Genomic DNA, 57,671 nt, shown 5'->3' with positions numbered 1-57,671 from the left:
AACCTTCTAAGCTATTGCTGATATCTTTAATCTCATCGCCAGAATTATTTGAATCAAATCTAGGAATTGATAAATCAGGTTGTCCTAGGACACCTTCAGCGACAACACCTCCAGTACTATTAAGATCTTCCTGCCGAATCTATGTCAACCAAAAGCTGGTCCGCCAGATGGGCACCCCGGACACGAAACCCGTCTCCAGACATATACAAAATACACTGGTCTCTCTCCCCTCAGGAAGTGTGGAATTGGTCATCCAGACAGCCAATGATACCCATTATTACAGCGGGCTTACCTATCCTCTTATACTTGGTACAAACGGTATGGTCACAAATGCCCTGGCCCAAAAGCTGATTTTTTATGCTCTTTTGTGCTTTTTCCCGCTGGGAGCCGCTGTTATTTGGGTGTCTGAATGCGAAAAAGGCCGGACCCAGTCTTTGTGGCATACAGCCTGGTCTGCCTGTTTTTTTCTGTTCACGTCAGCTACCCATTCATCCACTGGCCCGGATGGGATCTGGGCGGCATCTCCTATCTCATTGAAGATGTGTCATATTTTGCAATGCTGTCTTGTATGGTTTTGCTGACAATCCGGCTGTGCAGCGGGATTCTGCCGATTAAGCTTCATATGTCTGTTTATACGTTTACTGCCCTTATGGCTGTGTCCCCGGTTATTTTTACCTATGCACTGTTCCCTGGGTTTCCAAGTGTGGTCAATGTATATGGAACCATTGTATATACTTCCAAACTGATGGTCAGCCTCTATTTAATCCTTCTGGCCTTCCTGGGGGCTGTAAAGGAAAAGTCCTCTGTATGGCTGCTCGCCGGAAACGCAGTCTTTGGGTTTGGCCTTTTTACTGACTTATGGACCGGGGGAGCGTACGAGCCACTCTGCTTCGGATGGCAAGATGAGTACAGCGGTTTTCTCATGGTTCTGTTCTTTATGGTTCTGATCATCCGTTATAACCGGGGGGCTGATCGTCAAAAACCAGCAGCTCACCCAGCAGCTTCAGGAGGAAGTGGAGGCAAAGACAGCCCGCCTGTCAAAGATGCTGGAGGAACGCAAAGAATTTCTTTCCATCGCCGCCCATGACTTAAAAGCTCCTGTGTCGGCCATCAAGACCTATATTGATTTTATACGTGAGGGCGGGATCCATGAGCCGCCCTGTCTCATGGACTGCAATGAATTTCTGTCCTATGTCTACACAGAGACAAAACCGTACACAGACGCTGGCGGTATCTATTACTATTTACATCTGCCGGAAGGTTCCCTGACCATAACCGCTGAGTACTCTGATAAGGAAGCGGTCATCACTTTTACTGATACTGGAGAAGGAATCTCTCCCGAAGACATGCCTCATATCACACCAGGGGCCTGGGCCTATATTTTGTTCGGATCTCTTTGGAGGAATATGGCGGCACCATAAAGGCCATGTCAGAAAAGGGCAGATATACAGCCTTTACCATAACACTTCCTCTGGTGAAACAAGAAAATTAGAAAAATTTTATTTGGCTCCCGTCTTATCCATATTAATGAGACGGGAAAGGCCGATTGACTTCTGCCCTGTTTTGGGCTACTATAAAAGCAGTGAAAAACATCTTTCTGAAGCCAGGGTACTGCCCGATGCCAAGATTGATCCTTTATAAGCCAACCACAGAGTTTCTCAGGTGAAACTCTGTTCTTATACTGCGATGATCAGGCATATTCCTATGGGATATGCCTTTTTATTTTAAGGAGGTTCATAATCATATGAAGGAAACACGGATCGCGCTGATCGGTATTATCATCGAGGAAGAAAAAGGCATAACTCCCACCAATCAGCTGCTGCATGAATACCGGGATTTTATCGTGGGCAGAATGGGCATTCCCTACCGGGAAAAGGACATCAACATCATATCCATCGTTTTGGATGCGCCGGAAAATGCAATCAGCACTCTTTCCGGCAAACTGGGAATGATCGATGGAATCAGCGTCAAATCAATGTTTGCAAAAACAAAATAAAGGAGAAAAATTATGTACCAGCCAAATTCAAAAGTTGCAGAAGAATTCATCAGCGATCAGGAAATCAAGGATACCCTTGCCTACGCAGATGCCAATAAGGATAACCGGGAACTGATCCTGTCAATTATTGAAAAAGCAAAAAAGCTGAAAGGTTTAAGCCATAGAGAGGCATCTGTCCTGCTGGCATGTGAAGATAAAGAGCTGATGCAGAAAGTCTTTGACCTGGCCATCAAGATCAAGGAAGAGTTTTATGGCAACCGGATTGTTATGTTTGCGCCTCTCTACCTCGCAAATTATTGTGTCAACGGCTGTGTTTACTGTCCATACCACTATAAAAACAAACATATCCGCAGGAAAAAACTGTCCCAGGAGGAAATCAAAAAAGAAGTCATCGCACTTCAGGACATGGGACACAAACGTCTTGCACTGGAAACCGGAGAAGATCCGGTCAATATTCCGATCGAGTATGTATTAGAAAGTATCAAAACCATATATGGAATAAAACATAAAAACGGAGCGATCCGCCGCGTCAATGTAAACATCGCCGCAACAACGGTAGAAAATTATAAGAAGCTGCGGGATGCAGGAATCGGAACGTATATTTTATTCCAGGAGACATATCATAAAGACAACTATGAAGTTCTGCATCCTACCGGCCCGAAACATAATTACGCTTATCACACAGAAGCTATGGACCGTGCCATGGAAGCCGGGATTGACGACGTAGGGATCGGTGTCCTGTTCGGCCTGAATATGTACCGCTATGACTTTGCAGGACTTCTGATGCATGCGGAGCACCTGGAAGCCAGGTTCGGCGTGGGTCCTCATACGATCAGTGTTCCCAGAATCCGTCCGGCAGAGGATGTGGACCCAGATGAGTTTGAAAACGGAATCAACGATGATATTTTTGAAAAGATCGTTGCCATCCTCCGTGTGGCAGTGCCGTACACCGGCATTATTGTCTCCACCAGAGAGACAAAAGAGTCCAGGGAACGAGTGCTCAGGGTCGGTGTATCCCAGATCAGCGGTGCATCTTCCACCAGCGTGGGCGGATACGCAGAACCAGAAAAACCTGAAGACAATTCTGCCCAGTTTGAGCGGAGTGACGACCGTACTTTAGACGAGGTGGTAAACTGGCTTCTTGACCTGGGCCATATCCCAAGCTTCTGTACTGCCTGCTACCGGGAGGGAAGGACCGGCGACCGCTTCATGTCCCTTGTAAAGTCAGGCCAGATCGCCAACTGCTGCGGTCCAAACGCCATGATGACCCTCAAAGAGTATCTGGAAGACTACGCCTCTGAGGATACAAAACAAAAAGGAGAAAAAGTGATCCAAAAAGCGCTGGAGACGATTACAAATCCGGTGGTAAAGCAAAAAGCAAAAGAATATATTGAAAATATCCATGAAGGAAAGCGTGATTTCAGATTTTAGGAGAACCCCATGTTTGAATCTTTAAGACATCATATCCCAAAACGAATCGGTAAAGAAAAGGAAACGTCATTTGCGGTACTCATTCCCCTGATAAAAAAGGAGGATGGGTACCACGTTTTATTTGAGGTACGTGCCAGACATTTAAATAAACAGCCGGGCGAAGTCTGTTTCCCCGGTGGAAAAGTGGAGCCGGGAGAAACGACCTATGAGGCGGCTGTCCGGGAGACGACAGAAGAATTATTTATACAAAGGGAACATATTGAAGTCTTCGGGGCCTTAGATTATCTCGTAACCCCGTATCAGACGAGGATTGAACCGTTCCTGGCAGAGCTGCATGACTATCACGGACAGTTTTCCAGAGATGAGGTGGATTCTGTCTTTACCGTCCCTCTTGATTTCTTTCTTGAAAACGAACCGGAATATTACAGCAGCATTCTCATGACTAAACCGCAAAAAAATTTCCCTTTTGCCGATATTCCAAACGGAGAAAATTATCCGTGGGCAAAAGGGAAATATGAGGTTTGTTTTTACCGCTTCAAAGAGCGCGTGATCTGGGGCATGACTGCCAGATTACTGCTGTATAATATTCAGTATATTCGGGATTAACTGTTTCTTTCTGGACATCACGCCCGGAAGCTTTGCGACACATCCGTCTGTCTCGGCTCCAAAGCCCTGTGAAATGATGCCGCTGCTCTTATCTCCGATCATAATAAGATAAGTCGTCTCTTCCAGAATATTGGTCAGCATAAAATAGATCATATCCAATCCCTGTTCATTTCTGACTGTCTCGGCATACGGTATGATCTTATCTTTGATCTCCTCTAACTCACCCTGATCCAAAGACGTGATCTGTCCCACTCCGAAGGAGACATCTCCTGAGGAAAACTTCTTATAATCCTGATAAAAGATCTCATCGGCAGCTTTGCCTTTCAAGTCACTTCCTGCACGGAACATCTGCTTGGCATATTCTTCTATCTCTATCCCTGCAATCTCTGCCAGCTTTCCGGCAGCAGCCTCATCCGCCGGGGTACAGGTCGGTGACCGGAACATGAGCGTATCGGAAAGGATCGCGGAACAGAGCAGACCTGCCATCGGCTTCGTGATCTCCACACCATGTTCTTCATACATCTGTGTCACGATCGTTGCCGTACATCCTACCGGCTGGTTCCTGAAATAGACAGGCGACATCGTCTCCATAGAGCCCAGACGGTGATGGTCAATAATCTCCAGAATCTCACACTCTTCCAGTCCCTCCACGGCCTGTGACAGTTCATTGTGGTCTACAAGGATCATTTTTCTCTTTTCAAATCCCAGCATACGCCGTCTCGATGCCAGACCAATAAACTCTCCCTTTGGGTCAAGGACCGGAAAATAACGGAATCTCTTTTTGGCCATCAGTGCTTTCACATCATCCACATAGTCATTGGAAGAAAAGGTGATGATATTTTCTCTGGTCATCACATAGGAAATCGGCATGGACTGGCAGACCAGCCTGCCGGCTGTAAAAGTGTCGTAGGGCGTCACTAGGATCCGGCATCCTTTTGACTCTGCCATCTCCTGAATCTCCCTGCTCACTTTGCTGCCCATACATACGATAATACACTGGGCGCCGATCTCAATAGCACGCTTTTGGGCATCATCTCTGTCCGCAAGGATCACCAAGTCCCCCTCTGTCACAAACTGTTCCATCTTGTCGATGCTGGCAGCAGATACTGTTACCTTTCCGTGATCAATAACATCTAAAATATTGCCTGCCATCATCACACCATCCAGAGTTTTGACCAGATTTTGATATGGAGTCTTTGCCTTGGCCAAAATCTCACTGTCATAAACATCCATGTCCGCATGGGCGATATCACTGATCGTTGCCATGCCTTTCAGACGGTTATTTTCCAGGACCGGAAGAGCCACCAGTTTCAGCTTCTTCATCCGATCCCCTGCCTCTTTGATCGAGATATCCTGCCTGACACCTTCCACTTCATGCAGCGTGATATCGCTCATCCGGGGCCTGATATCGCTCAAAAACTCCGGGGCCTTCACTTGAAACTGCTTTAATACAAAACTCGTCTCTCCATTGACGTTGCCGGCCCTGCGGGCTTCAAATCCCCCTCCGTTCACCTGATTTTTCAGATTCGCGTAGGCGATCGCAGAGCAGATGGAGTCCGTATCCGGATTCCTGTGCCCGATTACATAAGTACTTTTCATGGCTCCTCCTTCTGTTCCATTGGAAGTCTGACAATAAACTCCGTGAAATCCTTATTACTGTTCGCAGTGATCGTTCCCTGATGAAGCTCTACGATATCTCTGGCAATCGCAAGACCAAGGCCCGCTCCGCCGGTCTCCGTAGACCGCGCTTCATCCAGACGGTAAAACTTCTCAAATAAATTCTCAAGTTTATGCTTCGGTATCTCTTTTCCCTGGTTCCTGATCCTGATCACAGCCTCTTTATCTTCTCCCGACGCGCTGACCTCGATGGCTGAATTCGGGTAACAGTAGGAAACTCCGTTTCTTAAAAGGTTTTCAAAGACACGGGCCAGTTTGTCCGGGTCCCCGTGGATCAGGATTGAGTCTTCGATCTCCGTGCGGCAGATCAGTCCGCGTTCTTGAAAGACCGGTTCAAAAGAATCCAGTACCTGTTCTAACAAAACATACAGATAGAATGTCTTCTTTTCCAGAGTAATATTCTGAAGATTATATCTTGTAATCTCAAAAAATTCGTTGATCAGATCCCCCAGACGTTTGGCTTTCTCCAGAGAAATATGTGTATATTTTGCCCTCTGTTCCAAAGGCATATCCGGTGCCTCGCTTAAAAGACTCAGATATGCAATCACCGATGTCAGAGGTGTCTTCAGGTCATGGGCCAGATAGACCACCAGATCGTTTTTGCGCTGCTCGCTCTCCTGGGTCTGCCTGCGCTGTTCCTTCAGATTGGCCTTGATCTCATTGAGACGGTTTTCCATAGGCTGCAGTTCCGGCTCCAGCTCGATCAGATCGCTGGAGTCTGTCAGAATCATATCGATTCCGGATTCAATCTGCCTTAAATAGGTTGTAAACCTGGACATACCCAGATAAAAACTGCAGAGAAACAGAAAGATAAACCCCGTAGAAATAATCATGGTCTTATTGTCCCAGAAGATCGCACGGTACAGATGAATAGCACTCTCATTGTCGAATCCGAACTTCTCAAAAAAGTGCACCATACTGTCTGCAAACGGCGCCTGAAGCACTCCATCCACAAAGACAAAAATAAACAGATAACCAAAGATGCCTACCAGAAGGCTGATGCCCAGAGTCTGGAGCATGATCCTGATCTTTAAGCTCCGGTATTTGTTCCATTTACTCCTCAACTTTATATCCCACTCCCCAGACAGTCTTGATCAGCTCCTTATGTCCCATCACCTCTCCGAGCTTTTCTCTCAGATGGCGGATGTGGACCATAACTGTATTGTTGTTGTTCTTGAAATACTTTTCTTTCCATACCTGCTCAAAAAGATTTTCTGAACTGATCACCTTGCCCTTATTCTTAGTGAGTATCCAGAGAATCGAAAACTCCAGAGGCGTCAGTGTCACTTCCTCTTCCCCGTACAGACATTGGTGTGTATTCCTGTTCAGCACCAGTCCGGCAATCTCCAGAGTATCTTCGCTGCTCTGTCCGCTGCCGTCATTATAGCGGATAAACCGGCGCAGCTGAGCCTTTACTCTGGCCATCAGCTCCAGCGGTTCAAACGGTTTTTCAATATAGTCATCCGCTCCCAGGGTCAGTCCGTTGATCTTATCCATAGATGCTGTCTTTGCGGTCAGCATAATAACCGGAAAGTTATGGTCTTTCCGTATTTCTTTTAATATTTCAAAACCATCGATGTCCGGGAGCATCACATCCAGAATTGCCAGATCAATCTGCTCTTGTTTCACACATTCCAGTGCCCCGGCACCGCTGTAGTACTTGAACACCTCATAATTTTCATTTTTCAGATAGAGCTCTATGAAATCAGCGATTTCCTTTTCATCATCTACTACAAGCACATTTGACTGCTTCATTGATACCTCCTATATCTTTTTGCCGCCGTTGATCACCTGAAACGGCACGTCGTCCTGTTTCTTCGCCATATCCGAGAGCGTATGGCCTTTTTTCCCATAAATGGGCGTATGATAAAAAACAGTTTTCAAACAATCGAAAAAAATCTTTTCGTCCTCTTCTTCGGCATCCAGGAGTCTGGATACTTTTACAACCGTATCCAGATAACTGGCACCGTTCTGAATCATCAAAATAATGGACTTCATAATGACCATAGCCTTGTAGCGGTCGTCCTCGATCTCCTCCAGAATATAAGTAAACATCTCGGAGACTCCCGGCCATCCGGTCACGCCGTTGCCCATGGCAAGCGCCACATACTCATCTTCCGTATATTCCTTGAAATTAAGATCCTGATACTCGTTCCACTCGTCAAACACTTCGTTCCGGTCAAGGACCTCACGGCTCACCATAAACAGGCGCTTTGTTTTCTCATTGCGCAGCAGGATGCCGCTTCGCCAAAATACGATCCGGATCAGGAGAAACCTTTCCATCTCGTCATAAGATATCTCCTCCCCTGTCACCTGCACAAAAATATCATAGCAGTAATATACATCGAGAATACCGTAAGTAAACAGCATCCCGAAAATAACCTGCTCCCATCTTGTATGCCTTTCCATGATCTTCCCGGACTTGTGGCTCTTTAAAATAAAATAAAACAGATCCTTTGCCTCTATATTAACAGCCACCTGGTCCTCTTCCACATGAATGAAGCCCAGATACCGGAGCTGCTGAAGATCATTAAAATTGGGCTCCAGTGCAAACTGCCCATCCTTCTGTTCCCAAAGTTCAAACAAAAGTTCAATTGCCTCCAACTGAAGCATCCAGAGAAGAACCTGGGGCTCATCGATGAGTCTGCCGGCGATCTCCCCGGCCAGTTCAAGCTTGGCTGCATCTGCCTGCACCGGCAGAAAGAGGCGTTCACAGATTACTATTAAATTTCTTGTCTTATTGGTAGATAGTTCTTCTACATACGGCCGCTCTGAATACAAAATTCTTGCCATCCTGACCACCTCTTCTTCTAATTTATTGTATCACAGTTTTTTGATTTCTTCTATTCTTTCTATTGCCATATCGTATCCCATCTGATAAGTCTCCCTGAGCACATCGATATCCTTTTCAAAACTGTCAATGGGATGATCCGGCCTGAGAATCACAGCCTTTCCTTCTCTCTCCAGTCTCTCGCAGTACCGGACGGTGCGGTTGTACTCCACATGACGGTTCAAAAGCAGGTCCGGAAGCTTCGGATACTTTCTTTTCAGCAGCCTTGATGTAACCTTATGGCTTTTGCTGAGCTCCTTTTTATATCCCTTTGGTCTTGTGAGTACGATCAAATGCTTGTCATTGCCGTCCCGTATCGCTTTGCGAACCGGGATCGGATCTGCGATTCCTCCGTCGAAATAAGGAACACCGTCCAGATTGATCGCCGGGAAAATAAGCGGCAGTGCGCAGGTTGCCCTCAGCATCATGCACTCCTCATCCAAGTCTTTTCCGTCTTTGTACTCGATTTCCCCGGTCAGGGCATTGGTAACTCCCACTAGGATTTTTCCGTCATATTTGTAAAAGGTGTCCCAGTCAAACGGATATAATTTATTTGGGATCACATTGTAAACAAAATTCAGCCCGAACAGGCTTCTTTCTTTGATAAGATTCTGTCTTCCTACATACCTGGGATCATTTCTGTGATTCATAAGGATCTGAAGATTTCTCTCCCTCTGTCTGGATACGTAAGAAAAGCCGTCACAGATGCCGGCTGACACTCCGATCACATACGGAAACATAATGTCGCAGTCCAGCAGGGCATCCATCACCCCTGCGCTGAAAATAGGCCGGAATGTCCCGCCCTCTAATATTAAACTTGCCATTTTCTCTCACTCCTAACTGCGTTTGGGCACTCCCCGTAATCCGCGGAAATGCTTCTCCTTTCCTTTATTATAACACAAAAACTGGAAACTTATTGTATGAGTTTTTATCACTTGATTGTCTCTTTTGGCTGATATTGCAATTTTCAAACCATTGCACTTTCTAATAAACAATGATACAATACGAAAGATGACCTTTAAGGTCGTTTTTGAAACTAAAATGGGAGCTTTTACGGGCTGAGAGGAAGGATGAACCTTCGACCATCATACCTGATTTGGGTAATGCCAACGTAGGGATTTAGATGCTTATTGTAACGGAAGCATGTACATTAAAAAGTAATGTTCCGAAAACTAAATACTGCATTTTAGATTCCCTCCCGACTGATTGAAACGAGGAGGTTGTAAGATGACTTACACAACACAGATGAATGCCGCCAGAGCCGGCATCGCAACCAAGGAAATGGAAACTGTAGCTGCCTATGAAGGAATGGATCTTCAAAAGCTTATGAATGAAGTTGCCGCCGGAACAATCGTCATACCGGCCAACAAAAATCATAAATGCTTAAAGCCGTTCGGCATCGGCAATTCCCTGAAAACAAAGATCAATGTCAACCTTGGAACATCCAGAGACTGTCTGAATATGGATGTGGAAATGAAGAAAGTAAACCAGGCTGTCTCCATGGGTGCTGAAGCGATCATGGATCTTTCTTCTTTCGGGGACACTCAGACCTTCAGAAGAAAGCTTGTGGCTGAATGCCCGGCCATTCTGGGCACTGTTCCGATTTACGATGCCATCGTATACTACAACAAGGCTCTCAAGGATATCACATCCAGAGAATGGATCGACATATTTAAAATGCATGCGGAAGACGGAGTCGACTTCATGACCATTCACTGCGGGATTAACCGCAGTACTGCAGACCGTTTTAAGGCCATGAAGAGACAGATGAACATTGTTTCCCGCGGCGGATCATTGATCTTTGCCTGGATGGAAGCTACCGGCTGTGAAAATCCGTTCTTTGAATACTATGATGAGATTTTGGACATTTGTAATGAATATGACGTTACTCTAAGCCTCGGGGATGCCTGCCGTCCGGGGTGCATTAAAGACGCCAGCGATATTTCTCAGATCGAGGAGCTGGTAACTTTGGGAGAATTGACGGCCCGGGCCTGGAAAAAGGATGTCCAGGTAATGATCGAAGGACCCGGACACATGCCAATGGACCAGATACAGGCAAATATGAAAATTCAGCAGACTATATGCAAAGGTGCGCCTTTTTATGTGTTAGGGCCGCTGGTTACCGATATCGCCCCTGGATATGACCATATCACTTCAGCGATCGGAGGTGCCATTGCAGCGGCATCCGGTGCAAGCTTCCTGTGTTATGTTACACCGGCCGAGCATCTGCGTCTTCCAAATGTAGACGATGTAAAAGAAGGCATTATGGCTTCAAAGATTGCAGCCCATGCGGCGGATATCGCCAAAGGCATAAAAGGAGCAATCGATTGGGACAACCAGATGGCCAAGGCAAGGCAGAAGCTTGACTGGGAGGCCCAGTTTGATCTGGCTTTAGACCCTGAAAAGGCAAGAAGGTACCGCGCTGAATCAAAACCTGAAAGAGAAGATACATGTACCATGTGCGGAAAAATGTGTTCCGTTCGAAATATGAATGCTGTGTTGGCAGGTGAAGATGTCGACGTAGTATAAACTAAAGGAGGATTTCACAGATTTATGAATGAAGAAAGAGGCAGCTTTTCCAGCAGAATCGGCTTTGTGCTTGCGACTGCGGGATCAGCGGTAGGATTAGGAAACATATGGAGATTTCCATACTTGGCAGCTAAATACGGAGGAGGAAGCTTCCTTTTGATCTATCTGATACTTGCAGTAACCTTTGGGTTTACTCTGATGATCACCGAGATTGCCATTGGCCGGAGAACCGGAAAAAGTGCCATACATGCATTTTCCTATTTTAATAAAAAGTATAAGTTTATCGGTTATCTGACCAGTATCATACCGTTTATTATATTCCCTTATTACTGTGTCATTGGAGGATGGGTAACAAAATATCTGTTTGTCTCAATAAGCGGAAATATCAGCCAGGCGGCTGGAGATACTTTCTTTGAAGGCTTTATCAGCCAGTCCGTAAGCCCTATGGTATGGCTCCTGATCTTTGCAGGACTTGTATTGATTGTCGTAGCTCTCGGGGTTGAAGGCGGTATTGAAAAAGTCAGTACGATCCTGATGCCGGTCTTAATTGTATTGTTGATCGGAATCTCCGTATACTGCATTACCAGAAAGGGTGCCATGGAAGGTGTATTGTATTACATCAAGCCAAATCTCAGGGATCTGACACCTACCACATTCCTTGCTGCTCTGGGACAGCTGTTCTACTCCATGTCCCTTGCTATGGGAATCATGATTACATTTGGTTCCTATATGCCGAAAAAGTCTAACCTTGAGAAGTCTGTTTCACAGGTAGAGATTTTTGATACAGGTGTTGCATTCCTGTCAGGGCTTATGATCGTTCCTGCGGTCTTTGTATTTTCAGGAGGCAATGCGGATATGCTTGCATCCGGACCATCCCTGATGTTTAAAATGCTTCCGAAGGTATTTAACAGCATGGCTCTGGGAACTGTCATCGGAGCTGTTTTCTTCATTTTAGTTTTCTTCGCGGCGCTGACTTCTGCGATTTCTCTTTTGGAAACGCTGGTCTCCATCGTAATGGATAAGTTTCATTTATCCCGCATCAGAGCCTGCATTACCATGTTTGTCATTGCAATGATCATGGCAGTGCCGTCATCTCTGGGATTTGGTATATGGGGTCATATTAAGCTTCTTGGCTTAAGTTTTCTGGATTTCTTCGACTTCCTGAGCAACAGCGTCTTGATGCCGATTGCAGCATTCTGCACCTGCATATTTGCCGCTTATGTTATCAAACCAAAAGAAATCATTGATGAAGTGGAAAGTTCAGGAGATTTCAAACGAAAAAATTTATATATTCCAATGATTAGATTTTTTGCACCGATCTGTATCATAGCCATTCTCCTGTTCTCCATATTCCAGGGAATGGGAGTTATCACAGTGTAATAGGTGACACCTAAAAGTCAGACTTTATTGCGAAGTGGAAAATCCACTTCGCATTTTTCTTTTATGCCGCCAAGAGACTGAGTCTGTATTCAACCGGACTCAGCCATCCTAGCTTCTCTTTTATTCGTTAAAAGTTTTCCATAACAGAATTATCATGGCAGTTTCCTTTTCGGGACATACTCTGAAAAATCCGATGTTCCTGCAATGTACGAACATATGCTTTCATTTAATAGCCCCAGCCCTGGTCTGAATGAAATGTTCTACGACATGGACAGTCAGATGTAATCTCTATTGCTGCATTCAGAGCATTCATTATATTTTTAGAAGATGGTGTTGGGGACACCCCATAGCTTATAGACTGGAAGCTTCCTGATATGAACGGCCATCGTATCCTGCTTGCTGAAGATAACGAACTTAACTGGGAGGTCGCAAAAAAGCCTGTTGACGTAAAAGAATTAACCGGCATTCTGAAAAAATACTTAAAATAAATTTATTAACAAAAGCGCATGCTCTTGTCATGCGCTTTTATTAATCACTGAAAAAGCTCTCAATCGGCCCCTGTTTTTTCTATACTGCTTTAACAACAATCCTTCATGGTCTTTCCTTCGCCGCACAGTCCTTCAAAGTCTTTTGTGAATGCGCCTACTGCGGCGGTTACAGCGTCATTTTTGATCAGTCCCTCTATGACATCCGGCGCGATGGTTGCAGCACCGATCCCATAGGCACAGAGTTCCAATACCTGCTGCGAATTCTTGAAACTGGCAGCCAGCACTTCTGTTTTAAGCCCATTGTTCTGAAAAATATCGTGAATCTTCTTCACCGTCTCAATTCCATCGGCCCCCAGATTATCGATACGGTTTACATATGGCGCTGCATAAGCGGCGCCCGCCTTTGCCGCTAAAAATGCCTGCATCGGAGTATAAATGGCCGTGGCCGTTATCTTTACCCCTTTGGCAGACAGAAGTTTCATTGCCTTTAATCCTTCCCTTGTAGTGGGGACTTTAATATATGTATTCTCTCCAAGTCGTTTTTGCATTTCTTTTGCTTCTGTGACCATATCTTCGGCACTCTTTGAGACAACCTGCACGTGAAGGTCCGCATCTTTTCCGATAAATTCACGAATTTCACCAAGCACCTCATATGGAGGCCGTTTGCTCTTGGCTAAGATGGACGGGTTGGTAGTTACCCCTTCCACAGGAAAATACTCATATAAGTTTTTAATAGCTTCCACATCTGCATCATCAATAATAAATTTCATCTTGTTCTCCTTTATTTAAATTTCCATGATCGTATTGCTTACACCGCCCTGTCTTGCCCAGCTCTCAAATTCTCTCATCTGTGATTTGGAATACATCTCTGGATTTTCGGCAAAACAGAACTCTTTGCCAATTAAATGATACTTGGCTTCCGCCAGGGGGTTATAGTTTAGAATTTCATATGAAACATCGGGATATATCCTGCTGATATATCCGGCAATTTTCGTAAGATTATCTCTGTACGCGGTAAGGCCCGGGATCATCGGTGTCCGTATGATGACCTGGTCTTTCTTTTCCGATTCCAGCAGATACCTTATATTTTCTTTGATCTTCGGATTTGGTACTCCCACGTACTTTATGTGTCTTTCCCCATCCATTATTTTAAAATCTGCAAAGATCAGATCCAGATACGGCAAAAGTTTTCCAAGTACCTCCTGTTCTGCATACAGGGAAGTCTCTATCGCAGTATGAATTCCTTCTTTTTTGCACTGCTCCAGTATTTCCAGTGCAAACTCCCATTGAAGCAGCGGCTCTCCTCCTGACAAAGTGACTCCGCCGCCATGCCTGTAAAATACCATGTCTTTTCTGATCTCTTCCATCACTTCTTTCACGCTGTACTCCCTGGAATCCATGGCGATAGCACCTGACGGGCACAATTCTGCAAGATATTCCCAGTCTTCCGACGCGTCAATATTCATGAGCATCGTATCTCCCCTGCATTTCATTCCGCCGTTCACGCTTTTTGCCGCACACATTTTACAGTGTATGCACCGGTTCTCAAAATATAGCGGACGCCGCCTTAATGAAATCCCCTCCGGGTTCTGACACCACACACAGGACAGGGGACAGCCTTTGAAAAAGACCGTCGTCCGGATACCGTCCCCGTCATGGGTTGAAAATCTACGGATGTCAAAGATTGTTCCTTTCATATTATATGTCTCCGTAGCTGGTGCGGGCGATGATCTCATTCTGAAGTTCATCTGCAAGTTCTGTGAAATATGCGGTATATCCGGCCACCCGGACCGTAAGGCCCCTGTACTGCTCCGGATTTTTCTTTGCTGCTATGAGATCCTCTCTCCGCACAACATTAAACTGTATATGAGGGATTTCCAGGTCTACAAAGCTTCGCAGAAACCCGGCAAATTTTCGGATACCGGATTCGTTTTTAAAAAATTCAGGCAGAAATTTCATATTCAGCAGCCCTCCGTTTGTGGTAAGATTTTTATCCAGTTTTGATACGGATTTCAGGACCGCCGTCGGACCTTTCATATCTCTTCCATAAACCGGAGACATACCGCCGTCGGCAAGAGGCTCTCCTGCGTAGCGTCCGTCCGGTGACGCCCCGACATTTTCCCCCATGGGTACATGGGCTGAGACTGTATACATTCCCGTGTGGTATGGACCTCCGCGGTAGTTTTTAAATGTGCGCAGACGGTTTTTAAAATATTCGGCCCATTTTGTACCCATGGCGTCCACCCAGTCCACGTCGTTTCCGTACTTAGGCACTTTATTTAAGAGCATGGTCCTCATGACCTCATCTCCTTCAAAGTTTGTCTTTAATGCATGGAGCAGTCTTTCCGGCTCAATTTTCTTATCATCATAGACCATCTGTTTTACTGCCGCCAGGCTGTCTGCAAGATTTGCCACCTGGATCATCTGGATACCGGATAAGTTGTATTTTGCTCCTCCTGCTGTCACGTCTATTCCTCTTTCCATACAGTCGTCGATCGATGCTGAGAGAAACGGAGACGGCAGCAGGTCGATGTGTGCCTTCTCTACCTCCTCACAGGCCAGGATCATTTTGTCCATGAAATAATCGATCTGTTTTTGGAATGCATCTTCCAGTTCCTCAAACGTTTCATAAGTCTCAAGGCTTCCGTAATCAGGAGCGATCTTCTCTCCTGTGAGCAGACAGATTCCGCCGGTCATTGCGGCTTCCAGCGCCTTATTCAGATTAAACATGGCAGAATCGCTCCATCCGAGGTTATTTCCCTGTGTCGTCAGCTCCACGCATCCAACGATGGCATAATCCATGGCATCTTTTTCTTCGATCCCAAGCTCCATGACGGATGGGATCACTGCTTTGTCATTAAAAAACTGAGGCATTCCGCTGCCCTTTGACACGACACGGACCGCTTCAAATAGAAGATCATCCCCTGTGCCCTCGTGGAGCCTCACGGAAAGGTTCGGCTGAGGAAGTCCAAGGTGTTTCTGGGCCTCCAGGAATAAAAACGAAAGATCATTGGAATAATCATTTCCAAGCTCATCCTGGCCTCCGACAGCTATATTAAACCCGATTGGAAATCCTGCGAAATATTTTGCACCGTGAGAATTTCTCATATAAACGATCTCATTGAATTTGAGCCACATACATTCGATGATTTCGAGTGCATCCTGTTTTGTGATTCTTTCTTCTTTTATGTCATTCTCATAGTAAGAGATCAGGTGGCGGTCCAGACGCCCCGGTGAAAATGAAGAAGCATTGGATTCCATCTGCAGAACCACAAACAAAAACCATATAGACTGCACCGCTTCATGAAAGGTCTCTGCCGGATGCTGACTCAGCTTTTTGCAGTTTTTTGCCACACAGATCATAGATTCTTTCTTGGCTTCATCGTCCTGATCTTCTGAAAGCTCCATCATCAGGTCATGATAGCGCAGCATAAAGTTTCTGACGCCTTCCATCACCAGAACGACACTTTCGTAGAAATTTCTCTGCTCCTCACTGCAGGATGTAAGTTTCTCTCTTGCCTGTTCCTGAAGTCCTGCCGGACCAAGCTTCAGCCATGTCACGCAGTTAGGGCAGATATGCCCCTGGGCATGGTCCTTTTGGTTAATCTTCACTACTTTTGATATCTCGTTTATTTCTTTTCCATATCTCTCATTTAGGACATCTTCCAGAGACTTTCCTTCCCAGTAAGGTTTAATCTCTTTTCTGAATGTTTCAATGTCTTCCGGATGGACATGGAACTTATCCTGCGGCCTTGTGGGAAGAGTCTCAAACTCCTTATCCACCCATGTGCTTCCGCTTTCCGGAAAGACCACCCCATAGCGGACTCCTGCCGTGCGGTTGCCCACAATCAGTTCCTCCGGTTCTGCACTGATCTTAATCTTCTCCAATGATGCTTTTAATGCCAGCGCTCTCTGAATGATCCTCGGCTGATCCTCATGTCGTTTGTAGCTGTCCGTTATAATGAGTGCCTGCTCAATGGAAGCATACCTTGGTTCCGATAACATTTTATCTTTTAAGTATTTTACTCTGTCTGTCTGAAAAACACCCTCCATATACTGCTCCTTCCCTGTTTTGTTCTATATATTTAAATTTATTGTTTTATATTATTATATATTATTTATTATTGTTTTGCAAGACATAATGCAAATTTAGTGTATTAAAAAATTTTTCTTCGTACTATCTTTGTCCACTGCTGATTCGTTATATATAATAAGTGGATAAGTATTTTAAAGTTCCAGCAATGAGAAAGGAGGATTTTGTGCACAGTGATTTTCGATTAATCAGAAAAATGAAACAAGGCGATGATACTGCATTTGATTTGTTTATTCATACATATTACAAAAATATTTTAATTTACTGCCATTCTCATTGTTTTGATCAAAAGTATGCTGAAGATTTAACACAGGAAACTTTTATACGTTTTTTTATAAAATTGTCTGATTATCATTACAGAGGAAAAACTTTGAACTATCTATATACGATAGCAGGTAACTTATGTAAGGATTATTTGAAAAAAATAAAAGAAACACCTGTGGAAGAAACAGAATTCGTCAGGGAACATAAAGCGGTGCATCAAATGGAGTATGTTTTGAACGAAATTTTTATTGAGCAGGCACTTAAACAATTACCAGATGAATTGAGAGAGGTAATTACTCTTTATTACTTTCAGGAACTGAAACTCAGAGAAATTTCTGAAACATTACAGATAGGTCTCCCATTAGTGAAATACCGTTTAAAACGAGCCAAGCAGCAGTTAGAAGAATGGATGAGAAAGGAGGAAAATTATGAATTTGGAAGAAAGGATGAAAAGGTATAAAGAAACCGTACAGGCAGAACTGCATGAGGAAAGAATACAAGAAACAATCCGCAAATCAAAAACTGCCTTTTTAACGGCAGAACGGAAAAGAGTGCTGTCTTACCGTGAATTTTTATGGATACAGACAAAAATCATACAAAAAAAGTGGTGGGTTCTCCAGTTCTTACTTCTAGTAACATTGTGGATTCTTTTAACCTCTGTAACCGATGAAATATACGCAAAAAAAAGTATGGGGGTAATGGCGTCACTGTTTGTAATACTTATGATTCCTGAACTATGGAAAAACAGGTCATATGAGTGTATGGAAATAGAAGCTGCTTCTTACTATTCTCTGAAACAAGTATATGCGGCACGTATGCTGTTATTTGGCATTATAGATACCTTTCTGATTACTGTATTTTGCGGGACTGCTGCAGCGGGACTGCATTTTGGGGTGTCAGAGCTGGTCATTCAATTTCTTTTTCCATTGAGCATCACTGCCTGTATTTGTTTTGGTATATTATGCAGCAAATATTGTTTCAGTGAAACGGCAGCAATCATTTTATGTATTATATGGAGCGCCGTATGGCTGTTTATCATTTTAAATGAAAGTCTATATAAAATCGTTGCTGTTCCGATCTGGTTTACTTTATTGGGATTTGCAATTCTCTTCCTTGTCTTTGCTGTCTGCCGTATTTTAAAAAGTTGTAATAAATATTTGGAGGTGCCGCTTGATGAAATTAGAACTTGATCATTTAACAAAAAAATTTGGAGATTTTACTGCTGTAAACCATATAAATCTCACTATGAAAAACGGAGTATATGGTCTGTTGGGAGTAAACGGAGCAGGAAAAACTACGTTAATGAGAATGCTGTGTACCTTGCTGAAACCTACAAGCGGAACGATCCGCTGTGACGGCAGAGATATTTTCAAAATGGACAGCGAATACCGCAGATTATTAGGATACTTGCCGCAGGAATTTGGGTTTTACCCACAATTTTCGGTGCAGGATTATTTGCTTTATATTGCAGCATTAAAAGGAATCCCTCCTGCTGCCGCAAAAGAGCGGGTAAAGGAATTACTTTTTAAAGTAGGGCTTTCAAAGGCAGCGCATAAAAAAATGAAAAAATTATCCGGCGGCATGAAACGCAGGGCAGGGATTGCACAGGCAATGCTGAATAATCCAAAAATCCTCATACTTGATGAGCCCACGGCAGGGCTTGACCCAAATGAAAGGATTCGTTTCCGAAACTTAATCAGTGAACTCTCAGAGCAAAGACTGGTTCTTCTGTCTACTCACATTGTTTCTGATATTGAATATATAGCCAATGAAATCTGGCTGATGAAAGACGGAGAGCTCATGCACAAAGGATCTGCAGATGAAATCATAAACTCTATGCCGGAAACAGTATGGGAATGTTTTGTAGAAAAGAATATGGTCTCTGATTTTATAAAAAAGTACAGGATTTCCAATATGAAAACAGAACCGGACGGAATTATTTTGCGCATTATTTCTCAGGAAAGGCCGTTTACAAATGCCAAATGTGTAAAAGCATCATTAGAGGATGTATTTTTATATTACTTTGGAGAAAAGGCAGGTGATGAAAATGCTGCGATTTGAACTGAAAAAAATATTTTCTAAGTTTAAAAACAGGATAGCCGTTCTGGTTTTATTGGTGACCCTCATTCTAACCAGTATTCTGACAATTAACAAAGTTGAGTATATTGATGATAACGGAAACAGCTCGACTGGAATCTCAGCGGCAAAAAACCTTAGAACAGCCCAGAACAAATGGGCAGGTGATCTTACCGAGGATGTCCTTCAAAAGGTGCTGGAGAAAAATAAGAAAATTAAAAATTCCAAAGAAGCATTGTCAGATGACCTGCTGGAACAGGATAAAGCATTTGCAAAAATACAGGATATTACCGGCATTCTTGATGTTATTAATTGTGCATTCAGTGAATATAGAGATTACGACGGTTTTGCGGCTGACCATGTTTCCGGCAGGGATGTGAAAAATATTTACAAAAAAAGAATTTCTGCTTTAAAAGAATATCTTGATTCGGGAAAAGAAACTTTTACGGATGAACAAAAAAAATTTTTGATACGGCAATATAAAAACCTGGAAACACCTTTTCACTATGAATATATAGACGGATGGAGCGCATTGCTGCAAAACATATCCACATTTATTCTGATTTTAGCGTTAATCATTGGTTTTTTGGTATCCGGTATTTTTTCAGATGAGTTTCAGACAAAGGCAGATTCTATTTTCTTTTCAGCCAAATTAGGAAGGAGTAAAGGGATTTTATCAAAGATGTGGGCGGGATTTTTAATTACCACGGTTTTTTATGTTGTTTTTGTGTTTTTATATACTCTGACTGTACTTTTCGTATTGGGCACAGACGGTGCAAATTGCCCTATTCAGCTGGACATGTGGAGAAGTGTTTATAATATTTCTTTTCTGCAGGCATATCTATTTATTGCAGCAGGCGGTTATATTGGTACGCTGTTTGCTTCCATACTTGCTATGCTTGTATCGGCAATCACACGTTCGACTCCAACAGCCGTCATTGTGCCGTTCATTGTACTGTGTGCGCTTCCTTTTTTAAGCAGGATCATTACATTGCCGGGAGTGTGTTCTTTCTTTCCGGATCAGTTATTAGAAATATATATAGATATTAAAGAATCCGGACTTGTGGAATTAGGAGGAAAAGTCATGACCACAGCAGCCGTTATCATTCCTGTATATGCGGTCATATGCTTAATTCTTCAGCCTGTATTATACAGGATCTATCAAAAAGCAGAGACAAGATAGATAAAACGGTATAAAAGGGGGCGGCTTTACGAAAGCCGCCCTTGTTTTTGTTTAAAGTTCCTTCACCATTTTTTCCAACTTCGTAATGATTGCCTCTGCCTTCTTCACAGCATCACTGACTCCTACTTTGACCTTTGGAATATTTTCAAATCTGTCCTCATCCTTGATCGGCATATCCTTCGTAAGGATCACCGCATCCGTTCCGATCAGATCTTCCGGTGTAATCTGGTTCTCTATCCCGATAGACCCCTGTGTCTCCACTTTAATCTCGATCCCGTGTTTCCTGGCCGCTTTCTCCAGCGCCTCCGCTGACATATAGGTATGTGCCACCCCTGACGGGCATGCCGTAACCGCTAAAAATTTCATGATAGAATACCTCCTCTAGATTTTCTGATGTTCTTTATTCAAATGAAAGATCAATGTCTAAATCCCCTTCGTCTGTGCCTGCTGCCTCTTCTGTAATATCCTTCTTCAGCAGAATCATCAGCCCCGCAGTCACTCCGACGGCAATGGCAAGGGATACAAGAAATCCAATTGGATTTCCAAGGACAGGAATCATAATCAGGCCGGACCAGGCAACAGGATTTGTAATATTGAACAGATAACCCACGGCTCCGCCTACAGCCGAACCGATCATGGTCGATGGAATGACACGCAGCGGGTCGTTGGCCGCAAACGGAATAGCTCCCTCAGTAATCCCTACACAGCCCATGGCAACTGCACTCTTTGCTGCTTCTCTCTCTTCCTGGGTAAACTTTTTCTTTGCTAAAAATGCTGCCAGAGCACATCCAAGCGGCGGTGCTGTCATTGTCACAGCCATAGGCCCTGCATATGTATACACGCCGGCACTTACCGTAGCCACGCCAAAGGTATATGCTACCTTATTAAATGGTCCGCCAAAGTCAAAGCCTGCTAGCAGTCCGCATACTGCACCTAAAATTACTTTATTCCCATTTCCCAAATGCTCCATAACCTTTGTCATTCCGTCCATAATTCCTGCGATCGGTGCTCCAAGGACATACTGCATAAATCCCATGGTTACTAAAGAACCGACGATCGGAATGATCATGATGGGCATGATGGAGCTCAATGCTTTCGGCACTTTGATCTTTTTTAAATAGTAGCATACAATTCCGCCAAGAAGTCCTGTTACGATTCCTCCCAGGAATCCGGCTCCGACACTGATGGAGATCATTCCTCCAACAAATCCGGGACAAATACCCGCACGGTCTGCGATGGATGCCGCAATATATGCTGACAAAACCGGTACCATCAAATTCAGCGCGGTAGAACCAAAGTTCCATAAAGTTGCCATCCAGGTCCCTTCCGGCGGAACACCTCCCTGCCCGTATGCCATGACGGCAACTGCCATTAAAATACCTCCGGTCACTACAAACGGAATCATATGGGACACTCGTTCATCAGATGTTTTCTTGTATCTTTAAAAATACCTGCAAGTTCGTTCATCTTCTCTCTCCTCCTTATAGTATCAGTTCCAACACTTCTTTTTCATTGGTTACATTCATGAGCTGCTCTCTGAAGTCATCATGGATGATCTTTCTTGACAATTTCGCCAGAATCTCCAGATGCTTATCTCCCTGTCCCGGGTCCGGAACTGCGATCTGAAAGACCATCTGGACTTTTTCATTCGCCCACTGCACCGGGTCTTTCAGCCTTGCAAATGCCAGAGACGGTTCCTTTACATGGACCGATTTCGCATGGGGTGTGGCGATCAGAAATCCTATACTTGTCGGCGCTCCCTCCTCTCTCTTTATAACATCCGCCACATATGCCGCCCTGTCATTCAAACGTCCCTGTTCTTCCATTACTCCGGCAATCTTAGAGACTGTTTCTTCCGGTGACGCCGCTTCCAGGTCAAATACGATCAGTCCTTCATTCATTAATTCCATAGTTCTTTACTCCTTTTGCTTCTTCTGCCGCTTTTAGCATGTCTTCACAGCATTGCTTTACTGTCTTTCCTTTAAGAAACAATCCCGATGTTCCTCCGGTTAAGATGTCTGCCCCGGCTTTTACCGCTCTCGGAATCGTATCCTGATTGATGTTGCCGTCTGCCTGAATCTTCGTCTTCAGTCCTGTATCGTTCAGCATCGTCCTCATCTGCCTGATGTGACCGAGGGCCCCCTCCTGCATCTTTTGTCCTGAAAACCCGGGGTCGACTGTGAGTTTTAAGATCCAGGCCGCTTCACCTGCCAGTGTGATGAAATTCTCCCCCGGGGGTGTCGTGGATTTATATGCCAATACCGGCTGGACACCCGCTTTCCTGATCTGTTCAAGCACCCTGAGAGGTTCTTTCATCGCCTCATAGTGTACCGCTATGTAATCTGCTCCCGCATCGGCATACATGCCGATATAGCGCTCTGGCTCATAAGCGGCCAGATGAGCTTCTATGGGGAGGCTGGTTATGCCTCTCATCTGTTTTAAGAGTGTTTCCGATAATATGAAACAATCATTAAACCTTCCATCCACCATATCATAGTGAAAAAACGAGATTCCCGCTTCCTCGGCTTCCTCTACGGCATCTGCCAGATGACACAGATCCATGCAGGAAACAGATGCAGAAACCATAAGTTCCTTTTCCGCTGCTCTTTTCATAGCTTTCCTTTCTTTTTATTATTTATCCTTGTTTATTATTATTTTATATTTATTTATATTATTATTCAATATCTCTTTTGTTCTCTTTTTGCAGTTGTATATCTGCAAAAACGCTGCACTGCACCGAGGCAAAACCAAAAATTGCGGGTAAACAACTGCAGTTTATGACATAGCGTTCAGTCTCTCTTCATTATATAAAAAAAGAAAGTGCCCAAAAGACACCTTCTTAATCCGAATTCATCATGATAATATTCTTGATCTCTTCTTTATTACCCGCTTTCCTTATGAGTTTTGCCGCATTCTTTTCCATCGTCATTTCGTAAAATGTTTCAAAAAATGCTCTGGTGGACTGAATGTCTTCAAAATTCAGCGCCAGTAAAAATATCACATCCACGCTTCCCTCATCCCACTCAACTTTATGGTCCGTCTTTATGATCGCCACAGCCGGCTTTTCAACGAGATTTGCCATGCCATGTGGAACCGCAACGCCTCCTCCCAGCACGGATACGCTGATCTCTTCCCTACTCAGTACATCCTCATAAAAGCCGTCCTTTACATAGCCCCCGTCCTGCAGCTTTCTGCACACCTTATGTAACAGGGCTTTTTTCGTCAATGTCCCCGACTCCAGAAAAATCAGTTCGTCCTCCATCAAATTCTTAATGGTCCATCGTTTTTCCAGATTCTTTTTCTCTTCTTTCATCTCATGACAAATTTTCTTGATCCTGAAGACATCCTGCTCTCCCACAAGCGGAGTCGTGTAAACCACATAAGGGTGTTTGATCTTCAATGAGGGAACCGTGGTGATCACAAGGTCATACTGACTCTCATCGATCATGACTCCTGCATTTGCCGGGAGTACAGATGTAACATTGATATCCATAATCTTATGTTCGATCTTCCTGGTAATGATCTGAGCGATCCCCACTCCGCCGCTGCCGATAACGACTGTATTGATGTCCCTCTTATTCTGAACCATGGCCCCGCCAAAGAGAATTGCCATATATGAGATCTCATCTTCCGTCGGAAATGCGCCCACAAGGCTTTCATATTCTTTGCTTGCCGTAAAACAGGCTGAAAATATGGCTGAGTACGTCCTCTTTATCTCTTCCAGAAAAGGATTTTTAATCTCAAACCCAAACTTTACTCTTATGAAGGAACTGTTCAGAAATAAGGCTGTACTTGTCTTTAGCAGAGGATCTTCCCTGAAATCTCTCCCCACAATGGAAGAAATGTACTGAATCATGTTCTGGGCGGCGTCTTCGATATCTATCTCTTTTTCGATCAGAAATTTTTTATTAACAATGCGGCTGCTGTTCTGTACTTCCGCTCCGAGAAGCAGAAGATATAGATACAATCCCTCCCTCGGGTCAATGTTCATCCGGAATTGTCTGTTCAGAAGTCCTGTGAGTATGTCGGTCCAGTCGGCGATCTCCTCTACCAGTGTAAGTCTGCTGATCATAGACTCTTCCAGACAATGTCCTCCTCTCAGCCGATTCATCTGACTGCTCGTATATTCGGCCAGCATACAAAATGTATAATCATTAAACTGCATGCCGATCTGTCTCTCCAGCTGCTGAATACAGGAAATTACCTTATCGGCTGTGCTCTTTCTGTACTGAGATAAAAATCTTGCATATGTCACCGGATCGATTCTGTAATCCGGCACTGTGGCTGACTTCGGAGCCTCCTCCAGATAAACTTTCTGATTTTGGCATACCAGAACTTTTCTCAGGTCAAATTCCCGGCCCTGTATGACAATTCCTTTTCCCACGATCTGCCTGATACATACTCTGTCCGGCTCTAAAATCTTATTTGCCTTCTCGATATCTGTGCGGATCGTGGATTTGGAGACAAACAGCTCCTCCGCAAACAAAGACGCCGTGTAAGGCTCCCCATTTTCAATCAGAGTCCTGACAATATAGCGCATCCGGTATTTTCTTGTTTCGCAGGGGATATGGTCTTTCGGAAATAAGTGTTCCAATTCTTTTCTGTGCAGCCCTGCCTGAAGACAGACCCCTCTTCCCCTCCGGCGGACAAGCTGATATCCATTCTCTTCACAAAATTCAGCTGCCTCTTTCATATAATTATGTACACTCCGCTCAGAAATCTCCAGCATCCCTGCAATTCTCTCATAGGTGATAAAATCATCATCCTGATGGATCAGCACTTTCATTATTTTTTGTGCAGTCTTGGAAAGCATAGGAACTCCTTTTTATTACTTTTTATCATTGTTTATTGATATATATTATTTATTATTTTAGACTTTCCTATGATTTCTGTCAACGCTCACTTAAAGGCATCCCTTCCACTATCAGTAAAAACCACTGAAAAAGGCCAGAAAATATCCTGTATTTTCTGGCCTTCCCATATCACTCTTTTATTATTCTGTTGGTTTCAGGTTTTTCAGTGAAATATCCAGGATCGGAGCCGAATGGGTCAATGCCCCGGAAGATACGAAATCCACTCCAATCTCTTTGATCTTCTTTAACCGTTCCTTAGTCACATTGCCGGAACACTCTGTGAGAGCACGGCTTCCGATGATTTTAACTGCTTCCTTCATCATTTCATCCGACATGTTGTCCAGCATAATAATATCTGCACCTGCCTCCAGGGCGTCATTCACCATGGCAAGATTTTCGGTCTCTACTTCAATCTTCCGCACAAATGGAGCATACGCTCTTGCCGCATAGACTGCCTCCCGGACCCCTCCGGCAGCGCCGATGTGGTTGTCTTTCAGCATCACCCCGTCAGAGAGATTATAACGGTGATTCTTGCCGCCTCCGACCGTTACCGCATATTTCTCAAACGGACGCATATTCGGTGTTGTCTTTCTCGTATCCAGAAGCTGTGTGGAGGAACCTTCTAATTCTTTTACGAGGGAATTGGTAAACGTTGCGATCCCGCTCATTCTCTGAAGATAATTCAGCGCCGTCCTCTCTCCTGACAGCAGGACCCGGATGTCTCCTCTGAGCACTCCCATAAGCTGACCGGCTTTGATCTCGTCTCCATCGCTCAGCTTTGTCTCGAAAGTTACGTGTTCATCCAGAAGTGTGAATACGCGGTGAAACACTTCCAGGCCTGCGACAATTCCGTCCTCTTTACAGATCAGCTCGACCTGTCCCTGTCTTGGTTCTGGCATGACAGCATTGGTGCTGACATCCTCTCCGGTGATGTCCTCTTTTAACGCATTCAGCAGATACTCATCAATATTTACCGCCATTGTTACACCATTTATCATAGAAATCCCCATCCTTTCTTTTGATCTCTTCCAGCACAAGACGTTTGTTCTCCTCCTGAATACCGAAAATATCATGATACTTTGCTAAATCAACCTGGCATTCTGAAGGCTTTTTTGGTGCCTTTGCAATATCCTCGGCTGATTCCAGGGCAAAAACAAGAGATTCCAGCAGAGAATTGCTTGCCAGCCGATTCTTTCCATGGACTCCATTGCAGCTGGTTTCTCCCACTGCATATAAATCCTCCATGGATGTACGGCTTCTTAAATCTACCTTGATTCCTCCCATAAAATAATGCTGTGCGGGAGTCACCGGAATCCATTCCTTCGTCATGTCATATCCTTCTTCCAGGCACTGCTTATAAATGTTAGGAAATCTTTGTCTTATCCGCTCTCCGTCCAGATGAGTCACAGACAGCCGCACATAATCGGTCCTATCTTTCTCCATCTGCTCACGGATGGCCGCGGTCACAATATCTCTGGGCAGCAGCTCATCTATAAACCGTTCCCCGCCTTTATTGTATAAATAGGCTCCTTCCCCTCTGACAGACTCCGAGATCAAAAAGCTCCTGCCCGGCTTGTCAGAATAAAAAGTAGTCGGATGAATCTGTATGTAATTGATATTCTGGATCTCCACGTTATGGCGCAGGCAGATTGCCAACCCATCTGCGGTGAGATGTCTGTAATTGGTGGAATGTCTGAACAGTCCTCCCATTCCTCCCGTTGCGAGTACGGTCTTTCCTGCATAGATGCAGTCCACATCTCCTTTGGATGTCACATAGACAACTCCCCGGCAGGCCCCTTTTTCCTCAATCAGGTCGATCATCGTAGAGTGAGTAAGGATCTCAATGTTATCCCGCCGTTTCACTTCCTCATAGAGCTTGCCCGTAATTTCTTTTCCTGTCACATCATCATGATGAAGAATCCGGAAAATGGAATGTCCCCCCTCCCGGGTATACTCAGTCTCCCCATCTCTCTGATCAAACTGAACACCGAATCCGATAAGCTCATGGATGATTTCCCTGGAACGGGTGATCATCTTATCCACGGCTGCTCTGTCATTTTCATAGTGTCCTGCCTTCATGGTGTCTTCAAAGTACAAGTCGTAATCTTCTTCATTGCGCAGTGCGGAAATTCCTCCCTGCGCCAGAAAGGAATCACTTTCCTCTACTTCTGTCTTGGTAATCATAATGACTCTGTAATCTTTTGGAAGGAACAGAGCGTGAAACAATCCCGCAGCGCCGGTTCCAACCACAATTACATCTGCTGATCTCATAATTAAAAATAATCCTTTCCCCCGGATAAACGGCTGCTTTTTATCTACTGAGCGATACGCAGCATCTTATCCAACGCTTTCTTTGCGTCAAGACGCAGTGTCTCATCCAATTCCACCTGGTTTTTCATATCTCTGAGTGTGTCTCTGACATTTTCAAGGGTGATCCTCTTCATGTTCGGACAGAACTGTCTGTGTCCCACAGAATAAAACGTCTTGTTCGGATTCTTCTGCTTAAGTTCGTATAATACCCCCATCTCTGTACAGATGATAAACTTGTCCGCATCAGATGCAGTGGCATAATCGATGATCCCGGATGTGCTCCCTACATAGTCGGCCAGTTCCACTACATCCATCGTACACTCAGGATGTACAAGGATCTCTGCATCCGGATGTGCTTCCTTGGCTTTCTTAACATTGTCTGCGGTAATGCTTGTATGTACATGACAGAATCCGTCATTGTAAATAAAGTTCTTCTCCGGTATTTTTGATCCGATATATCTTCCCAGGTTTTCATCTGGAATAAAGAAAATATTCTTCTGAGGCAGAGCCTTTACAATCTTCATGGCATTGGAAGATGTCACACAGACATCCGAATAAGACTTGATCTCTGCCGTAGAATTTATATAACAGACCACTGCCAGATCATCATACTCTTCTCTTACTTTCCGGATCTTGTCCAAGTCTACCATATGGGCCATCGGACAGTCAGCCAGCTGGTCCGGCATGATCACAGTCCTGTCAGGATTCAGGATCTTTGCACTTTCTCCCATAAAGCTTACACCGGCAAAACAAATCACATCTTTCGACTCATTCAGCGCTACCTTTGCGAGGTAATACGAATCCCCAACATAATCCGCAATTGCCTGTACAGCATCATCTACATAATAATGGGCCAATAAGACCGCATTTCTTTCTCTTTTTAAATCTTCAATCTCTTTTGCGAGGTTATCCATCCTTTTCCTCCTTAGCAAGGGAATTATCCCAACTGATATGATTCCATATTAAGATTAAATATACCACTTTGATCAATTGTTATCAAGTATTTAGAGGGAGTTTCCGGCATAAATGCTTAACTTATAACAACAAAATACTTAAAACAGCATCCTTATCAACGCCGCCGATTCCGTTGATAAAGATGCTGTCTTCTTAGAGATTATGAATACAAAATTCTTTCAATTCCTCTTCTGCCTTTTTCTCATCCGCACCATCTATGATAAAGGTTACTACTTCATGCTGATGAGCCCTGAGTGTCAGAAGAGATATCATATTTTTGGCATTCGCTCTCTGAGATCCCTTTTCCAGAGTTATTTTGCTCTGGTACGTCCGCGCCTTCTCCACCAGCAGTACAGCCGGACGCGCATGGATCCCAACGGGTGACTGCACCTCAAAATCAAACTGCTTCATCTTTTTCCTCCCTGATCATACCTGGACAGATTCACCTCTCAGCCTTTCGATTTCTTCCGCGATCCGTTTTGCAAATGAGAAGGACTGTTTCATTGCAAAGCTTTTGATCCTGACGGGATTTGAGAACAAAGAAATCTGTTTCTCCCGGCCATCCCGGAGTTTGATCAAAACCTTCAGGTATTGAATCGTACCCGCCTCTTTTGCCTTGATCTTATGTTCCAGTTCTTCAAGAGACATAAAAGGTCTGTAATCGATCCGACACCTGCTGATCCAATCCAGCGAATAAAACTCCGGCTCTGAAACCTGCTTTTGGTTAATGCGGTTATTGAGAAGGCAGACCTTTCTGTTTTTCTCATCCATCAAAATATAATTCCCGATCCGCCCTGTAATTTCAAAGTCCTCTGAAAGTTCACTCTTCCTTTCGCACAACTCCCTGATTTCACCATAACTTTTCTTTGCGATCGTCTCTGTAAAATAGTTGCTGGCCTTTTCATAACATTCTTTGCAGATATACCCTTCCGCATATCGAAATTTCTTAAACATTCCCAAAGGTGCATCACAGATATCACATGTCCTCATTTCCAAATCACCCTTTCTGCTCACGGAGCACTTCTGACAGCGCCCCATATATCTTTTTATACTTCTGGTATTTGATTTCATAAAGCCCCGCATTATATTTTCTTGGGTTAAAACATTTTTTAATCCGAACGGTCCTGCCAACCATCTGCTCAAGTGTTACGTCCTGCCCTGCAGCTGCGGCTGCCATGAGCGCTATGCCATATCCCGCTCCGGTCCCGCTTTCCAGCTGTTCTACTCTCGTATTCAGAACATCCGCAAGAATCTGCATCCATACTTCATTTTTGGAGCCTCCGCCGGTCACTTTCAGATTCTGAAGCGCAGTCCGTCCAACGTGCATGACTTCTGTAAGCTGTCTCACACCAAAACAAATCCCTTCCATGACCGCAGCAGTTATCTCCTGTCTTGCAGTTTCAGTTCCGATGCCGATCAAAGCTCCCCTCAGAGCCGGATCTCCATAGATCGTCTTGTCACCTGCAAGGTGCGGATAAAAGATCAGATTGTTTTCTCCGAGTTTTGAAAGATCCACTCCGTCAGTCTCAGCGGAAAAATCATCTGTTTTAAGAATCTGTCTGACCCACCAGCCAAAACTGCTTCCCGATGACTGTACCACACCCTGGACCAGAATCACGGTGTTTTCACCATCCACAGAAAACATAATATTTTTTCCTTTTGCCCCAAACTCTATCTTTTCCTTCGGGAACATCAGGACACCGGATGTTCCAAGCGAAAGGACCGGATACATATTGGAAAAGCATCCTGTGGATATGGCTGCTGCCGGATTATCTCCGGTGCCGACAATCACTTTTACCTGCTTTTTGAAGCCGAATTTTCGCCTCCAGACTTCGGCCACATATCCTGCCGTCTCTCCGCTTCCTTTTACCTTTGGATAAATGTCCTCCGGAAACCCTAAGATTTTCCGGATCTCCGAAGACCATGTTCCTGTCTTTAAATCAAATAGAGAAGAAGTGGATGCCTCACAATAATCAGTCTGACACTGCCCCGTAAGCCGAAAAACGATATAATCCGGTCCGATCAAAAATGTCTTCATCTTCTGAAAATGTTCCGGTTCATTTTTCTTCAGCCACAGCAGGTTAATTGCCGGGCTTCCGGTGGAAATGATATTGGAGATATAGGAAACTTCCGGGACCTTATGGATCTTTTCTTTTGTTTCCTTTACAAGATCCATGGTCCTTGTGTCATTCCACATCAATGCCGGGCGTATAGGCGCTCCGTCCAATCCAAGAAATACTGCGGTATGCATCTGTCCCGTGACACCAATGGCTCCGATGTGCTCCGGATCTTCTCCTGAAAGAAGTTCCGCCATGGCTTCTTCCACCGCATTCATCCAGATTTCGGGATCAATCTCCTTCCATCCCGGTTTTGGCTGTGAAATTTCATACTCTCTGCTGCTTTCTCTCCTGATCTCTCCCGCTCCGTCGATCAGCGTCAGCTTTGCAGAAGAAGTCCCTATATCAATTCCAATATACTGTTCCATTTGCTATTCTCCAAATCTGAGGATCACTTTATATGTATCCGGTTTCATTGCCGCCTCAATGGCTTTGCCAAAGTCCCGGTAATCAAAAATCTGTTCCGTCAGAACGGTTGGGTCGATCAGCCCTTTTCCAATCAGCTGTACCGCCTGGTGGAAAGATGTAATGGTCGGACTAACGGCGCCTGTGACTGTCTTCTGGTAAGAATGCACGGCTCCCATATCTACCGGCACTGGATCGTTTGGATGCATGGAGCTGAACATGACGCTCATGCCTCCGGGGGAAGTCATTTCCACAGCCTGAGCCGCAATGGCCGGGATCGCTGTCGTATTGAATACCACCTGGGCACCTCTGCCGCCGGTGAGTTTTTTTACCTTTTCAGCGGCATCCTCCGCCATCGGATCGATTACATCGTCACATCCAAGCTTCTGCGCCCTGTCTCTTCGCTCCTTAAGCGGCTCACTTAAAATCACTCTGGCTCCCTTTAATTTGGCAAGCATTACGTGAAGCATGCCCATGGTACCGCCTCCGATGACAGCCACATCATCTCCAAACTGAATATTTGTACGGGTGATACTGTTGACTACACATGCCAAAGGCTCCGTAAATGCCATTTTTTCAAACGATGTACTGTCCGGATATACAAACAGGTCTTCTGCTTTTGCCACAACAAATTCTGCAAATCCGCCGTATCCTGACAATCCGTCCGGGTTTGTGAAAATTTTGCTCTTCGGATGTTCTTCACAGATGTTTTCTTCCCCATGCTTGCAGAAGAAACATTCCCTGCAGTCGTCAATGATATATTGGACCACTTTCTGTCCCTTAGAGAAACGTTTCTTATTGACTCCGCTTCCAAGTTCCTCGATCACTCCGCAGTACTCATGTCCGCCGATCCTTGGGTAGCTGTAACTGCAGTCTCCATTAAAGTCCCGTACATCGTTGGTACAGATGCCGGAATCCTTGATCCGGATCAGCACCTCGCCTTCTTTTAACTCCGGTAATTCAATCTCTTTGACGGCAAAATCTTTTGGTTGATTTAATATGATTGCTTTCATCTTTCTCACTCTTTCTGAACTTAATATGCCAGGATTCCGGTCGCTCCGCCTACCACACCGATTACAACGATCAGCCCGATGATTTTCAGTGAAGACCATCTTCTCTTGTTCATCAGATAGTAAACGAGCATGGTCACTGCAAGCGGAAGGATGCTTGGGCAGATCGCGTCCAGAAAGCTCGTCTGAATGTCATAAGTAGATGTGGAACTTACCACTTTAAGTCCGCAGCTTGCCTTTACATAGTTGACCACCAGGCCGCCCATTACCATGCATCCCATGATGGAAGCACCTTTGATCAATTTATTGAGGATTCCCTTTTCAAGGAAGTCCATGATTGCCTCACTTCCGGCTTTATAGCCGAACATAAAGTTCCAGTAACTCAGGCCATATGCGGCTGCAATAATCACAACTGCGTATATGATGGCTCCCCATATATTTCCGCTTCCGGAACGGGTTAAGTCGATACATACCGCTAAAAGAATCGGGATTACCACGCCCTGCCAGATGGTATCACCCATACCGGCTAAAGGCCCCATCAGAGAAGTTTTTAAGTTCGTGATAAATTCATCGGGTATCTCTTCACCCATGGCCTTTTGTTCTTCCAGGGCAACCGCCATACCAAGGATACATGCACCGAACTCAATATGTACATTGAAGAATTCAATTTCCCGTTTCATGACCTCTTTGCGCTTTGCCGGGTTATCTTTATACAGGAAATTAATGATTGCCGAAAACATGTGGGCAACAACCTGCCCCATCATTCTTTCATAGTTATAGCATGTCTGGGGAAATGTCTCCCAAATGAACCAGGCTTTGATCAAGGCGGCCTTTGGGATCAAACTTTTCTTTTTATTTTCCATCTTAGTCGTCCTCCTCATCATCTTCATCATCAATAACTGCTGCTTCTGCCGGTTCCATAGCAGAGGTGACCTGAACGTATACAACTGCCACGAGCAATGCGATGATACCCAATGTCAGTAATGGAAGCTTTGAGTATACAGCCAGTAAGAACCCTGCAAACAGAAATACTTTTGATTCCCCTTTGAAGATGTACTGCAGTGTAATCGCAATTCCGAGTGCAGGCATTAAACCACCGATGATCTGGAAGACAGTCAGTACTTTTCCGCTTAACATATTCAGGATTCCCTGGATATAGTTAGACCCAAAGTATGCGGCGAGAGCACACGGGATTGCCGTCATGAGAAAACACATGATCTGAGGAAATAAGACATTTGCCCGCCAGATTTTGTTATACTGTTCTTTTTCTATATACTTATCTGCAATATGTACAAAGAAGCAGTCAAAGGTCATACGTCCTGCCCAGACAATCGTTCCAAGAATACCGATCGGTACTGCCAGCGCCAAAGCGGTATCGGTGTCCAAACCGCCGACGATCGCATAGGCTGTTCCCAAGACTCCTGCCAGTCCCATATCTGCAGGCATACTTCCTCCCGCCGACATGAATCCCAAATAAACTAAGTTAATGGTTGCACCGATCACGGCTCCCTGTACCGGATGGCCCAGAATTAAGCCGGTGATCATACCGCAGACCAGCGGTCTCTGTAAGGACCAAAGGCCTACAAACGGCAGGTTTCCAACTGCCAGCCAGTAAACAACCCCGCATAAGGCTGCCTGTATGATGGTCATCTTTTCCATATATACTTCCTCCTTCTATTTATCCAAGTATCCGGTAACTTCAATCACCTGCTGTTCAGGGACGAGCTGATAATAAACATGCACGTTCTTTGTCATCAGGTTTTTAATCGCGGTGATCTCATCCGGATCACAGGCTACATTTTTGATAAACGGTGTTCTTTCTCCTCTAAGTCCCATTCCGCCGAGGTTAACGTCCTTAATCTCAAGACCCAGATCCGTCATGCGGTCATATGTAATGGGTGTTTTTGTGAGGATCATAACCCTCTCTCCTGCTTCCTTCGGATCTTTTTTAAGAACCTCCGCTCCTTTTTCGGTCCCGTATACATTTACCTTAACACCATTTGGAGCAAGGGCTTTGATGACTCGTTTGTTGAATTTGTCTGCCGCAACTTCGTCATCCACTACGATGATCCTGTTGACATTTAAGCTCGGAGTCCATACAGAGACAACTTCTCCATGGATCAGCCTGTCATCGACTCTGGCTAACACGACATTTTTCATTCCTCATCTACCTCCTCAAATAACTTTCTTACGTCTTTTACTGTTCCCGGCGCCGCTTCTATGAGCCCTGCGCAAATCTCTGCCGCATTTTTTCCCGCATAGCGCCCCATCATTACCTCTACCATTAATGGCAGGTTAATTCCCGTCACATGATATATGTCATGATGCTCCATTAAAGAAACAATCGCATTGAACGGACTTCCGTGGAACAGATCAGATACGAACAGGATCTCTTCTCCATCTCCGGTTTGATCAATCTCCGCTTTCAGTTTTTCCGTTAAAGTTGCTACTGTCTGTTCGGGGAACAGCCCATATGCTACCAAATCCTCCTGTTCGCCCACGAGCATCTGGGTACTTTCCACCAGCCCTTTTGAATAGCTGCCGTGGGATACTGCAATGACCTTCATCCTTTTCCCTCCTTTTCATCTGGCCTTTGATGTAATTGAAGTATACCACGCCGCTTTCCGGGTTTTTCACAGACATTTGCACAATCATTGCCGCAGTTTCTGCCAGCATTTTGCATGATTAACTGCGCAATTTATTACGCAGAAGCTTCTTTCTTCCGGAATGGATTTTGCGGCATGATTCGTGCAATAACCGAAACAGTTACAGACTTTTTCCCTGTTATAATCGAATCAAGCTTAGTACGTACTGGTGAACGGTAAAAATGAAAAATTTCAGATTAGATAGGAGGAAGCGGCTTTTTTAACCCCGCCGCTATATGGAAATGAAAATTGTAAATGGATTTGACCTGATGAAATATGCAAAAGACCATCATTATATCCTGCCTGCATTTAACACGACAAACCTGGAAATGACTTATGCCATCGCCAAAGGATTGAACAAGGCAGGACTTCCCGGATATATTCAGATATCTTCTAATAACTTAAGACTCTCAAGCCCGGACACAATCACATATCTTGCGAAAGATGCCTTAAAGGACAGTGATGTGCCGGTGGGTCTTCACCTTGATCACGGAAAATCTTACGAACATGTGAAAGCATGTGTGGATGCTGGATTTACTTCTATTATGATCGATGCCTCTCATCTTCCGTTTGAAGAAAACATTCAGGAGGTGAAACGCGCAGTACAGTACTGCCACTTCTACGGAGTTCCTGTTGAGGCAGAATTGGGGGCCCTCCAGGGGAAAGAGGAGGATATCGTAAACGAAGCAGACAGCAAAACGGATCCTTCCATGGTGGCAGATTTTGTCGAGAGAACCGGCTGTGATCTTTTGGCTGTATCCGTTGGAAATGTACACGGCCTGGATCTGACTCCAAAAGTCGATCTTCCGTTATTAGAAGAAATTTCAAAGGTTTCTCCCGTGCCGCTTGTTATGCATGGTGGTTCCGGGATTCCGTTTGAGACGATCCAGAAGGCAAGGAAATTTAACTTGTTGAAGGTAAATTACGGATCTGATTTAAGAAAAGCTTTTATTTCTACCTTTGGGGAAGCGTATGAACAGAATCATAACGAAGTGAACGTTATCGGACTTAGCATTCAGTCCATAGAAAATGTCAGCAAAAAGGCAGCAGAACTGGTATCCATCATTAATGAATAATCCCTTTGAGGGAATTTAATATATCTCAAAAAAACATCTATTCAGCTAAAGTGAATAGATGTTTTTTCATGTCATTATAGTTACATGGGATTTGCTTTCTTGTTCCCTGACTTTGCCTTACCCTGAATCTCCGGTACAGGAGGCACATCATTTTTTGGGTTATGTGCCTTATGGTTACTTTCTGTACCATGCGGTTCTTTGGGATCCGGCCGTCTCATACCAGCCTTTGCCATTGGGTCTGTTACCTCCAGTTCTTTTACTTTAATGAGACAGATTTATATGCTTTTGTCTATTGCATAGTAAAACCAATCCTGCCACAAAATCAGTATTTGTCTTTGAAAGATTTTTATCCAATGTAATATTAAAATTTCAAATCGCCTAAACAGTGTCCTTTTTTGCCCTCACAATTGCCTCTGCCATTTCTTTAATCCTGACAGCCGGGGAAGGGGCATTCAAAATCCCGGACGTTCCTCCCGTGCCATCAGCCCCAAGCCGTACCATGTTGTAACAATCCTCCGCCGTACTGACTCCGGAAGCAACCACCACCAGTACATCAGGATTTACTTTTCGTACCTGATCGATTGCTTCAATTGTATAAGCATCGTCTGCTACCTGACCGGTTCCGATGAGATCCGTCGGTTCCGCCAGGACAACATCCGGGTTCATACACGCTACGGCTTTTGCTTCCGTGATAGTGTCCGCACATACGATAGAAGTCATGTTAAGCTCGGCTGCACGCCGGATACATGCATGCAGGTCGGACAGCGTCTTAGGATTTTCGGCATGGTTCAGAAATACTGCGTCTGCTCCTGCTTCCTTCAAAGATTCCGGAAGTACATGCCCCATTCCGCGTCCGGGTACCAGCGGGTCCATAGACTGTACGCAGACAATGATGTTTTCCGTATTTTCACGAATCATTCTCACATCTGCATACGGGCATGTGAAGATGATCGTAAGGCCGGTATCTTTAGCCGCCTGATCCGCGGCCTTCGCCAATTTAAGGCTCTCGTTTCCGTATAAATATGACTTTGGATTTACAATCAAAAACGGTGACTGCATGTTTCCCATATTCTCCTCCTTACTCTCCAATGACAACTATTTTACATTTTCTTTCTCTGGGACGCGTACGGTCAAAGTCTACAAAATAGACATATCCTGTAACACCGACTCCTAATTTTCCGTCCTCCACATCGAAGACTTCACTGGACCCGAGAATCGTAGATCTCAGATGGGCATCTCCGTTGAATAAAGCGGTCCTGTCTCCTCCCGGAAGCCAGAAATCTACATCCGGCCAGGTTTCCACTTCTTTGTAGTGTTCCTCTCCCGGATAATTGTACTGGTCCCCACTTATATGATCCGGAATGATCTTTGCCAGAGCATTGTTTAAGTCTTCCTGCAAAAATTCGTCTCCATCCTCATTATAATCGTGGACAAATTCCTCAAAAAATACGGAGCAGGTCGTATGCGGAGAAATCACAGTACAAATTCCATTCTGAATTCCACTTTCCTCAATAACTCTTTTTACCTCAGGTGTAATATTGATATAAGTTGGTGTTTTCCCATGAGATTCCACTTTAATCGTTTCTTTATATACTGCCATATTTGACTCTCCTCCTAAATTTACAATTTCTGAAATACCTGAATTGCTCTTTTTACATCTTCTTTGATTGCCTCTGTCGCTGCTAAAGACATGGAATCATAAAATAAAGGAGTCTCTTCATCTTTCCAGTACTCTTTTGATGCTTTTCCACCTGCTGTATTCATGTATGTATAGTAATTCACTTTACAGATTCCATTTTCAATGGCAATTCTATAGTCCGCATCAGATACACCAGAACCTCCATGCATTACCAATGGCACATTTGCTGCATCACTAATTCTTGCAACTCGCGGAAGATCTAGTTTAGGTTCTGTCAGATATACTCCATGTGTTGTACCAAATGCAACTGCCAAACAATCAACGCCTGTTTTTTCTACAAACTCTTTTGCAGCCCGAGGGTCAGTATAAATATCATTCAAGTCTTCATAATCATCTGTGCTGTCAGAACTTGTTCCCTCTCCCTGGACAACTTCAGAAGTAAAGATATGTCCCAATTCAGCCTCTACACTTGCTCCAACCGCATGAGCTATTTTAACGATTTCTGCTGTTTCTTCCACATTTTCTTCAAAACTTTTTGATGATGCATCATACATAACAGAAGTAAATCCTAAACGAAGTGCCTGCACACACCGCTCAAAACTGCTTCCATGATCTAAATGGAGTGCAACTGGTACTTTTGCACGTTTCGCATAATACAACATAACTGGTCCAATTTCCTCCAGATCAATCATGTCATCATGACTTTGTGCATGTTGAAGAATCACAGGACAATTTAATTCTTCTGCGGCCTGAATGATGCCACGAATGGACTCCAACGTAGTTCCGTTAAAAGCACCAACCGCTTTTTTCTCAATTTTGGCCTGATCCAGCAATTCCTTTAATGTAACTAACATTTTGTTTCCTCCTGTAAAACTGTCTTCAATCTTTTTCTCCCCTGTATTCTTGCCTCTGTCACAAGAGAATCTGGATTAATTTTACTATCTAAATCATAGAAATAATTTTCCAGTTCTTTTTTATTTGAAAATTCAGATATTCTTATCCAATATCTCCCTTTTAAAATCCCTCCATTGTTAAACGTCATATACATTCTCGTATTTCCTGCCAAAGGTCTCATATGATAGCTTTGAATCTGATCAATCTTATATTTATGACTTTTTCCATAGGCGTAAAATTCAATGATTCCATTCCTTATCATAATTTCTGAAGGATTACTGACAGAAATAAATACATTCCAAACATTATAAATACATAAACATAAAATCATCAAATATACAGGATTTCGTCCCTCTGAAAGAAACCGGATAAAACAAAAAATTCCTATCAGCCCAGTAAATAAACCCGGTATTGTCATTTGAATGCAAAAATGGGATGGTCTATATACATAATGTTTCATCATTGCTTCCCTTTCGTTTATATTCTTTTGACTAATTCTTTTGGAATCTCTGGCGTTCCCTGTCCATAATAATGGAACAATTCTACTGCTTGTTTTACCTGCTCCCTTGACATTTTTTTCGGTTCTCCAACAGATTTAGCCGCCAAAAATGTTTTCGCTGCTTCTTCCAGATATACCGCAGAACAAAGAGCCTGTTTCAAATCTTTTCCTACTGCCATAACCCCATGATTTGATAAAATGACAGCTAGAGAATTTCCTAAATATTTCACAGTATCCTTCCCCATATCAACACTGCCTGCTGAACTAAATGGTGTTACTGCCACATCCCCGCCGCAGGCATTTGCCAATGTTGTTAAATTGACTTCAAATTTATCCTGAACCAGTCCTATAGCTGTTGCATACGGCTGATGCGTATGAATTACCACATTTATATCTTTTCTATTTTTAAAGATGTATAAAATACCTTCTGTATCAGATGAAGCCTTCCTGGTCCCTTCGATTACGTTTCCTTCCAAATTCATTACTAAAATATCTTCTGGTACCATATCCTCATAAATCATTCCAGATGGTGTAATCAGTATCTCTCCTGTCTGCATACGCTGGCTCACATTCCCGCCTGATAAAGCAATTAAACCATATCGGTCCATTTTTGTTCCGGTTTTAATCATTTGAGCCTTCTCATGTTCAAACATAATTTTCCTCCATTTTTATCCTTCAGAATGCATTGCCTCTGCTTCTTTTAAAATACGTTTTCTATTCAATACTGCCAGTGCCAATGCTATAATTACGAAAATTGCTACTCCGACAGCACCAAAATTATTGCATCTTACCAAAACCCATGTTAAAGGATTCGCTCCATCACAAATGGAGGAAATAGTTGTTGCTCCGTTTGGAATTGCGAAATTTACAGATTTCGCAACAGTTGTAATCATTGGTGCCAAATCTGTTGCAATATAAAATCCAAATACCAGACATAAAATACCAGTAATTAAAGTTCTAAATCCATTTCCATTCACTAACGGTACAACCAATACAAAAATATAAGGAAGAACTGCCAAATCAGCCATTGGTAAAACAGTATTTCCAGGCAGAATTACAGCCAAAAGAACTGACAATGGTACTAAAATTAAAGATACCGTTAAACAGGTTGGATGCCCTACACCTACTGCAGAATCTAATCCAATATAAATCTTTCCTCTGTTTTTAAATCTTTTCTTTACAAATTCAGATGCTGCTTCTGAAATTGGCATCAATCCTTCCATCAGCAGAGCTGCCATCTTAGGAATCAAAACCAGTACCGCACCTAATGTAATACCTGTCTGCAATATCTTTGCAATATCATATCCTGCCAATGCTCCAATGACCGCACCTAATACGGTACCTACTAACATTGGTTCACCAAATACACCAAAACGTTTTTGAAGCTTTTCAATATTAATGTCAATATCACGAACTCCTGGGATCAAATCAATAATCTTATTAATGACAATTGCAATCGGGACAAATGCTCCTGTAAACCCATGAGGCAATGACACACCCGGCATTCCTAAGGTTTCCTCTACCTTCGGAGCAGTATAATCTCCAATTACCATAACAATAATCATATTTGCAATCGTAATAATCAGTCCAATGGTAAAACTCCCTGTTAAAGCCGCTGCTAATGCTCCTGTGAAAGCAAAATGCCAGTAATCCCAAATATCCACATCAATGGTCTGTGTTGTATTTGTAATCAGCATTATGATATTAATCACTAATCCTAATGGAATCATAATCATTCCGATTTTAGACCCAAATGCAATTGCTGCTGCCGCAGGCCATCCAACATCAACTGTGGATAATGTCAATCCAAATCTTTCTGTCATTGTCTGTACTGCCGGAGCCAGACTGTCTCCCATCGCTCCAATGACAAGATTTAATCCCACAAAACCAATTCCAACTGTTAAACCTGCACGAAGTGCTTTTCCAAATTTTGCACCCAGTATTAACCCAAATATCGTAAGCAGAATCGGCATCATTACCGTTGCTCCTAAACCAGAAATAAAATCGAATACTTTTAATACACCTTGTAATGCTCCCATAATATTCATACCTTCCTTTCAAACTATTTTTTCATTTGTTCTAAAATATCCTGATAAAGTTTTTCCATTCCCATTCCTGTAAGCAACGGCAATCCTGCTAATACCGGACACTTTGCACCCGCTGGTGCTGCTGTAGTGGAGATGCAAAAATCAAAATTCTCTGATTTTGCCACAATTTCAGTAACTTTGCATTGTTCCATTTTGTACTGACCTTCGTATCCATTTTCATTTAGAAAATCCGAAATTTTTTGATTAGCAACTGTAGATGTACATACTCCTGAACCACACGCAATTAAAATTCTTTTCATAATCATCTTCTCCTTTTATTTAAATAAATAATTGTTACCCTTTTTACTTCACTAGCTCTCCTAATACTTCATCTATTTTCTTTTTATCACCAGATTGAATTACCTTTAACATTTCTTGATCCTGACATGTTGCAATTAATTTCTGCAGCAGTCCTAACTGATCTTCTTTCTTTTTAATTGCCAGCATGAAGAGAACAGAAACTAAAACTGTTTCATTTTCCATTCCCATAACGTTAAATTTGACCGGACTGTCTAAAATTCCTAAACATACCGCTGGTCTATTTACATATTCAGGATCCGTATGAGGAATAGCTACATTAATTTCTCCTGTAGGAAGACCCGTGGGAAAGTTTTCTTCTCTTCGAATAATGGCATTATGAAATCCCTCATTTACATAACCTTCCTGAAACATAACATCTGCCATTTGGCCAAGAATCTCCTTGTCATTTTCACCTGATAAAGACACTGCCAGATAATTTTTGTCTGCTTTGCCAATTATTTTTTTCATTATCTTTCTCCTTGTTATAATTATTTTCCAGTTGTTTGATTGCATTTAACATCGCTTTTGTATCCGCCATCTGATCTAATTTTTTCTTTATCGTCTCATTTCCAAAAATCATCATTAAATCATAAATTGCCCGGTTAATGCTTTCCGCACTTTGAATGCTCATTCCAATCACATATCGAACCGGATCATTAACTCCACTGTGAAAATCGATGGGATGCTTTAATCTAAGAAGTGAAGCTGCCTCTTTGATTACCCCCTTTTCTGTATCTGCATGAGGCAGCGCCGTTTCCGGGCAGACGACAATATAAGGACCGTTCTTTTTGATATTCATTACCATTTCGTCCACGTATCCAGGCTCTACCGCACCTGTAGAAAGAAGCAGATTTCCCGACTGGCGAACCGCATCTTCCCAATCTTTGGCCTCGTATCCCACCTGAATCCTCTCCTCATTCAGCAGATCATAGAACGCACCCTGAATATTGACATCCGGCGGACTTGTGATTTCCGGCTCCCGTTCTTTACTGTCTCCGCCGTCTCCCTCCCGTATTTCCAGGACCTTTCTCTGAATATCCAGGATATCGTCTTTCTCAAGCATAGGCGACCGCACTTCCACATATGGAATCTTCACATTATCTAACGGGATTGTTGAGATGATCATCTGGGTTCCGTTTTTCTCGATCTCCCTCATATTATGGAAAGAAGAGATACTGACGATCTCGATCATATCATCCAGCGTCTTCAGCTTCGCCAGCATAAATTGTGCCGTCCCTCTTCCGGTTGCACATACAAGAGCCACTTTTACTTTCCTGCTCTTTTCTGTCTCTGCCTTTTCTTTTTCCATCACCGAGGCAAAATACAGCACCATAAAAGACATTTCATCTTCTGAAAATTTCTGGCCCACATAATCTTCCAGTGAGCCGAGATGCTGTTTCACACTCTCAAAAATCTTCGGATAATCCTGCATGAGCGTATCCTTCAGCGGGTTTACCAGAACTTCACTGTTTTTCAGCCGGTGCACCGCGGACCGCATATGAGCCACCAGCAAATCATAAAGAGTAAAGTCCAGATAAAAGTCGATTCCAAAACAGCTGGAGATCTGATAGATGGTTTCCGCGATCATGACTCTGAGTTCCAGCGCATTAGTTTTCTGTGCATCGTCCTTTAAACAACTTTTTCCATTCAGACACTCCGTGTAGTAGAGGATTTCGACCTCACGCACATCCATCTGAAACATGTCTGAAATTTTCCCGAACAGCCCTCTGCTGAACGTGTATTTGGAGCCTTCTTTTAAATATTTCCATTCGTTGGTGAAATACCCCGGAAGAAAATGCTTCCGTACGATCCGGTTGGCTACAATGGTGAGCTCTGTCACAGCCTCAAAAAAAGAATAGTCGGCAAAAAATATCTGTGTCTCTTCCTCTTCTTCCAGGATGCAGTTTTTCATCTTCTCATAAATCTCCAGGCTGTCTGCCTCTTTTAACAGAAGATTCCAAAAAACACTCAGATCATATCCGTTCTTATAGTAATTGTCATCGCCATTTACTTCCAGAAGCTTTAAGATGCCTTTCCGTACATCCAGCTCCGATGCCTCAATAATATATCCCCTCCTTACCTGGGATACCAGCGTCATTCCATTTTCTTTAAACCAGATTTTCAATTCCTGAAGATCCTGAAGCAGGGTATTGCGGCTGACCCCGATCTTTTCTTTCAGCTGGTCCACCGTCACATATCCGCTGGCATTCAGAAGGATCATTGCAAGAATGGTGGAACGTTCCTTTTTTGAAAGGTAATAAGTATAAAAGTCGTACTCCGATATAAATTTCTCATAGGCCCGGATATCCACTTTTTTATCTGTGTCAATCCACAGCTTTCCGTCAAGATCCGAGGCGATCACCGGCAGCTCATATGCTTCCAGATCTTTATTCAGCTCTTTTATATCTGCCCGTATCGTTCTCTCCTGTATATTATATTTCTCCTCTAATCCGGAAACGTCTGCATGAATACCGAGGATCAGATCCTTCAGAATCTTATTGCTTCTCCTGTTCATTTTTCTCCTCCTTGAGCTTAGTTCTATTCTAAATCCATTTGATTCAACAAAAAAGTCCAATCAGATGCAATAGAAAAACGTGAAATTGGGTTAATTTAAAAACTGCCGGACCTTCTCCCTATAACATAAAATCAGGGCAGAAATCCCAAAAAACGAATTTCTGCCCTGATTATATTAAACGATCTTAAATTGTCTCCGTACTGTTGATGCCTGTCTCCAGAGCCCCTTTTACCAGCCGGATAAAATTAGGATAAGACGGATCTTCCACCAGACGTTCCACCAGAGACTTATCGGCGAACATTTTGGAAAAATAGTCCCAAAGCTGAAATGCCTGCGGATTATTTTTTCCGATGTGCATCAGCATCACTAAGTGTACCTCATTTTTCTCTTCATCCCAAATGATAGGTTCTTTCGATACACACACTGCCACAAACGTATCGGATGAAACCGCATACATCGGATGAGGCACTGCGATCTGTTTGCTGAAAAAGGTACTGCCGATTTCTTCCCTCTGTAAAACCTGTAAATGAAGATTTTCTACCTGGAAATAAGCAGTGGATTTTTCGCAGAGCATACTGAGCACTTCTTCCTTATTCGATGACTTCACGCTGGAAAACAGCTCCGGATGAAAAATATCTGCCACATCTTCTATATCCTTAAATCCATCAATATTCAGCTTAATATTCATATAATCATGCTGATTCGGGAATGTGTCCACATACATCGCCAGTCCCTTCTCAAAAAATTCTTCTTTTTCTGTGGTCAGAAAAATATCGTATTCATCCAGCATGTCTTCTGTCACATCCATAGGATTCATGAAGTCTATGACTGAAACATACTCCGAAAACCATTTTAGCAGGGTCTGTTTCATCAAAAGCGTCATACTGTTTTTCAAAGCGGAGATCACGAGAATCCTTTTATTTCCCTGGCGGCTGTTCAGCTCCAAAAGGCTGCTGTAAAAATGGACGGCCAGGAGCGCCACTTCATCTTCCGACACCCGCTTTCCATACTGCTGATGAAGCAGAAATGCAAAATAAGCTCCAATATCATATCCAAGCGGGAAGGTCTCCCGGATATAGTTGAGCATATCATTCTTTACCTGCATGTCATATTTGATCCGGATACTCAAAGACATACAGTGCAGTGCCAATGTGATCCGCAGATTTATGTTGTCAGTAAAATCCACTCCAAAGTTCCGCCGGATCTCTTCAAAAGCTTCAGAAATAAAATTATCCATCTCCTGGGTAATCGTATCTGAATCTCTGTTATTGCCCTGTCCCTTCAGGTATAGAGAAAAATACCGTATCTCCTCATCCGGCACTTTTATGAAAAATCTCCGGCTGATTTTTCCAAAGACTGCTTTGGCAATCTCGTACTCATTGCCCAGCTGTTCCGAAATATCCAGTTCGCCCGGCTGTATGTAAAATCCTTCGCCCATCCGGCAGATCATGATATTCAAAAACAGAATCGCATTGTTGAAGTCGGTGTCCATAATATGATACTTATAGTTCACAAAAATATCAGTCAGTATATTTTTAATCTTTGCCAGCTGTCTCTCATCAATATATACCATGCCCTGTTCATTTTTGATATGGGCCAGATAGAGGTCCTGTTCCGCCAGACATCGTCTCTTATTGATCTCATATCCGTCGATCATGACTTTATTGCTGCTTTTTAATAGTTCCAGCTGGAACTTTTCAAGGATTTCCTCTACTTTCTTCAAATCATTCTGCAGTGTGGATCTCGAAATATAAAACTTGTCTTCCAATTCCATAACAGATACGGCCCGGTGTCTGTTCAGGAGCAAAAGCAGTATCTTGCTGATGCGGCTTGTAGGGTAATTGAGAGATACCGTTGTGTACTGCTGGTACAGAGAATTCACGAATGCGGAAAATTCATCATAGTTTTTCACCTGGATACAGCTTCCCTTGGAAGCCTTGGAAACCAATTCCGCACACGTCTCATCCGCAAGTTCCTTCCGGATCACTTTCATGTCCCCCTGAACCGTCCGTAGGCTCACGTCCAGTTTCTTTGCAAAATGGGACGCTGTCAGGAACTCATCGGAGTGATTGCAGAATTCTAATAAAATTTCAATTTGTCGTTGGTTAAACATTCAAATCCCTCTTTTGTGTTACTTTTATATCCGCTGGTCATATATATCATTATACCTTAACAGTATCCTATTCCGCAACTGATAATAAGCGGGTCTGCCGCAGGTAAAGCAGGATTGTATCAAAGACCATATACCATACCTGGGATTCTTGTATTTATATAATATATAATAAAGATCCGGGGAGACCGGATCTTTGGGTAAAAGAAAGATTGTTGAATTTAAGCAGAATATTGTTTTGTTGAACTTCACTATTGTTTTTAGGACAACTCCTGTTTTTGTTTATCCAATTAGCGGAACACTAAAAGAGAAGTTTTAAACTTCAATACAACTCTTGTTATTGTTTATCATGAGCTAAAAAGGTGCGTGACCGGTGACACCGAATTTCAATACAACTCTTGTTATTGTTTATCTTTTTTTCAACAATAATAATGAGATGCAGACGGATCATTTCAATACAACTCTTGTTATTGTTTATCTTCTTACCTATGCAGGTATCTATACGAAACTACCATTTCAATACAACTCTTGTTATTGTTTATCTACCTCTCAGCTCATCCCCGGTCAATTTATTCCGTCATTTCAATACAACTCTTGTTATTGTTTATCTGAACGGATTGGCGGTAATCTTGTGAGCTTGCCGCTATTTCAATACAACTCTTGTTATTGTTTATCCAACGCTTTTAAGCCATTTCTGTTTTTTATTATAGCCAGTTTTCCTGATAAAATCAACGTTTCCTTTGTTTTTTCCCAACTAATTTGTTTTTTTGTGTTTCCCAGCTTAAACTAAGTCTAATTCGCCATTTCACGCCGCTTCTCAGGGTTTTTCCCTGTTTCGGGGTTGGGAAACTCAACAGCCACTCTGTACTTTTCACACCTTATTTTATCCCCTTCGAATGAACGTGCTTCATATGATAAGGTATGTTATACCCACAGGGCACACCGTATTTTATACCCTTCGGATGGACGCGCTTTGCGCGATAAGGTATAATGTTGTTCAGAAATTGATTTGGAGGTATCAAAAGTGAAAAAACCAGCGTTAGTGATTCTTGCCGCCGGCATGGGCAGCCGTTACGGGGGGCTGAAACAGATGGACCCTATGGATGACCAGGGACATGCAATTATAGATTATTCTATTTATGATGCAAAACGGGCCGGTTTCGGAAAAGTAGTGTTTATAATTAAAAAAGAGATTGAAACAGATTTTAAGGAGACGGTAGGTTCCCGGATTCCGGACGGAATGGAAGTCTGTTATGCATTTCAGGAAGTGGACAGCCTTCCTGCTGGCTTCTCTGTCCCGGAAGGCAGGATAAAGCCATGGGGTACCGCCCATGCGGTTCTCTGTGCCAAACCATTTATTGAGGAACCATTTGCCGTTATCAATGCCGATGATTATTACGGCATCCACGGCTATCAGGCTATGGCCCAATTTCTTATGAAAGAGTCTTCTTCCGCCAAAGCAAAATTTGCAATGGTCGGATACCATCTTGGAAATACTGTGACAGACAGCGGATATGTATCCAGAGGAATTTGTAAAGTTGATGAAAATCATCAGCTGCTCTCCATCACAGAGCGGACTCATATTGAAAAGCGCGGAGATCACGCCGAGTTTACAGAAGATGACGGAAATACCTGGACATCTCTTCCGTTTGACACCCTTGTATCTATGAACTTTTTTGGATTCCGCCCTATGATCATAGACGAATTGGAAACCGGTTTTTCAAAATTCCTCTCTGCTTCTCTAAAAGAGAATCCATTAAAATGTGAATATTTTATACCAAGCGTGGCCAGCCTGCTGATGAAGGAAGGAAAAGCTACAATGGACGTTTTGGTCTCCAGAGATCAATGGTATGGTGTGACATATAAAGAGGACAAGCAGCATGTCATGGATGCTCTGAAAGCCATGAGATCTGAAGGTCTGTATCCGGAACAGTTTTAAAAAAAAACTGCTGTACGTTCTTACATGAAGTACAGCAGTTTCTCTTTTATTTTTTGATCTTATATACTTTGACGTTGTTTTTGCGTCCGAATTTTTTTACTTTTTTGTGGGAATTAAAATAAACATCGATGTGTTTTCCTTTTACTCCGCCGCCCACGTCTTCGGCTACATATGTTTTTCCCTTGATCTTAATTTTACTTCCCAGTTTAATCTTTCGTTTATCTACGGCAATCGTACGTCCCTGTTTGGCTCTTCTTCCCGTAGCGGTTTTGTTTCCATAGCCTCCGCTGCATTTTCTGCATCCGCAGTATGCGGTCAATTTATATTTTCCTAAATACTGTACTTTTTTAGCCTTAGCTTCTGTAGATGATGAACCGGTAAACAGTGCACCCGTCACTACTGCTGCCATCATGGCAAGCAGTAAAAACTTTTTCTTTGCTGCTATTTTTAAAATCTTCATAATATCCTCTTTCTAAAGCAAATCATTTTGGTTACTGTATAACCTATGATAGTTTTTTAAGATTTATTCTTACTTTTTAAATATTTGAAATATTTTCGTAACAACTTAGTGCTAGTTTACTTAACAATTAACGATTTGTCAACCGTTGTATTAAAAAAAGAACATGATTTCACCAGATATCCCCAAATTAATATTACGAATATATTACAAAAAAAGAGACAAATCCATGGGATTCATCTCTTTTTTATTGAATACTATTCTATATTAACTTAAAATCTGATAACTAAAAAAAGAATTCGACATTATGTTAAAAACAGCTATTTAAAGAGTTTCGATCACTCCGTCCAAATACAGCTCTTCTACATCTTCGATCAGGCCTTCATCACAGGCTTTTGTAAGCTTTGGATCAATCGGAAGTTTTCCCAGCACTGGGATCTGGTACTTTTCGGCAATTCCGTCTATATGGCTCTCTCCAAAAATAGAAATCTCTTTTCCACAGTCCGGACATTTGATGTAACTCATATTTTCCACGATTCCGAGGATTGGAATGTTCATCATCTTAGCCATATTGACTGCTTTTTCAACAATCATTCCAACCAAATCCTGAGGAGTAGCTACCACAACGATCCCATCCAGAGGCACGGACTGGAATACCGTCAGAGGCACTTCCCCTGTTCCCGGCGGCATATCCACGAACATTACGTCGATGTCACGCCATAATGTCTTACCCCAAAACTGTTTGACCACATCGGCCACCACCGGGCCTCTCCAGATCACCGGCTGAGTCTCCTCTTCCAGCATCAGGTTCACTGACACCACCTCGATGCCGAAGTTTGTGAGCGCAGGGAGAATAATCCCTTCCTGATTGCCCAAAAGTCTCTCATGCAGACCAAAGGCCTGAGGAATGGATGGTCCTGTCACGTCTCCGTCCAGAATACCTGTGTGGAGACCTTTTCTGTTTGCCGCCACCGCAAGCAAGGCTGTGGTCAAAGATTTCCCCACGCCGCCTTTGCCGCTCACAACTCCGATGACCTTTTTTACACTGCTGTCTTTATATAATGGTTCCATAAAATCTGTCTGTGACTGCGTTCTGTCAGAACAGCTTTCCACACAGCTGCTGCAGTCGTGAGTACACTCACTCATCTCTATACCTCCATTGCCTTAAATAAATTCTGTATATTTTGTTCAATATCTCCGTTGAATACGGCAGATCCGGCTACGAATACATTGGCGCCGCAGTCTTTGATGTGAGCGATATTATCAGCTGTCACTCCTCCGTCCACCTGAATGTCCACATCGAGTCCTCTGTCTGTAATCATTTTTCTCAGATCCCTGATCTTCTGATCCATTGCTTCTATATAAGACTGTCCTCCAAAACCTGGATTCACCGACATAATGAGTACCATATCAAGATCATCCAGCACATAGTCAAGAACACTCAGCGGAGTTGCAGGATTCAGCGAAACTCCCGCTTTACGGCCCTTTTGTTTGATCTGCTGGATCACACGGCCAAGATGAGTGCATGCCTCTGCATGTACTGTTATATAGTCTGCCCCGCATGCCGCAAATTCATCAATAAATCTGCCCGGCTCTTCTACCATCAGATGGACATCGAATACCTTGTCCGTTACGCTGCGGATGCTTTTGATGACCGGCATACCAAATGAGATATTCGGCACAAAGTCTCCATCCATCACATCGATATGGATCCACTGGGCCCCAGCGGCATCTGCTTTTCTGATATCGTCACCAAGTGTCTTGAAGTCTGCCGATAAAATCGACGGCGATAAAATGTATTCCATGCTACCTTCTCCTTTTTATCCACTAATACTCTAACAGTAGTATTATAACATATCCTCAGAGAAAAAAGGGGAAGAAAAGCTCTTCCCCTTTACACTAAACTTCTTCTGCAATTTCCCTCATGGCTTTGGCCATATTCCACAGGTGGTCCCCAATCCGTTCAAAGTCTACCAGCATCTCAGAGTAGATGATGCAAGCCTCGTCGTTACATTCTCCCCTCTTCATCCTTCTCAGATGGCTGTCGTAAAACTCTTGTGTCTTTGCATCCACAAAACGCTCCATCTCGTGAAGATCCTCAAGCCATTTCTTTGTATCCTGGATCTCTCTCTGGAAATACCGGAACATATTGTGGCAGATCTGTTTCATCTCTTTTAACTCCGCCCTGGCTTGGCGGGAAAACTTGATCTCCTTCTCCTCAATGATCTTTGTGTAATCACATATATTGACGGCATGGTCACCGATCCGTTCGATATTTCCTGTCATCTTAAAGTATAGACTGATGATCTCAGAAGTCTTCTCATTGGTCTCAGTCACCATCATCTTGGAAATGATCCCGGAAATTTCTTTGTTGAGGTAGTCAATATATGCCTCTCTCTCCTCCACTTCCTTTAACTTGTGGCTGTTTCCAATTAAGAAGGACTGGAAGCTTTCGTCCACATTTTCTTTTGCCATCTCAAGCATTCTCTGGATCTCTTTGCCCACTTCTTCCATATGAATGGCAGCGCCTCCGATCCTGGGATCCAGACCCGCATCCCAAGTCCTTAAATATTTCAAATGCTTCTGTTTCTGTTTTTCTTCTTCCTTCTCCGGCAGGATCTTCACCGCAAGAGATGCCAGCTGGTTTCCAAATGGGATGAGCAGAAAACTTGTGGCAAGATTAAACAGTGTATGCATATTCGCGATCTGTCTCGGCGCATTTCCCGGTGTCCAGGATGCAACCAGATCACTCAATGGAAGTGTCAGGCATATGGTTGTAAAAATAATAGTACCAATAATATTAAACAGCAGATGAATCACCGTAGTCCTTTTGGCGCTTCGCCCTGTACCGATAGCTGCAAGGATCGCCGTGATGCAGGTACCAATATTCTGTCCGAACAGTACAAACACCGCACTATTAAATCCGATCAGTCCGCTGGCTGCCAAGGCCTGCAGGATACCCACAGATGCGGAGGAAGACTGGATCAGAGCTGTAAACCCTGCCCCTGCCAGGATACCGATCAACGGATTCGAGAATTTTGTCATCAGGTTAATAAATGCAGGTGCATCCCTAAGCGGCATCATGGCTGTGCTCATCATGTCCATTCCGATGAACAGCACACCCAGGCCCGCGATGATCTGTCCTATGTATTGGATCTTTGGCTTTTTCAAAAACAAGACCATCGCAACTCCTGCAAAAGCAAAGATCGGTGCCATGGCCCCTACATCCAGAGCAATCAGCTGCCCGGTAATGGTTGTCCCAATATTGGCCCCCATAATGATCCAGACTGCCTGATTCAACGTCATAAGCCCTGAATTTACAAATCCTACGACCATGACAGTCGTAGCGGAAGACGACTGAATGACGGCTGTGATTCCTGCCCCTACGGCGACTCCTAGAAAGCGGTTAGACGTCAGTTTCTCTAAGATCCGTTTCATCCGGTTGCCCGCAGCTGCCTCCAGGCCGGAGCCCATCATCTGCATACCGTACAGGAACAGGGCAAGTCCTCCCAGCAGTCCTAATACAATCGTTGTATTCATATTTTTATTCTCCTTTGTCTCACAATCATTTCACCATAACTTAACAGCAATTTTATTTTACATGATTTTCGTGGAGAATAATGTTAAATCCTTGTAAAATTAACGTTAAACTTTATTTGGTTAACTAATCTTTAATGATGACAAATCAATTTCTTTTTCTTCAATTTCAACATTTCCTTTGACAGGTTTTCTTTTAAGGAACTGAAGCAGCACCGCAAATACACAGGAACCGATCAATAATGCCAAAAGCCAGTATTGCGGATGGTTAAATCCCGGAAGTGCAAAGAGCCCTCCCGTGGGAACCTTGGATGTAACGTTCAAAGCCGCACATACAGCACCACCCACGCCGGCACCTACACCGGTACAAATTGTAATCCGAATCAAGTCATTTAAAATGATGGGATAAGATCCCTCTGTTATCATACAGCATCCCATGACAAATGCTGATTTCAAGTTGTCTACTTCTTCCTTAGAAAAAATATCTTTCTTCATGATCTTAGATAAGAAATATCCAATCGTCAGGCCAAAAGGCGCTATCATTGATGCCTGCATCAAAATCGCAATGGGCCCACCGATTCCCTCTGCCATAACACCACATGCAAAAACAAAAACAACTTTGTTGATCGGGCCGCCGTAATCAACCGCCGACAATATTCCAACCAATATTCCAAATGGGATGATCATACCCGCATTGTTCTGCATATTCACCAAAAGATCTGTAATCGCATTGGTCAGCGCATTGATCGGAATTCCGATCACATATTTCATGACCAGCCCTACCGCCAGGGATCCGATCAGGGGAAGAATTAACTGAGGCAACAATCCTGCAACCCATTTTGGTACTTTCATAACTTTTAACAGATAAACAGTCAGATATCCGACCAGATAACCGCTGATTAGCCCCCCTAAAAAACCAAATCCCGCATCTTTACAGAGCAGTCCAAGGATGATACCAGGAGCAATACCGGCTTTATCTGCTATACTATAAGATATCCCTGTGGAAATAACGATCGGGAGAAATCCCAGTGCAGTTCCACCGATGGTTGTCAAAAAGTCAGGGAAAGCAAGCTGTTTTGTAAAGTCTTCTACAGAGCTTCCTCCTGCAATGTTACCGATCACCATCAGCATACCTGCGGTACATACAAATGGGATCAGATATGAAATTGCCGTGAGCATATGTTTTTTTATTTGCAGTTCTTTCATATTATATATCTCCTTCTATGATATTTTATACAAGCTCCTCTATTTTCTCTATTAATTTATTAGGAGACATGACCACTGTCTCTGTAGGCACTTCTACCACCTTTTTTCCCTCAAACCGCTCTTTTCCGGAAATGCTTACATCCGTCGCCAGAATGACGACATCAGCCGTCTCAATCTCACCGGAACTTAACGCATCCTCAACTCCGATCACCCCTTGTGTTTCCATATGAATCTTGTGTCCTCTCTTTCGGGCAGCATTCTCAAGCTTTTCTTTGGCAATATATGTATGGGCAATTCCAGCCGTACATGCCGCTACTCCAACAATGTTCATAGGTGCTCCTTTCTTATTCAAATATCGTTTTGATCTCTTCAACAGAACCTGCATTTAAGAGCTTTTCAACAACTTCGTCATTTCCCAGTTTTCCTGCTACTTGTGCAAGCAGTTTTAAATGCTGCATAGCATTCTCATTATCAGTTCCAACTGCGAACAAAAAGATGACCCTGACTCCCTTTCCATCATTGGTTTCCCACTCAATCTCATTTTGAAGCTTTGCGATGGCGATCCCAACTTTTGATACGGATGGACTTTTTCCATGGGGGATGGCCACGTAATTCCCAATTCCTGTACAACCCAGACTTTCTCTTTGCATAACATCTGCAATAAATCCGGCTGCATCATCAACATATCCTGCCTTTTGCAACATTTCTGTCATTTTTTTAAGCGCATCTTCCTTATTGACTGCGAAAAGATCGGAACGGATCACTCTGTCGTCTAAAACACTCTTAATATCCATGGCTTCTTCCTTTCAAAAAATATTATAATTTGTAATATTTCATTTTATCCGCATCATCAAACAAGTCAATTTTTTGATTTACAACCTTCTTCATGGCAGCAATACTGTCAACATACAGATCGAAGGGTTCTCTGATGACAACATCATCCGCCAAAGTTTTTCTTGTCTGCTGATAAAAAGCATCTTTAATATCAGAAGATATATTAATCTTATTAACACCCCGTTTTACTGCTTCTGCAATTTCTAAATCCGGGTTTGCTGAACCTCCGTGAAGTACCAATGGAATAGAAACTATATTTTTGATCTCCGTCAGCAATTCCTGCTCCAAGTGCGGTACAAAATTTTTCGGATAAATACCATGAGCCGTACCAATCGCAATGGCCAGCGTATCGCATTCTGTTTCCTCAACAAATTTCTTTGCGTCTTCCGGCTGTGTAAATACGATCTCTTTTGCTCCGATCTCACGGTTTCCTGAATCCTCTTTGATATCCCCAATGGTTCCAAGCTCAGCTTCTACAGATACGCCTAACGGGTGGGCGACTTTAATCACCTCTTTTGTAATGGAAATATTATCTTCAAATGATTTGCTTGATGCATCAATCATAACAGAAGTAAATCCGCAGCGGATAGCTCTCTGTACTTGCTCCATCGTCTCACCATGATCTAAATGGATACACATAGGAACACGGGTTTTGTTAGCCTTGTCCTTACACATTTCAATAAAGCTGTCGCCCTGAAATTCCAATTCATTCGGATGAATCGCCAGAATAACCGGCGCCTGTTTTTCCTCACAGCATTCAACAACTGCGTTCAAAATCTGTCCGGTACCAATATTAAATGCCGGTACAGCGAAATTCTTCTCATTTGCGACTGCCAATAAATCTTTCATGTTCAATAACATAATGAAATCTCCTTTTGAATTTGATGGATGTTCTAGCAACTCTTCACAAAGGAATTTTATAGATGCATCTTACCTTTGTTGATTTTGATATTATAATATTAACTTTGCTTATGATATTTGTCAATCTTTTTATGAAATATTATTTTATATTTTTATTTTTTTATATACAAATTACAAAAAATATGCTAATATTCATTTAAATCCAGAGCTTATATAAAATATTATTTCTTATACAAGAAATATTCTTTCTTTTGTAGCTTTTATCTGGTTAATATTACTTTAAATATATTAAGGAGGTTTTTATGCAGCAGAAAAACTATATTGGACACCCTTCACAGATCATGGGTGTAGAAGAATACCGGCTGATGCACGGAAAAGGTGATCATATGCATATGCTTCACATACGGAATGGATTAGGCATGGAACTGGTAATTAACGCTGACCGCTGCGCCGACATTTCCCGGCTTTGCCTGGATGGGAAAAATTTAAGCTATACTTCCGTGGCAGGAGAAGTAGCCCCATCTTACTATACTTTGGGGCAGGATGGTTTCGGCTTTCTAAAATCATTTAACTGCGGTTTTCTCACAACATGCGGCTTTAACAACATTGGCTCTCCCAATGAAGATGAGGGGAAAATGCATGGTCTCCATGGAAATATTGGAAATACACCTTCCGATTACATCTATCACACTGAAAATGATAAGCAAATAGAGGTTCACGCACTGATAAAAGATCATGAGATCTTTGGAGCAAAATTCACATTAAAACGCGTTTTTACTATTTCAAAAATATCCAATCAGATTATATTGAAGGATAATATCCTGAATGAAGGTTCAAAAACAGAACCTCTGATGTATCTTTACCACATAAATCTTGGTTATCCGCTGTTAGATGAACATGCAGAAATCTACATAAATTCAGCCCATGTCTCACCGAGAGATGAGACGTCAAAAAAAGGGTTAAGCTCCTGGAATCAAATACTTCCTCCCACACCGAATTTTTCTGAACAATGTTTTTACCATACTTACAATACGGATACTGCAAACATGATGGTCTATAACACCAAAATTGAAAAAGGCATACAGATTCAATTTCCTACCTGCCAGTTCCCTCAAAGTATCCAATGGAAAATGATGGGAGAACGTGATTATGTTTTGGGACTGGAACCTTGTACTGCGTCCTTAGACGGCCGTCACCAGGTAAAGAACTCAGGGAATATCCTTTCATTAGCCCCTGGAGAATCGAAGGAATTTTCCGTTACGGTCAATTTATTCACCAATAAGGCTCAATGGGAATCCTATTTATAAAGAACAAAGCGGGCTTGCTCACTTTGAGCGCCAAATGTAATTTAACGAGGTTAAATAATTTCCTTACACATTTGTGTGCTGCGCACGATAAGCTGTAGGAGGTTCCACAGGGATTTCCTATGACATAAAGAAACTATTCATCTTTTAAGGAGGTAATGAGAATGTCAACAATTAAGAAAGTATTTGAAGCAGGAAAAGGTATTTTACAGCTTACACCAACCTGGGTGCCAAGAGGATTCAACGAACCGGGACACAGGCTTCGTCTTCATCCCGATGACTATTATGCACTCGGCATGAGCCGCGGAGGAATCTGCGAACGCTGGCTCGGTTCCATAACAAAGGCTCTCAATGGTCCTGAGACCGGGGAGACAGAAGGCATGAGCTACGTGCTTGCAGATAAAAAAACAAAAGAAAAAATACTTCTCTCAGAGTTTGTAGATGAGTTGGGTTCTTCCCTGATCGGGGAAACATTGATGGAAAAGTACGGAACCTGGCCTGTTTTTGCAAAATTGTATGACTATGACAAGCCTCTATTCCACCATTTGCATTTGACAGAAGAGCGCGCAAATAAAATCGGAATGCACGGAAAGCCAGAAGCCTACTACTTCCCACCGCAATATAACTCTTCTTATCTGGGAAGATTCCCTCTGACTTATTTTGGTTTTGATCCGTCCACAACCAAAGAAGAGGTTATGGACTGTCTTAAAAATTACGACGTGAAAGATACAAGAATCACAGAACTTTCCAGAGCCTACCGTATTAAATTAGGGACAGGATGGTATACTCCGGCCGGTGTTATCCATGCCCCGGCCTCTGTGGTAACCTTTGAACCCCAGTGGAACAGTGATGTAAATACTATCATGGAAAATGTAACCATGGGTGAAGTAAACCCACATAATCTTCTGACCGACTGCGCTCCGGAAGAAGAAAAAAATGACCTGGATGCTATTTTTGCTCAGATTGACTGGGAGGAAAGCACACGCCCTGATTATAAAGAAACCTACTTCCGTATGCCGAAAATCAAGACAGAATCAAATAGAGCTATTGAAAAGTGGGTTGCCTATGCAAATGATTTTGTCGCTGCGAAAGAAGTCACTATACTTCCTGGACAAACTTATACTCTCACTGATCAGGCTGCATATGGTGCTGTGATCACACAGGGCCACGGAACTTTCGGCTGTTTTGAATGCGAGGCTCCGGGGCTGCTCCATTTTGACGATATTTCCGGTGATGAATTTTTTGTTTCTGAAAAAGCCGCAAAAAACGGCGTTATAGTTAAAAACACCAGTTCTTATGAATCCCTGGTAATTCTTCAAAACTATGCAAATAACAATCCTGAAGTACCAGCCAGCATCTAACTGAAAGGAGCTTTTATGAGAAATAAATTTGGAGTTGACAGTTTTATTTGGACTGAATCCTTTTTTGAAAAAGATTTATGGATCATCCCAAAGGCAAAAGAACTGGGATTTGAAGTCATTGACTTTGCGATTTCCAATCCATTTACATTTCCAGTAAAACAGGTAAAGGCTGAACTGGAACGGGTGGGTATTGACTGTGTCTGCA

Annotated in this window: 59 protein-coding genes, 2 pseudogenes, 1 CRISPR repeat array and 1 riboswitch; of the genes and pseudogenes, 17 read left to right on the top strand and 44 right to left on the bottom strand. The window is 43.2% G+C overall.

What is annotated here, in order from left to right:
• The first annotated feature begins 409 nt into the window (after nucleotides 1-409).
• The 6 genes from CI597_RS18680 to CI597_RS13175 all read left to right on the top strand — a co-directional run bounded on the left by CI597_RS18680 (nucleotide 410) and on the right by CI597_RS13175 (nucleotide 4,033).
• Complete coding sequence (locus CI597_RS18680; RefSeq protein WP_024726487.1) at nucleotides 410-1,087, top strand: hypothetical protein; 678 nt, start codon at nucleotides 410-412, stop codon at nucleotides 1,085-1,087.
• Nucleotides 1,014-1,421, top strand: coding sequence for a hypothetical protein (locus CI597_RS18675; RefSeq protein ID WP_235824631.1), 408 nt, complete (start codon nucleotides 1,014-1,016; stop codon nucleotides 1,419-1,421). The genes CI597_RS18680 and CI597_RS18675 overlap by 74 nt, the downstream gene beginning before the upstream one ends.
• Nucleotides 1,397-1,492 (top strand): ATP-binding protein, encoded by a 96-nt coding sequence (locus CI597_RS19520; RefSeq protein WP_235824630.1) that lies wholly within the window; start codon nucleotides 1,397-1,399, stop codon nucleotides 1,490-1,492. Before CI597_RS18675 ends, CI597_RS19520 begins: the two co-directional genes overlap by 25 nt.
• Before the next feature lie 252 nt (nucleotides 1,493-1,744).
• The gene (locus tag CI597_RS13185; protein WP_024726485.1) at nucleotides 1,745-1,996 is read left to right on the top strand and encodes a TM1266 family iron-only hydrogenase system putative regulator; all 252 of its coding nucleotides are present in this window, start codon (nucleotides 1,745-1,747) and stop codon (nucleotides 1,994-1,996) included.
• 12 nt (nucleotides 1,997-2,008) lie between these two features.
• Nucleotides 2,009-3,427: a [FeFe] hydrogenase H-cluster radical SAM maturase HydG gene (gene hydG / locus CI597_RS13180; RefSeq protein ID WP_024726484.1), complete on the top strand. Its 1,419-nt coding sequence runs from the start codon at nucleotides 2,009-2,011 to the stop codon at nucleotides 3,425-3,427.
• Nucleotides 3,428-3,436: 9 nt separating this feature from the next.
• Nucleotides 3,437-4,033, top strand: coding sequence for an NUDIX hydrolase (locus CI597_RS13175; RefSeq protein ID WP_024726483.1), 597 nt, complete (start codon nucleotides 3,437-3,439; stop codon nucleotides 4,031-4,033).
• Here the strand turns inward: CI597_RS13175 and CI597_RS13170 are convergent.
• The 5 genes from CI597_RS13170 to CI597_RS13150 are packed head-to-tail and all read right to left on the bottom strand — an operon-like array spanning nucleotide 3,998 to nucleotide 9,364.
• Nucleotides 3,998-5,632: a putative manganese-dependent inorganic diphosphatase gene (locus CI597_RS13170; protein ID WP_009290982.1), complete on the bottom strand. Its 1,635-nt coding sequence runs from the start codon at nucleotides 5,630-5,632 to the stop codon at nucleotides 3,998-4,000. The two genes, CI597_RS13175 and CI597_RS13170, sit on opposite strands and share 36 nt — an antisense overlap.
• Nucleotides 5,629-6,774, bottom strand: coding sequence for a sensor histidine kinase (locus tag CI597_RS13165; protein ID WP_009290981.1), 1,146 nt, complete (start codon nucleotides 6,772-6,774; stop codon nucleotides 5,629-5,631). The genes CI597_RS13170 and CI597_RS13165 overlap by 4 nt, the downstream gene beginning before the upstream one ends.
• Nucleotides 6,764-7,465 (bottom strand): VanR-ABDEGLN family response regulator transcription factor, encoded by a 702-nt coding sequence (vanR, locus tag CI597_RS13160; RefSeq protein WP_006566160.1) that lies wholly within the window; start codon nucleotides 7,463-7,465, stop codon nucleotides 6,764-6,766. Before vanR ends, CI597_RS13165 begins: the two co-directional genes overlap by 11 nt.
• A gap of 9 nt (nucleotides 7,466-7,474) precedes the next feature.
• On the bottom strand, nucleotides 7,475-8,503 hold the full coding sequence (locus tag CI597_RS13155) for a hypothetical protein (protein ID WP_024726482.1): 1,029 nt from the start codon (nucleotides 8,501-8,503) through the stop codon (nucleotides 7,475-7,477).
• A 30-nt stretch (nucleotides 8,504-8,533) separates the two neighbouring features.
• Nucleotides 8,534-9,364 carry a patatin-like phospholipase family protein gene (locus CI597_RS13150; RefSeq protein ID WP_024726481.1) on the bottom strand — a complete coding sequence of 277 codons (831 nt, stop codon included), beginning with the start codon at nucleotides 9,362-9,364 and terminating at the stop codon, nucleotides 8,534-8,536.
• A 207-nt stretch (nucleotides 9,365-9,571) separates the two neighbouring features.
• Nucleotides 9,572-9,675: riboswitch (TPP riboswitch) on the top strand.
• A gap of 92 nt (nucleotides 9,676-9,767) precedes the next feature.
• Between CI597_RS13150 and thiC the strand changes: the two genes are divergently transcribed.
• Nucleotides 9,768-11,069: a phosphomethylpyrimidine synthase ThiC gene (gene thiC, locus CI597_RS13145; RefSeq protein ID WP_024726480.1), complete on the top strand. Its 1,302-nt coding sequence runs from the start codon at nucleotides 9,768-9,770 to the stop codon at nucleotides 11,067-11,069.
• 24 nt (nucleotides 11,070-11,093) lie between these two features.
• A complete protein-coding gene (locus CI597_RS13140; RefSeq protein ID WP_024726479.1) occupies nucleotides 11,094-12,449 on the top strand; it encodes a sodium-dependent transporter in 1,356 nt (451 codons plus the stop codon).
• Between the two features lie 130 nt (nucleotides 12,450-12,579).
• Here CI597_RS13140 and CI597_RS19760 read toward each other — a convergent pair.
• The 4 genes and pseudogenes from CI597_RS19760 to CI597_RS13120 all read right to left on the bottom strand — a co-directional run.
• Nucleotides 12,580-12,705: pseudogene (locus CI597_RS19760) on the bottom strand (IS3 family transposase); the annotation flags it as partial.
• A gap of 321 nt (nucleotides 12,706-13,026) precedes the next feature.
• Nucleotides 13,027-13,707 carry a transaldolase family protein gene (locus CI597_RS13130; RefSeq protein WP_024726478.1) on the bottom strand — a complete coding sequence of 227 codons (681 nt, stop codon included), beginning with the start codon at nucleotides 13,705-13,707 and terminating at the stop codon, nucleotides 13,027-13,029.
• Between the two features lie 15 nt (nucleotides 13,708-13,722).
• Nucleotides 13,723-14,634 carry a glycyl-radical enzyme activating protein gene (locus CI597_RS13125; protein ID WP_024726477.1) on the bottom strand — a complete coding sequence of 304 codons (912 nt, stop codon included), beginning with the start codon at nucleotides 14,632-14,634 and terminating at the stop codon, nucleotides 13,723-13,725.
• A gap of 1 nt (nucleotide 14,635) precedes the next feature.
• Nucleotides 14,636-16,990 (bottom strand): glycyl radical protein, encoded by a 2,355-nt coding sequence (locus CI597_RS13120; RefSeq protein WP_024726476.1) that lies wholly within the window; start codon nucleotides 16,988-16,990, stop codon nucleotides 14,636-14,638.
• 206 nt (nucleotides 16,991-17,196) lie between these two features.
• On the opposite strand from CI597_RS13120, the gene CI597_RS13115 reads away from it, so the two are divergent.
• Genes CI597_RS13115 through CI597_RS13100 form a run of 4 tightly spaced genes read left to right on the top strand, consistent with a single transcriptional unit; the run spans nucleotide 17,197 to nucleotide 20,553 of the window.
• Complete coding sequence (locus CI597_RS13115; RefSeq protein WP_024726475.1) at nucleotides 17,197-17,754, top strand: RNA polymerase sigma factor; 558 nt, start codon at nucleotides 17,197-17,199, stop codon at nucleotides 17,752-17,754.
• Nucleotides 17,723-18,484, top strand: coding sequence for a hypothetical protein (locus tag CI597_RS13110; protein WP_024726474.1), 762 nt, complete (start codon nucleotides 17,723-17,725; stop codon nucleotides 18,482-18,484). Before CI597_RS13115 ends, CI597_RS13110 begins: the two co-directional genes overlap by 32 nt.
• Nucleotides 18,468-19,355: an ABC transporter ATP-binding protein gene (locus CI597_RS13105; protein ID WP_024726473.1), complete on the top strand. Its 888-nt coding sequence runs from the start codon at nucleotides 18,468-18,470 to the stop codon at nucleotides 19,353-19,355. The genes CI597_RS13110 and CI597_RS13105 overlap by 17 nt, the downstream gene beginning before the upstream one ends.
• Entirely contained in the window at nucleotides 19,342-20,553 is a 1,212-nt protein-coding gene (locus CI597_RS13100) for an ABC transporter permease (RefSeq protein ID WP_024726472.1), read from the top strand. The genes CI597_RS13105 and CI597_RS13100 overlap by 14 nt, the downstream gene beginning before the upstream one ends.
• Before the next feature lie 51 nt (nucleotides 20,554-20,604).
• On the opposite strand, the gene CI597_RS13095 is transcribed toward CI597_RS13100, so the two are convergent.
• From CI597_RS13095 to CI597_RS13020, 16 genes are all read right to left on the bottom strand, one after another.
• On the bottom strand, nucleotides 20,605-20,919 hold the full coding sequence (locus CI597_RS13095) for a PTS fructose-like transporter subunit IIB (RefSeq protein WP_024726471.1): 315 nt from the start codon (nucleotides 20,917-20,919) through the stop codon (nucleotides 20,605-20,607).
• 34 nt (nucleotides 20,920-20,953) lie between these two features.
• Nucleotides 20,954-21,958: a PTS fructose transporter subunit IIC gene (locus CI597_RS13090; RefSeq protein ID WP_235824629.1), complete on the bottom strand. Its 1,005-nt coding sequence runs from the start codon at nucleotides 21,956-21,958 to the stop codon at nucleotides 20,954-20,956.
• Nucleotides 21,959-22,034: 76 nt separating this feature from the next.
• Complete coding sequence (locus CI597_RS13085) at nucleotides 22,035-22,463, bottom strand: PTS sugar transporter subunit IIA (RefSeq protein WP_024726470.1); 429 nt, start codon at nucleotides 22,461-22,463, stop codon at nucleotides 22,035-22,037.
• On the bottom strand, nucleotides 22,447-23,166 hold the full coding sequence (locus tag CI597_RS13080; protein ID WP_024726469.1) for a ribulose-phosphate 3-epimerase: 720 nt from the start codon (nucleotides 23,164-23,166) through the stop codon (nucleotides 22,447-22,449). Before CI597_RS13080 ends, CI597_RS13085 begins: the two co-directional genes overlap by 17 nt.
• A gap of 226 nt (nucleotides 23,167-23,392) precedes the next feature.
• Entirely contained in the window at nucleotides 23,393-25,366 is a 1,974-nt protein-coding gene (locus CI597_RS13075) for a BglG family transcription antiterminator (RefSeq protein WP_024726468.1), read from the bottom strand.
• Nucleotides 25,367-25,546: 180 nt separating this feature from the next.
• Nucleotides 25,547-26,401, bottom strand: coding sequence for a carboxylating nicotinate-nucleotide diphosphorylase (gene nadC, locus CI597_RS13070; protein WP_334293352.1), 855 nt, complete (start codon nucleotides 26,399-26,401; stop codon nucleotides 25,547-25,549).
• Entirely contained in the window at nucleotides 26,370-27,677 is a 1,308-nt protein-coding gene (locus CI597_RS13065; RefSeq protein WP_024726466.1) for an L-aspartate oxidase, read from the bottom strand. The genes nadC and CI597_RS13065 overlap by 32 nt, the downstream gene beginning before the upstream one ends.
• Nucleotides 27,678-27,721: 44 nt before the next feature.
• On the bottom strand, nucleotides 27,722-28,630 hold the full coding sequence (nadA, locus tag CI597_RS13060) for a quinolinate synthase NadA (RefSeq protein ID WP_024726465.1): 909 nt from the start codon (nucleotides 28,628-28,630) through the stop codon (nucleotides 27,722-27,724).
• 193 nt (nucleotides 28,631-28,823) lie between these two features.
• Nucleotides 28,824-29,081: an HPr family phosphocarrier protein gene (locus tag CI597_RS13055; RefSeq protein ID WP_024726464.1), complete on the bottom strand. Its 258-nt coding sequence runs from the start codon at nucleotides 29,079-29,081 to the stop codon at nucleotides 28,824-28,826.
• Between the two features lie 15 nt (nucleotides 29,082-29,096).
• On the bottom strand, nucleotides 29,097-29,660 hold the full coding sequence (locus CI597_RS13050) for a DUF4428 domain-containing protein (protein ID WP_034548814.1): 564 nt from the start codon (nucleotides 29,658-29,660) through the stop codon (nucleotides 29,097-29,099).
• A gap of 7 nt (nucleotides 29,661-29,667) precedes the next feature.
• Nucleotides 29,668-31,155, bottom strand: coding sequence for a xylulokinase (locus tag CI597_RS13045; RefSeq protein ID WP_024726462.1), 1,488 nt, complete (start codon nucleotides 31,153-31,155; stop codon nucleotides 29,668-29,670).
• A gap of 3 nt (nucleotides 31,156-31,158) precedes the next feature.
• Complete coding sequence (locus CI597_RS13040; protein ID WP_024726461.1) at nucleotides 31,159-32,205, bottom strand: zinc-dependent alcohol dehydrogenase; 1,047 nt, start codon at nucleotides 32,203-32,205, stop codon at nucleotides 31,159-31,161.
• A 20-nt stretch (nucleotides 32,206-32,225) separates the two neighbouring features.
• Nucleotides 32,226-33,065, bottom strand: coding sequence for a PTS system mannose/fructose/sorbose family transporter subunit IID (locus tag CI597_RS13035; RefSeq protein WP_024726460.1), 840 nt, complete (start codon nucleotides 33,063-33,065; stop codon nucleotides 32,226-32,228).
• Nucleotide 33,066: 1 nt separating this feature from the next.
• Entirely contained in the window at nucleotides 33,067-33,861 is a 795-nt protein-coding gene (locus tag CI597_RS13030) for a PTS mannose/fructose/sorbose/N-acetylgalactosamine transporter subunit IIC (RefSeq protein WP_034548805.1), read from the bottom strand.
• A gap of 15 nt (nucleotides 33,862-33,876) precedes the next feature.
• On the bottom strand, nucleotides 33,877-34,362 hold the full coding sequence (locus CI597_RS13025) for a PTS sugar transporter subunit IIB (protein WP_024726458.1): 486 nt from the start codon (nucleotides 34,360-34,362) through the stop codon (nucleotides 33,877-33,879).
• Nucleotides 34,359-34,769 (bottom strand): PTS sugar transporter subunit IIA, encoded by a 411-nt coding sequence (locus tag CI597_RS13020; protein ID WP_024726457.1) that lies wholly within the window; start codon nucleotides 34,767-34,769, stop codon nucleotides 34,359-34,361. Before CI597_RS13020 ends, CI597_RS13025 begins: the two co-directional genes overlap by 4 nt.
• Nucleotides 34,770-35,089: 320 nt before the next feature.
• Here CI597_RS13020 and CI597_RS13015 point away from each other — a divergent pair, with 320 nt between their 5' ends.
• Nucleotides 35,090-35,923 carry a class II aldolase gene (locus CI597_RS13015; protein WP_024726456.1) on the top strand — a complete coding sequence of 278 codons (834 nt, stop codon included), beginning with the start codon at nucleotides 35,090-35,092 and terminating at the stop codon, nucleotides 35,921-35,923.
• An 80-nt stretch (nucleotides 35,924-36,003) separates the two neighbouring features.
• Here the strand turns inward: CI597_RS13015 and CI597_RS18170 are convergent, their stop codons facing one another.
• The 11 genes from CI597_RS18170 to CI597_RS12965 form a co-directional block, all read right to left on the bottom strand.
• Nucleotides 36,004-36,156, bottom strand: coding sequence for a hypothetical protein (locus tag CI597_RS18170; protein WP_186992445.1), 153 nt, complete (start codon nucleotides 36,154-36,156; stop codon nucleotides 36,004-36,006).
• A 145-nt stretch (nucleotides 36,157-36,301) separates the two neighbouring features.
• A complete protein-coding gene (locus CI597_RS13010) occupies nucleotides 36,302-36,991 on the bottom strand; it encodes a triose-phosphate isomerase (RefSeq protein WP_024726455.1) in 690 nt (229 codons plus the stop codon).
• A 10-nt stretch (nucleotides 36,992-37,001) separates the two neighbouring features.
• Nucleotides 37,002-37,523 carry a YjbQ family protein gene (locus CI597_RS13005; RefSeq protein WP_024726454.1) on the bottom strand — a complete coding sequence of 174 codons (522 nt, stop codon included), beginning with the start codon at nucleotides 37,521-37,523 and terminating at the stop codon, nucleotides 37,002-37,004.
• 20 nt (nucleotides 37,524-37,543) lie between these two features.
• Nucleotides 37,544-38,416, bottom strand: coding sequence for a class II fructose-bisphosphate aldolase (locus CI597_RS13000; protein WP_024726453.1), 873 nt, complete (start codon nucleotides 38,414-38,416; stop codon nucleotides 37,544-37,546).
• Nucleotides 38,410-38,916, bottom strand: coding sequence for a hypothetical protein (locus CI597_RS12995; protein ID WP_235824628.1), 507 nt, complete (start codon nucleotides 38,914-38,916; stop codon nucleotides 38,410-38,412). Before CI597_RS12995 ends, CI597_RS13000 begins: the two co-directional genes overlap by 7 nt.
• A 17-nt stretch (nucleotides 38,917-38,933) precedes the next feature.
• Entirely contained in the window at nucleotides 38,934-39,608 is a 675-nt protein-coding gene (locus CI597_RS12990; RefSeq protein WP_095142958.1) for a class II aldolase/adducin family protein, read from the bottom strand.
• Between the two features lie 15 nt (nucleotides 39,609-39,623).
• The gene (locus tag CI597_RS12985) at nucleotides 39,624-40,994 is read right to left on the bottom strand and encodes a PTS galactitol transporter subunit IIC (protein ID WP_024726451.1); all 1,371 of its coding nucleotides are present in this window, start codon (nucleotides 40,992-40,994) and stop codon (nucleotides 39,624-39,626) included.
• A gap of 23 nt (nucleotides 40,995-41,017) precedes the next feature.
• Nucleotides 41,018-41,302, bottom strand: coding sequence for a PTS sugar transporter subunit IIB (locus tag CI597_RS12980; RefSeq protein ID WP_024726450.1), 285 nt, complete (start codon nucleotides 41,300-41,302; stop codon nucleotides 41,018-41,020).
• A gap of 43 nt (nucleotides 41,303-41,345) precedes the next feature.
• Nucleotides 41,346-41,810 (bottom strand): PTS sugar transporter subunit IIA, encoded by a 465-nt coding sequence (locus tag CI597_RS12975; protein WP_024726449.1) that lies wholly within the window; start codon nucleotides 41,808-41,810, stop codon nucleotides 41,346-41,348.
• Entirely contained in the window at nucleotides 41,752-43,857 is a 2,106-nt protein-coding gene (locus CI597_RS12970) for a BglG family transcription antiterminator (protein ID WP_024726448.1), read from the bottom strand. The genes CI597_RS12975 and CI597_RS12970 overlap by 59 nt, the downstream gene beginning before the upstream one ends.
• A 184-nt stretch (nucleotides 43,858-44,041) precedes the next feature.
• A complete protein-coding gene (locus tag CI597_RS12965) occupies nucleotides 44,042-45,970 on the bottom strand; it encodes a BglG family transcription antiterminator (protein WP_024726447.1) in 1,929 nt (642 codons plus the stop codon).
• 315 nt (nucleotides 45,971-46,285) lie between these two features.
• A CRISPR array of direct repeats spans nucleotides 46,286-46,643; the repeat unit is 32 nt; unit sequence CATTTCAATACAACTCTTGTTATTGTTTATCT.
• Nucleotides 46,644-46,991: 348 nt separating this feature from the next.
• Between CI597_RS12965 and CI597_RS12960 the strand changes: the two genes are divergently transcribed.
• Nucleotides 46,992-47,906: a nucleotidyltransferase family protein gene (locus CI597_RS12960; protein ID WP_024726446.1), complete on the top strand. Its 915-nt coding sequence runs from the start codon at nucleotides 46,992-46,994 to the stop codon at nucleotides 47,904-47,906.
• A 46-nt stretch (nucleotides 47,907-47,952) separates the two neighbouring features.
• Here the strand turns inward: CI597_RS12960 and CI597_RS12955 are convergent, their stop codons facing one another.
• From CI597_RS12955 to CI597_RS12920, 8 genes are all read right to left on the bottom strand, one after another.
• Complete coding sequence (locus CI597_RS12955) at nucleotides 47,953-48,366, bottom strand: 3D domain-containing protein (protein WP_034548802.1); 414 nt, start codon at nucleotides 48,364-48,366, stop codon at nucleotides 47,953-47,955.
• Nucleotides 48,367-48,687: 321 nt separating this feature from the next.
• Nucleotides 48,688-49,509, bottom strand: a complete 822-nt coding sequence (locus CI597_RS12950) for an Mrp/NBP35 family ATP-binding protein (RefSeq protein WP_024726444.1) — start codon at nucleotides 49,507-49,509, stop codon at nucleotides 48,688-48,690.
• A 2-nt stretch (nucleotides 49,510-49,511) separates the two neighbouring features.
• On the bottom strand, nucleotides 49,512-50,168 hold the full coding sequence (gene rpe, locus CI597_RS12945) for a ribulose-phosphate 3-epimerase (RefSeq protein WP_024726443.1): 657 nt from the start codon (nucleotides 50,166-50,168) through the stop codon (nucleotides 49,512-49,514).
• 94 nt (nucleotides 50,169-50,262) lie between these two features.
• On the bottom strand, nucleotides 50,263-51,903 hold the full coding sequence (locus CI597_RS12940) for a Na/Pi cotransporter family protein (protein WP_024726442.1): 1,641 nt from the start codon (nucleotides 51,901-51,903) through the stop codon (nucleotides 50,263-50,265).
• A 120-nt stretch (nucleotides 51,904-52,023) separates the two neighbouring features.
• Entirely contained in the window at nucleotides 52,024-53,106 is a 1,083-nt protein-coding gene (locus CI597_RS12935) for a PTS fructose transporter subunit IIC (protein ID WP_024726441.1), read from the bottom strand.
• 25 nt (nucleotides 53,107-53,131) lie between these two features.
• Entirely contained in the window at nucleotides 53,132-53,437 is a 306-nt protein-coding gene (locus CI597_RS12930; RefSeq protein WP_024726440.1) for a PTS fructose transporter subunit IIB, read from the bottom strand.
• A 13-nt stretch (nucleotides 53,438-53,450) separates the two neighbouring features.
• Complete coding sequence (locus CI597_RS12925) at nucleotides 53,451-53,900, bottom strand: PTS sugar transporter subunit IIA (protein WP_024726439.1); 450 nt, start codon at nucleotides 53,898-53,900, stop codon at nucleotides 53,451-53,453.
• 22 nt (nucleotides 53,901-53,922) lie between these two features.
• Nucleotides 53,923-54,801, bottom strand: coding sequence for a ketose-bisphosphate aldolase (locus CI597_RS12920; RefSeq protein ID WP_024726438.1), 879 nt, complete (start codon nucleotides 54,799-54,801; stop codon nucleotides 53,923-53,925).
• A 302-nt stretch (nucleotides 54,802-55,103) separates the two neighbouring features.
• On the opposite strand from CI597_RS12920, the gene CI597_RS12915 reads away from it, so the two are divergent.
• From CI597_RS12915 to CI597_RS12905, 3 genes and pseudogenes are all read left to right on the top strand, one after another.
• Nucleotides 55,104-56,108, top strand: coding sequence for an aldose 1-epimerase family protein (locus tag CI597_RS12915; protein WP_024726437.1), 1,005 nt, complete (start codon nucleotides 55,104-55,106; stop codon nucleotides 56,106-56,108).
• Nucleotides 56,109-56,269: 161 nt separating this feature from the next.
• A complete protein-coding gene (locus CI597_RS12910) occupies nucleotides 56,270-57,466 on the top strand; it encodes a hypothetical protein (RefSeq protein ID WP_024726436.1) in 1,197 nt (398 codons plus the stop codon).
• A gap of 15 nt (nucleotides 57,467-57,481) precedes the next feature.
• Nucleotides 57,482-57,671, top strand: a pseudogene (locus CI597_RS12905) (sugar phosphate isomerase/epimerase); the annotation flags it as partial.

Source organism: Anaerostipes hominis (ex Lee et al. 2021) (assembly GCF_002270485.1).
Classification (GTDB): Bacteria; Bacillota; Clostridia; order Lachnospirales; family Lachnospiraceae; genus Anaerostipes; species Anaerostipes hominis.
This window is presented reverse-complemented; position numbering and strand designations above follow the sequence as displayed.

Bases quoted from the DNA above. Each gene is read 5' to 3' on its own strand.
- CI597_RS13185 (WP_024726485.1), top strand. From the start codon at position 1,745: ATGAAGGAAACACGGATCGCGCTGATCGGTATTATCATCGAGGAAGAA.
- thiC (WP_024726480.1), top strand. From the start codon at position 9,768: ATGACTTACACAACACAGATGAATGCCGCCAGAGCCGGCATCGCAACC.
- CI597_RS13140 (WP_024726479.1), top strand. From the start codon at position 11,094: ATGAATGAAGAAAGAGGCAGCTTTTCCAGCAGAATCGGCTTTGTGCTT.
- CI597_RS13090 (WP_235824629.1), bottom strand. From the start codon at position 21,958: ATGATTCCGTTTGTAGTGACCGGAGGTATTTTAATGGCAGTTGCCGTC.
- CI597_RS13110 (WP_024726474.1), top strand. From the start codon at position 17,723: ATGAATTTGGAAGAAAGGATGAAAAGGTATAAAGAAACCGTACAGGCA.
- vanR (WP_006566160.1), bottom strand. From the start codon at position 7,465: ATGAAGCAGTCAAATGTGCTTGTAGTAGATGATGAAAAGGAAATCGCT.
- CI597_RS13050 (WP_034548814.1), bottom strand. From the start codon at position 29,660: ATGAGGACATGTGATATCTGTGATGCACCTTTGGGAATGTTTAAGAAA.
- CI597_RS12940 (WP_024726442.1), bottom strand. From the start codon at position 51,903: ATGAATACAACGATTGTATTAGGACTGCTGGGAGGACTTGCCCTGTTC.
- CI597_RS13170 (WP_009290982.1), bottom strand. From the start codon at position 5,632: ATGAAAAGTACTTATGTAATCGGGCACAGGAATCCGGATACGGACTCC.
- CI597_RS18680 (WP_024726487.1), top strand. From the start codon at position 410: ATGCGAAAAAGGCCGGACCCAGTCTTTGTGGCATACAGCCTGGTCTGC.
- CI597_RS13035 (WP_024726460.1), bottom strand. From the start codon at position 33,065: ATGGAAAATAAAAAGAAAAGTTTGATCCCAAAGGCCGCCTTGATCAAA.
- CI597_RS13025 (WP_024726458.1), bottom strand. From the start codon at position 34,362: ATGAAAAATGTCGTGTTAGCCAGAGTCGATGACAGGCTGATCCATGGA.
- CI597_RS12975 (WP_024726449.1), bottom strand. From the start codon at position 41,810: ATGAAAAAAATAATTGGCAAAGCAGACAAAAATTATCTGGCAGTGTCT.
- CI597_RS13055 (WP_024726464.1), bottom strand. From the start codon at position 29,081: ATGAAGCAGTTTGATTTTGAGGTGCAGTCACCCGTTGGGATCCATGCG.
- CI597_RS13130 (WP_024726478.1), bottom strand. From the start codon at position 13,707: ATGAAATTTATTATTGATGATGCAGATGTGGAAGCTATTAAAAACTTA.
- CI597_RS13065 (WP_024726466.1), bottom strand. From the start codon at position 27,677: ATGAGATCAGCAGATGTAATTGTGGTTGGAACCGGCGCTGCGGGATTG.
- CI597_RS13075 (WP_024726468.1), bottom strand. From the start codon at position 25,366: ATGCTTTCCAAGACTGCACAAAAAATAATGAAAGTGCTGATCCATCAG.
- CI597_RS13175 (WP_024726483.1), top strand. From the start codon at position 3,437: ATGTTTGAATCTTTAAGACATCATATCCCAAAACGAATCGGTAAAGAA.
- CI597_RS12955 (WP_034548802.1), bottom strand. From the start codon at position 48,366: ATGAAGATTTTAAAAATAGCAGCAAAGAAAAAGTTTTTACTGCTTGCC.
- CI597_RS13000 (WP_024726453.1), bottom strand. From the start codon at position 38,416: ATGTTAGTTACATTAAAGGAATTGCTGGATCAGGCCAAAATTGAGAAA.
- CI597_RS13010 (WP_024726455.1), bottom strand. From the start codon at position 36,991: ATGGGAAACATGCAGTCACCGTTTTTGATTGTAAATCCAAAGTCATAT.
- CI597_RS13120 (WP_024726476.1), bottom strand. From the start codon at position 16,990: ATGGAGGGTGTTTTTCAGACAGACAGAGTAAAATACTTAAAAGATAAA.
- CI597_RS13015 (WP_024726456.1), top strand. From the start codon at position 35,090: ATGAAAATTGTAAATGGATTTGACCTGATGAAATATGCAAAAGACCAT.
- CI597_RS13155 (WP_024726482.1), bottom strand. From the start codon at position 8,503: ATGGCAAGAATTTTGTATTCAGAGCGGCCGTATGTAGAAGAACTATCT.
- CI597_RS12965 (WP_024726447.1), bottom strand. From the start codon at position 45,970: ATGTTTAACCAACGACAAATTGAAATTTTATTAGAATTCTGCAATCAC.
- CI597_RS12995 (WP_235824628.1), bottom strand. From the start codon at position 38,916: ATGAAACATTATGTATATAGACCATCCCATTTTTGCATTCAAATGACA.
- CI597_RS18170 (WP_186992445.1), bottom strand. From the start codon at position 36,156: ATGGCAAAGGCTGGTATGAGACGGCCGGATCCCAAAGAACCGCATGGT.
- CI597_RS13105 (WP_024726473.1), top strand. From the start codon at position 18,468: ATGAAATTAGAACTTGATCATTTAACAAAAAAATTTGGAGATTTTACT.
- CI597_RS13150 (WP_024726481.1), bottom strand. From the start codon at position 9,364: ATGGCAAGTTTAATATTAGAGGGCGGGACATTCCGGCCTATTTTCAGC.
- CI597_RS12915 (WP_024726437.1), top strand. From the start codon at position 55,104: ATGCAGCAGAAAAACTATATTGGACACCCTTCACAGATCATGGGTGTA.
- CI597_RS13100 (WP_024726472.1), top strand. From the start codon at position 19,342: ATGCTGCGATTTGAACTGAAAAAAATATTTTCTAAGTTTAAAAACAGG.
- CI597_RS13085 (WP_024726470.1), bottom strand. From the start codon at position 22,463: ATGGAATTAATGAATGAAGGACTGATCGTATTTGACCTGGAAGCGGCG.
- CI597_RS13020 (WP_024726457.1), bottom strand. From the start codon at position 34,769: ATGAAGGTCATTGCAGTATCCCACGGCAGCTATTCAAAAGGGCTGGTG.
- CI597_RS13095 (WP_024726471.1), bottom strand. From the start codon at position 20,919: ATGAAATTTTTAGCGGTTACGGCATGCCCGTCAGGGGTGGCACATACC.
- CI597_RS12990 (WP_095142958.1), bottom strand. From the start codon at position 39,608: ATGTTTGAACATGAGAAGGCTCAAATGATTAAAACCGGAACAAAAATG.
- CI597_RS12910 (WP_024726436.1), top strand. From the start codon at position 56,270: ATGTCAACAATTAAGAAAGTATTTGAAGCAGGAAAAGGTATTTTACAG.
- CI597_RS12985 (WP_024726451.1), bottom strand. From the start codon at position 40,994: ATGGGAGCATTACAAGGTGTATTAAAAGTATTCGATTTTATTTCTGGT.
- CI597_RS12920 (WP_024726438.1), bottom strand. From the start codon at position 54,801: ATGTTATTGAACATGAAAGATTTATTGGCAGTCGCAAATGAGAAGAAT.
- rpe (WP_024726443.1), bottom strand. From the start codon at position 50,168: ATGGAATACATTTTATCGCCGTCGATTTTATCGGCAGACTTCAAGACA.
- CI597_RS13080 (WP_024726469.1), bottom strand. From the start codon at position 23,166: ATGAAAAGAGCAGCGGAAAAGGAACTTATGGTTTCTGCATCTGTTTCC.
- CI597_RS12950 (WP_024726444.1), bottom strand. From the start codon at position 49,509: ATGAGTGAGTGTACTCACGACTGCAGCAGCTGTGTGGAAAGCTGTTCT.
- CI597_RS12925 (WP_024726439.1), bottom strand. From the start codon at position 53,900: ATGGATATTAAGAGTGTTTTAGACGACAGAGTGATCCGTTCCGATCTT.
- CI597_RS13045 (WP_024726462.1), bottom strand. From the start codon at position 31,155: ATGGAACAGTATATTGGAATTGATATAGGGACTTCTTCTGCAAAGCTG.
- CI597_RS12970 (WP_024726448.1), bottom strand. From the start codon at position 43,857: ATGAACAGGAGAAGCAATAAGATTCTGAAGGATCTGATCCTCGGTATT.
- CI597_RS13030 (WP_034548805.1), bottom strand. From the start codon at position 33,861: ATGGAAAAGATGACCATCATACAGGCAGCCTTATGCGGGGTTGTTTAC.
- CI597_RS13125 (WP_024726477.1), bottom strand. From the start codon at position 14,634: ATGAAAGGAACAATCTTTGACATCCGTAGATTTTCAACCCATGACGGG.
- CI597_RS13040 (WP_024726461.1), bottom strand. From the start codon at position 32,205: ATGAAAGCAATCATATTAAATCAACCAAAAGATTTTGCCGTCAAAGAG.
- CI597_RS13005 (WP_024726454.1), bottom strand. From the start codon at position 37,523: ATGGCAGTATATAAAGAAACGATTAAAGTGGAATCTCATGGGAAAACA.
- CI597_RS12980 (WP_024726450.1), bottom strand. From the start codon at position 41,302: ATGAAAAGAATTTTAATTGCGTGTGGTTCAGGAGTATGTACATCTACA.
- nadA (WP_024726465.1), bottom strand. From the start codon at position 28,630: ATGGATAACCTCGCAAAAGAGATTGAAGATTTAAAAAGAGAAAGAAAT.
- CI597_RS12935 (WP_024726441.1), bottom strand. From the start codon at position 53,106: ATGAAAGAACTGCAAATAAAAAAACATATGCTCACGGCAATTTCATAT.
- hydG (WP_024726484.1), top strand. From the start codon at position 2,009: ATGTACCAGCCAAATTCAAAAGTTGCAGAAGAATTCATCAGCGATCAG.
- CI597_RS12930 (WP_024726440.1), bottom strand. From the start codon at position 53,437: ATGAACATTGTTGGAGTAGCGGCATGTACGGCTGGAATTGCCCATACA.